This is a genomic window from Marinobacter lipolyticus SM19, assembly GCF_000397065.2.
In the GTDB taxonomy this organism is placed as follows: Bacteria; Pseudomonadota; Gammaproteobacteria; order Pseudomonadales; family Oleiphilaceae; genus Marinobacter; species Marinobacter lipolyticus.
In genome coordinates this window covers 76,813-133,318 of sequence record NZ_KE007306.1, presented here as the reverse complement: position 1 = coordinate 133,318, position 56,506 = coordinate 76,813, and the positions used below count along the sequence as shown (strand labels likewise).

The 56,506-nt window shown below is 56.8% G+C and carries 51 protein-coding genes and 2 tRNA genes (2 of these 53 running past the window's edge); 32 read left to right on the top strand and 21 right to left on the bottom strand.

Annotated features, from left to right (window positions below):
• Positions 1-4: the 5' portion of a vWA domain-containing protein gene (locus MARLIPOL_RS00595; RefSeq protein WP_012136100.1), read on the bottom strand. It extends 1,007 nt beyond the left edge of the window; the window shows 4 of its 1,011 coding nt (coding positions 1-4); the start codon lies at positions 2-4; the stop codon falls past the left edge of the window.
• A protein-coding gene (locus MARLIPOL_RS00590) for a DUF4381 domain-containing protein (RefSeq protein ID WP_012136099.1) crosses the window boundary here: on the bottom strand, positions 1-468 show its 5' portion. Its footprint begins 3 nt before the window's first position; only the first 468 of its 471 coding nucleotides appear in the window; the start codon lies at positions 466-468; its stop codon lies beyond the left edge, outside the window. Before MARLIPOL_RS00590 ends, MARLIPOL_RS00595 begins: the two co-directional genes overlap by 7 nt.
• The gene (locus MARLIPOL_RS00585; protein ID WP_036190239.1) at positions 465-1,412 is read right to left on the bottom strand and encodes a DUF58 domain-containing protein; all 948 of its coding nucleotides are present in this window, start codon (positions 1,410-1,412) and stop codon (positions 465-467) included. Before MARLIPOL_RS00585 ends, MARLIPOL_RS00590 begins: the two co-directional genes overlap by 4 nt.
• Before the next feature lie 9 nt (positions 1,413-1,421).
• A complete protein-coding gene (locus MARLIPOL_RS00580; protein ID WP_012136097.1) occupies positions 1,422-2,384 on the bottom strand; it encodes an AAA family ATPase in 963 nt (320 codons plus the stop codon).
• Between the two features lie 143 nt (positions 2,385-2,527).
• Between MARLIPOL_RS00580 and MARLIPOL_RS00575 the strand changes: the two genes are divergently transcribed.
• The 3 genes from MARLIPOL_RS00575 (at position 2,528) to MARLIPOL_RS00570 (ending at position 8,911) form a co-directional block, all read left to right on the top strand.
• The gene (locus MARLIPOL_RS00575; protein WP_012136096.1) at positions 2,528-7,411 is read left to right on the top strand and encodes an NAD-glutamate dehydrogenase; all 4,884 of its coding nucleotides are present in this window, start codon (positions 2,528-2,530) and stop codon (positions 7,409-7,411) included.
• A gap of 170 nt (positions 7,412-7,581) precedes the next feature.
• Positions 7,582-7,755, top strand: a complete 174-nt coding sequence (locus MARLIPOL_RS18605) for a hypothetical protein (RefSeq protein WP_012136095.1) — start codon at positions 7,582-7,584, stop codon at positions 7,753-7,755.
• A gap of 109 nt (positions 7,756-7,864) precedes the next feature.
• A complete protein-coding gene (locus MARLIPOL_RS00570) occupies positions 7,865-8,911 on the top strand; it encodes a methyltransferase (protein WP_012136094.1) in 1,047 nt (348 codons plus the stop codon).
• A gap of 105 nt (positions 8,912-9,016) precedes the next feature.
• Here the strand turns inward: MARLIPOL_RS00570 and MARLIPOL_RS00565 are convergent, their stop codons facing one another.
• Positions 9,017-9,445, bottom strand: a complete 429-nt coding sequence (locus MARLIPOL_RS00565; RefSeq protein WP_012136093.1) for a hypothetical protein — start codon at positions 9,443-9,445, stop codon at positions 9,017-9,019.
• Positions 9,446-9,564: 119 nt separating this feature from the next.
• Between MARLIPOL_RS00565 and MARLIPOL_RS00560 the strand changes: the two genes are divergently transcribed.
• A complete protein-coding gene (locus MARLIPOL_RS00560) occupies positions 9,565-10,704 on the top strand; it encodes a class I SAM-dependent methyltransferase (protein ID WP_012136092.1) in 1,140 nt (379 codons plus the stop codon).
• Here MARLIPOL_RS00560 and MARLIPOL_RS00555 read toward each other — a convergent pair.
• Positions 10,698-11,318: a riboflavin synthase gene (locus MARLIPOL_RS00555; protein WP_012136091.1), complete on the bottom strand. Its 621-nt coding sequence runs from the start codon at positions 11,316-11,318 to the stop codon at positions 10,698-10,700. The two genes, MARLIPOL_RS00560 and MARLIPOL_RS00555, sit on opposite strands and share 7 nt — an antisense overlap.
• A 183-nt stretch (positions 11,319-11,501) precedes the next feature.
• Here MARLIPOL_RS00555 and MARLIPOL_RS00550 point away from each other — a divergent pair, with 183 nt between their 5' ends.
• The 5 genes from MARLIPOL_RS00550 to MARLIPOL_RS00530 are packed head-to-tail and all read left to right on the top strand — an operon-like array spanning position 11,502 to position 15,815.
• The gene (locus MARLIPOL_RS00550; RefSeq protein ID WP_012136090.1) at positions 11,502-12,434 is read left to right on the top strand and encodes a hypothetical protein; all 933 of its coding nucleotides are present in this window, start codon (positions 11,502-11,504) and stop codon (positions 12,432-12,434) included.
• Between the two features lie 60 nt (positions 12,435-12,494).
• Positions 12,495-13,169, top strand: coding sequence for a TetR/AcrR family transcriptional regulator (locus tag MARLIPOL_RS00545; RefSeq protein WP_012136089.1), 675 nt, complete (start codon positions 12,495-12,497; stop codon positions 13,167-13,169).
• 59 nt (positions 13,170-13,228) lie between these two features.
• Positions 13,229-13,735, top strand: coding sequence for a L,D-transpeptidase (locus tag MARLIPOL_RS00540; protein WP_012136088.1), 507 nt, complete (start codon positions 13,229-13,231; stop codon positions 13,733-13,735).
• A gap of 56 nt (positions 13,736-13,791) precedes the next feature.
• Complete coding sequence (locus MARLIPOL_RS00535; RefSeq protein WP_012136087.1) at positions 13,792-15,036, top strand: mechanosensitive ion channel family protein; 1,245 nt, start codon at positions 13,792-13,794, stop codon at positions 15,034-15,036.
• Positions 15,033-15,815: an S-methyl-5'-thioinosine phosphorylase gene (locus tag MARLIPOL_RS00530; protein WP_012136086.1), complete on the top strand. Its 783-nt coding sequence runs from the start codon at positions 15,033-15,035 to the stop codon at positions 15,813-15,815. The genes MARLIPOL_RS00535 and MARLIPOL_RS00530 overlap by 4 nt, the downstream gene beginning before the upstream one ends.
• On the opposite strand, the gene MARLIPOL_RS00525 is transcribed toward MARLIPOL_RS00530, so the two are convergent.
• The gene (locus MARLIPOL_RS00525; RefSeq protein ID WP_012136085.1) at positions 15,796-16,491 is read right to left on the bottom strand and encodes a 5'-methylthioadenosine phosphorylase; all 696 of its coding nucleotides are present in this window, start codon (positions 16,489-16,491) and stop codon (positions 15,796-15,798) included. The two genes, MARLIPOL_RS00530 and MARLIPOL_RS00525, sit on opposite strands and share 20 nt — an antisense overlap.
• A 53-nt stretch (positions 16,492-16,544) precedes the next feature.
• The gene (mfd, locus tag MARLIPOL_RS00520) at positions 16,545-20,054 is read right to left on the bottom strand and encodes a transcription-repair coupling factor (protein ID WP_012136084.1); all 3,510 of its coding nucleotides are present in this window, start codon (positions 20,052-20,054) and stop codon (positions 16,545-16,547) included.
• 168 nt (positions 20,055-20,222) lie between these two features.
• Here mfd and MARLIPOL_RS00515 point away from each other — a divergent pair, with 168 nt between their 5' ends.
• The 10 genes from MARLIPOL_RS00515 (at position 20,223) to sthA (ending at position 30,736) form a co-directional block, all read left to right on the top strand.
• On the top strand, positions 20,223-21,692 hold the full coding sequence (locus tag MARLIPOL_RS00515) for a glyceraldehyde-3-phosphate dehydrogenase (protein ID WP_012136083.1): 1,470 nt from the start codon (positions 20,223-20,225) through the stop codon (positions 21,690-21,692).
• Between the two features lie 383 nt (positions 21,693-22,075).
• Positions 22,076-23,422, top strand: a complete 1,347-nt coding sequence (locus MARLIPOL_RS00505) for a Na(+)-translocating NADH-quinone reductase subunit A (RefSeq protein ID WP_012136081.1) — start codon at positions 22,076-22,078, stop codon at positions 23,420-23,422.
• A gap of 4 nt (positions 23,423-23,426) precedes the next feature.
• Positions 23,427-24,632: an NADH:ubiquinone reductase (Na(+)-transporting) subunit B gene (locus tag MARLIPOL_RS00500; protein WP_012136080.1), complete on the top strand. Its 1,206-nt coding sequence runs from the start codon at positions 23,427-23,429 to the stop codon at positions 24,630-24,632.
• Positions 24,625-25,428, top strand: a complete 804-nt coding sequence (locus MARLIPOL_RS00495) for a Na(+)-translocating NADH-quinone reductase subunit C (RefSeq protein WP_012136079.1) — start codon at positions 24,625-24,627, stop codon at positions 25,426-25,428. The genes MARLIPOL_RS00500 and MARLIPOL_RS00495 overlap by 8 nt, the downstream gene beginning before the upstream one ends.
• A gap of 2 nt (positions 25,429-25,430) precedes the next feature.
• Positions 25,431-26,096 (top strand): NADH:ubiquinone reductase (Na(+)-transporting) subunit D, encoded by a 666-nt coding sequence (locus MARLIPOL_RS00490; protein ID WP_012136078.1) that lies wholly within the window; start codon positions 25,431-25,433, stop codon positions 26,094-26,096.
• On the top strand, positions 26,096-26,704 hold the full coding sequence (nqrE, locus tag MARLIPOL_RS00485) for an NADH:ubiquinone reductase (Na(+)-transporting) subunit E (RefSeq protein ID WP_012136077.1): 609 nt from the start codon (positions 26,096-26,098) through the stop codon (positions 26,702-26,704). The genes MARLIPOL_RS00490 and nqrE overlap by 1 nt, the downstream gene beginning before the upstream one ends.
• A gap of 37 nt (positions 26,705-26,741) precedes the next feature.
• Positions 26,742-27,968: an NADH:ubiquinone reductase (Na(+)-transporting) subunit F gene (gene nqrF, locus MARLIPOL_RS00480; protein ID WP_012136076.1), complete on the top strand. Its 1,227-nt coding sequence runs from the start codon at positions 26,742-26,744 to the stop codon at positions 27,966-27,968.
• Positions 27,969-27,977: 9 nt separating this feature from the next.
• Entirely contained in the window at positions 27,978-29,027 is a 1,050-nt protein-coding gene (locus MARLIPOL_RS00475) for an FAD:protein FMN transferase (protein WP_036190236.1), read from the top strand.
• A gap of 10 nt (positions 29,028-29,037) precedes the next feature.
• On the top strand, positions 29,038-29,286 hold the full coding sequence (nqrM, locus tag MARLIPOL_RS00470) for a (Na+)-NQR maturation NqrM (RefSeq protein WP_012136074.1): 249 nt from the start codon (positions 29,038-29,040) through the stop codon (positions 29,284-29,286).
• 58 nt (positions 29,287-29,344) lie between these two features.
• Entirely contained in the window at positions 29,345-30,736 is a 1,392-nt protein-coding gene (gene sthA / locus MARLIPOL_RS00465) for a Si-specific NAD(P)(+) transhydrogenase (protein WP_012136073.1), read from the top strand.
• On the opposite strand, the gene MARLIPOL_RS00460 is transcribed toward sthA, so the two are convergent.
• The 6 genes from MARLIPOL_RS00460 to MARLIPOL_RS00435 all read right to left on the bottom strand — a co-directional run bounded on the left by MARLIPOL_RS00460 (position 30,733) and on the right by MARLIPOL_RS00435 (position 36,247).
• Positions 30,733-31,530, bottom strand: a complete 798-nt coding sequence (locus tag MARLIPOL_RS00460; RefSeq protein WP_012136072.1) for a glycerophosphodiester phosphodiesterase — start codon at positions 31,528-31,530, stop codon at positions 30,733-30,735. The two genes, sthA and MARLIPOL_RS00460, sit on opposite strands and share 4 nt — an antisense overlap.
• The gene (locus tag MARLIPOL_RS00455; RefSeq protein ID WP_012136071.1) at positions 31,527-32,654 is read right to left on the bottom strand and encodes a phospho-2-dehydro-3-deoxyheptonate aldolase; all 1,128 of its coding nucleotides are present in this window, start codon (positions 32,652-32,654) and stop codon (positions 31,527-31,529) included. The genes MARLIPOL_RS00460 and MARLIPOL_RS00455 overlap by 4 nt, the downstream gene beginning before the upstream one ends.
• 17 nt (positions 32,655-32,671) lie before the next feature.
• A complete protein-coding gene (locus MARLIPOL_RS00450) occupies positions 32,672-33,118 on the bottom strand; it encodes a tellurite resistance TerB family protein (protein WP_012136070.1) in 447 nt (148 codons plus the stop codon).
• Between the two features lie 33 nt (positions 33,119-33,151).
• Positions 33,152-34,117: a transaldolase gene (tal, locus tag MARLIPOL_RS00445; protein WP_012136069.1), complete on the bottom strand. Its 966-nt coding sequence runs from the start codon at positions 34,115-34,117 to the stop codon at positions 33,152-33,154.
• Between the two features lie 88 nt (positions 34,118-34,205).
• Positions 34,206-35,264 (bottom strand): tRNA dihydrouridine(20/20a) synthase DusA, encoded by a 1,059-nt coding sequence (dusA, locus tag MARLIPOL_RS00440; RefSeq protein ID WP_012136068.1) that lies wholly within the window; start codon positions 35,262-35,264, stop codon positions 34,206-34,208.
• Positions 35,265-35,395: 131 nt separating this feature from the next.
• Entirely contained in the window at positions 35,396-36,247 is an 852-nt protein-coding gene (locus MARLIPOL_RS00435; RefSeq protein WP_012136067.1) for a DUF3883 domain-containing protein, read from the bottom strand.
• Positions 36,248-36,435: 188 nt separating this feature from the next.
• Between MARLIPOL_RS00435 and MARLIPOL_RS00430 the strand changes: the two genes are divergently transcribed.
• Positions 36,436-37,053, top strand: coding sequence for a class I SAM-dependent methyltransferase (locus tag MARLIPOL_RS00430; RefSeq protein WP_012136066.1), 618 nt, complete (start codon positions 36,436-36,438; stop codon positions 37,051-37,053).
• Positions 37,054-37,065: 12 nt separating this feature from the next.
• On the opposite strand, the gene MARLIPOL_RS00425 is transcribed toward MARLIPOL_RS00430, so the two are convergent.
• Positions 37,066-38,148 carry an AraC family transcriptional regulator gene (locus MARLIPOL_RS00425; protein ID WP_012136065.1) on the bottom strand — a complete coding sequence of 361 codons (1,083 nt, stop codon included), beginning with the start codon at positions 38,146-38,148 and terminating at the stop codon, positions 37,066-37,068.
• A gap of 112 nt (positions 38,149-38,260) precedes the next feature.
• Here MARLIPOL_RS00425 and MARLIPOL_RS00420 point away from each other — a divergent pair, with 112 nt between their 5' ends.
• The 5 genes from MARLIPOL_RS00420 to MARLIPOL_RS00400 all read left to right on the top strand — a co-directional run bounded on the left by MARLIPOL_RS00420 (position 38,261) and on the right by MARLIPOL_RS00400 (position 42,141).
• On the top strand, positions 38,261-39,133 hold the full coding sequence (locus MARLIPOL_RS00420) for a metal-dependent hydrolase (RefSeq protein ID WP_012136064.1): 873 nt from the start codon (positions 38,261-38,263) through the stop codon (positions 39,131-39,133).
• 81 nt (positions 39,134-39,214) lie between these two features.
• Positions 39,215-39,622 carry an MAPEG family protein gene (locus MARLIPOL_RS00415; protein ID WP_012136063.1) on the top strand — a complete coding sequence of 136 codons (408 nt, stop codon included), beginning with the start codon at positions 39,215-39,217 and terminating at the stop codon, positions 39,620-39,622.
• Positions 39,623-39,717: 95 nt separating this feature from the next.
• On the top strand, positions 39,718-40,302 hold the full coding sequence (locus tag MARLIPOL_RS00410; protein WP_012136062.1) for a bacteriohemerythrin: 585 nt from the start codon (positions 39,718-39,720) through the stop codon (positions 40,300-40,302).
• Between the two features lie 71 nt (positions 40,303-40,373).
• Positions 40,374-41,144: an SDR family oxidoreductase gene (locus tag MARLIPOL_RS00405; RefSeq protein WP_012136061.1), complete on the top strand. Its 771-nt coding sequence runs from the start codon at positions 40,374-40,376 to the stop codon at positions 41,142-41,144.
• 82 nt (positions 41,145-41,226) lie between these two features.
• Positions 41,227-42,141 (top strand): AEC family transporter, encoded by a 915-nt coding sequence (locus MARLIPOL_RS00400; RefSeq protein ID WP_012136060.1) that lies wholly within the window; start codon positions 41,227-41,229, stop codon positions 42,139-42,141.
• Here MARLIPOL_RS00400 and MARLIPOL_RS00395 read toward each other — a convergent pair.
• Entirely contained in the window at positions 42,121-43,044 is a 924-nt protein-coding gene (locus MARLIPOL_RS00395) for a zinc ABC transporter substrate-binding protein (RefSeq protein ID WP_036190232.1), read from the bottom strand. The genes MARLIPOL_RS00400 and MARLIPOL_RS00395 overlap by 21 nt on opposite strands.
• A 155-nt stretch (positions 43,045-43,199) precedes the next feature.
• On the opposite strand from MARLIPOL_RS00395, the gene gltX reads away from it, so the two are divergent.
• The 3 genes from gltX to MARLIPOL_RS00380 all read left to right on the top strand — a co-directional run bounded on the left by gltX (position 43,200) and on the right by MARLIPOL_RS00380 (position 44,955).
• A complete protein-coding gene (gltX, locus tag MARLIPOL_RS00390; protein ID WP_012136058.1) occupies positions 43,200-44,684 on the top strand; it encodes a glutamate--tRNA ligase in 1,485 nt (494 codons plus the stop codon).
• A gap of 112 nt (positions 44,685-44,796) precedes the next feature.
• Positions 44,797-44,872, top strand: a tRNA-Ala gene (locus MARLIPOL_RS00385).
• A 7-nt stretch (positions 44,873-44,879) separates the two neighbouring features.
• A tRNA-Glu gene (locus MARLIPOL_RS00380) sits at positions 44,880-44,955 on the top strand.
• A 232-nt stretch (positions 44,956-45,187) separates the two neighbouring features.
• On the opposite strand, the gene MARLIPOL_RS00375 is transcribed toward MARLIPOL_RS00380, so the two are convergent.
• Entirely contained in the window at positions 45,188-46,039 is an 852-nt protein-coding gene (locus MARLIPOL_RS00375) for a 6-carboxytetrahydropterin synthase (protein ID WP_012136057.1), read from the bottom strand.
• A 118-nt stretch (positions 46,040-46,157) separates the two neighbouring features.
• Between MARLIPOL_RS00375 and MARLIPOL_RS00370 the strand changes: the two genes are divergently transcribed.
• On the top strand, positions 46,158-46,793 hold the full coding sequence (locus MARLIPOL_RS00370) for a nucleotidyltransferase family protein (protein WP_407638032.1): 636 nt from the start codon (positions 46,158-46,160) through the stop codon (positions 46,791-46,793).
• On the opposite strand, the gene MARLIPOL_RS00365 is transcribed toward MARLIPOL_RS00370, so the two are convergent.
• From MARLIPOL_RS00365 to MARLIPOL_RS00355, 3 genes are all read right to left on the bottom strand, one after another.
• Positions 46,753-47,754 carry a response regulator gene (locus MARLIPOL_RS00365; protein ID WP_012136055.1) on the bottom strand — a complete coding sequence of 334 codons (1,002 nt, stop codon included), beginning with the start codon at positions 47,752-47,754 and terminating at the stop codon, positions 46,753-46,755. The genes MARLIPOL_RS00370 and MARLIPOL_RS00365 overlap by 41 nt on opposite strands.
• A 50-nt stretch (positions 47,755-47,804) precedes the next feature.
• Positions 47,805-48,965: a PEGA domain-containing protein gene (locus MARLIPOL_RS00360; protein WP_012136054.1), complete on the bottom strand. Its 1,161-nt coding sequence runs from the start codon at positions 48,963-48,965 to the stop codon at positions 47,805-47,807.
• Positions 48,966-49,067: 102 nt separating this feature from the next.
• Complete coding sequence (locus MARLIPOL_RS00355; protein WP_012136053.1) at positions 49,068-49,592, bottom strand: hypothetical protein; 525 nt, start codon at positions 49,590-49,592, stop codon at positions 49,068-49,070.
• A 121-nt stretch (positions 49,593-49,713) separates the two neighbouring features.
• On the opposite strand from MARLIPOL_RS00355, the gene MARLIPOL_RS00350 reads away from it, so the two are divergent.
• Positions 49,714-52,638 carry an insulinase family protein gene (locus MARLIPOL_RS00350; protein WP_012136052.1) on the top strand — a complete coding sequence of 975 codons (2,925 nt, stop codon included), beginning with the start codon at positions 49,714-49,716 and terminating at the stop codon, positions 52,636-52,638.
• Positions 52,639-52,697: 59 nt separating this feature from the next.
• Here MARLIPOL_RS00350 and ppsR read toward each other — a convergent pair whose 3' ends face one another.
• Positions 52,698-53,513 carry a posphoenolpyruvate synthetase regulatory kinase/phosphorylase PpsR gene (gene ppsR, locus MARLIPOL_RS00345; protein WP_012136051.1) on the bottom strand — a complete coding sequence of 272 codons (816 nt, stop codon included), beginning with the start codon at positions 53,511-53,513 and terminating at the stop codon, positions 52,698-52,700.
• A 124-nt stretch (positions 53,514-53,637) separates the two neighbouring features.
• On the opposite strand from ppsR, the gene ppsA reads away from it, so the two are divergent.
• Together ppsA and rraA are read left to right on the top strand one after the other, a co-directional pair.
• Entirely contained in the window at positions 53,638-56,010 is a 2,373-nt protein-coding gene (gene ppsA, locus MARLIPOL_RS00340; RefSeq protein ID WP_012136050.1) for a phosphoenolpyruvate synthase, read from the top strand.
• A gap of 30 nt (positions 56,011-56,040) precedes the next feature.
• Positions 56,041-56,506, top strand: a 466-nt coding sequence (gene rraA, locus MARLIPOL_RS00335) for a ribonuclease E activity regulator RraA (protein WP_012136049.1), incomplete at its 3' end; no start/stop codon positions are given.

Genomic DNA, 56,506 nt, shown 5'->3' with positions numbered 1-56,506 from the left:
GCATTTTTGCCCCTCCAGCCAGGAACGGGCAAACGTCAGCGCCTGTTCCGGAGTGGTTTCTGCTTCCGGCCGCCAGCAGCTGTTAATCATGGCTTCAACAAGGGAGCGCGACGCCACCCGTTGATCGGGGCTGGTTTTCACCAGGAAGCCCGCCCAACTCGAACCACTCATCGCCTCTGGATGTTCTCCCGGGTAGCGTTCCCGGGCGCACTGTTTCAGCAAAGTGTTGAGCTGTGCGAACCATCGTGGTTCCTGAGAGGCCTGTTGGGCCAGCCGGTTCAATTCCCGACGGGCGAGCTTGAGCCAGCGGTTTTTCTTTTGTTTGTGACGGATAACAAGAAGGCCAGCGATGAGCAGCATGACAAGCAGCACAAGGAGGATCCACCATCCCGGAGCTGGTGGCCAGAAGCCCCCGGTTTCAGGCAAGTGAATGTCCCTGAGTTGGCTTAACGGATCCTGTTCCATCATCCGATTCGCCCCCGCGGGCCCAATTGGGACTGGAGGATAACCGCTGGCTCGTCACTGGTCATCACCGTGGCAGGGACAATGCCGGAGGTACGAAAACACTCAGCCAGTTCGTTTTCATGACGCTCCACTTTTTCGTGCCAGGCTTTCTGGAATTGCGGGTTACCGGCGTCGAACCACACCGGGCCCTCCTCACTGGCGACAGCGAAGCGCCCACTTTCCGGCAAATGAAGTTCCAGAGGGTCGGCGATACGCAGCGCACTGACGGAATTGTGCCTGGCAAGGGCGCCAAGCAGCCGCGAGGTTTCCGTGCTGATCGACAGGAAATCACTGAGCACGAAGATTCGGCTGCCGGTATGGGCTACTCGTCGGGCTTCCCGTAGTGCTGTATCGAGATTGGCTGTCAACGAAGATTCCTGAAGATCCGCTGTTTTGATCGCTTCTGGCTTCTTCTGTAATTTTGCCAGAGTGTCGAGCAACTGAAGCACTGATTTCTTACGTCGTGCAGGGCGTTGAACGGTCAGTTCCCGGCCGTTGAATACAATCCCCCCTACCTGGTCACCAGACCAAAGTGCCAGCCAGGAAAGGATGCCGGCAAGCTGGGCGCTACGCACCTGTTTGTAGGCGCCGATACTGGCAAAGAACAGGCTTGGGCTCAGGTCGCACAACAGCAACACCGGACGTTCGCGCTCTTCCTCGTAGAGCTTGGTGTGCGGGGACTGGCGTCGTGCAGTAACCCGCCAGTCGATACTGCGGATATCGTCTCCGGGCTGGTATTGCCGAACCTCGGCAAACGCCATGCCCCGGCCCCGTCTGGGGGATCGTTGCACTCCGGCCTGCTTACTCCGTACAGGGCGGGCAGCCGGTAGTTTCAGAGCCCGGGCATCGGCCTGGAGACGGATCAGACCGGGAAGGTCGATATGGGTGGCGTCTTGCGCTCGTATCATTGGAAGGAATCAGGCAACAACAGGGACATGATCAATCAGTCTTTGAATCACGGCATCGGCGGTCATGCCTTCGGCTTCCGCCTCGAAGGTCAGCAGAATCCGGTGGCGGAGTACATCGAATGCGATGTTGCGGACATCATCCGGGCTGACATAGTCACGGCCCTCAAGCCATGCCAGGGCGCGGGCGCACCGGTCCAGGGCGATGGTGCCCCGGGGGCTGGCGCCGAAGGCGGTCCAGCGCGCCAACTCAGGGTCAAGCTGTTGTGGGTCGCGGGTGGCCAGGACCAGGGCCAGCAAATATTGTTCTACGGGTTCCGCCATATAGATATCCGCTATATCCCGACGCGCCTCAAACACCTGGTCTGCGCTCAGGCGGATGGTGGCAGCCGGCTGGCCCTGGCGATAGTCGTTGCGGGCCAGGTGGAGGATAGCTTTTTCGGCATCGGCGGATGGGTAGTCAATCACCACGTGCATCAGGAAACGGTCGAGCTGGGCTTCCGGGAGCGGGTAGGTGCCTTCCTGCTCAATGGGGTTCTGGGTGGCCATCACCATGAACAGCGGATCGAGGGGGAAGGTCCGCATGCCGACGCTGACTTGCCGTTCGCCCATGGCTTCCAGCAAGGCGGACTGTACCTTGGCCGGCGCCCGATTGATTTCATCGGCAAGCACCAGGTTGTGGAAAATCGGGCCCTTCTGAAATTCAAACTGGCCGGTTTCGGCACGATAGATCTCACTGCCGGTCACATCAGATGGTAACAGGTCCGGGGTGAACTGGATGCGATGAAAGTCCCCTTCAAGGTGGTCCGCCAGGGCCTTGATGGCAGTCGTCTTGGCAAGGCCCGGAGCACCCTCCACCAACAAGTGGCCGTCGGCAAGCAAGGCAATCAGTAACCGATCCACCAGTTTTTCCTGGCCTATGATCCTTTTCGCTAACTGAGTCCGGAGCTCTCCGAAAGTATGCTGTAGTGACATGAGCAGTGATGATTCCTGTATGACGGCTCTTAACCTAGGTATTTGCCGCAGTTTTCGCATCTGAGCGGCAAAAATCAAGGGCTTGACTATGCTTATGTGACGATACCCTGATTACGTTTATTTCACACTATCTGAGGTCGACTATGAATGCGCTGACGGTTGCCAGCAAGGAACAGTTTTTTGAACAGCTGGCTGAGGCTTTCATACAAAAAATTGCGAAGACGGAAGCAAAGAAAATAAGTGAATTCGCCAGGCAGCATTACGCTCATATCCCTTTGGAAGAACTGGTGAGTCGACGATTCTCCGACACCTACGGCGCGATATTGGCAGCCTGGCAATTCCTGCAAAAGCGCTCGGCCGAGGAAACGCCGGTCGCGGTGTTCAATCCGGACCTGGAGAGTGACGGCTGGCAGTCTACCCATACCGTCATATTCATTTTGCACCCGAATATGCCATTTCTGATTGATTCGCTGCGCATTGCGATTAATCAGCGGGAAATTGGAACCCATTCCATTCAGCATTCCATTCTGCGTGTGGATCGTGACGAAAACGGCAAACTGAGGAAACTGCATTCCACCAAGAAGTCGAGCGCCGGTTCGGATTATGAGGCATTCATCGTTCTGGAAATTGATCGTCACAGCGACCCGGCCGATTTGCGGGAGCTGGAAAATGTCCTTCAGACCATTCTCCATGAAGTGAGGATAGCGGTGGAAGATTTTCCGGTGGTGATCGGCAAGGTGAACGAAATTATATCCGAGCTGGATGCTACAACTGCGGGTATCAGTGACGAGGACAAGGAGGAAGCCCGGGCCTTTCTCAACTGGCTGGTGTCCGACCGATTCACCTTCCTGGGATATGATGAATACGACTTTGCGAAAGACAAAAGCGGAATGGTGGTTCGCCGTGTGGAGAACTCGGAACTGGGGATACTACGGGTCAATAACGAACGCCCCGACAAGGTCCGGCTGAACGAGTTGCCCCAGCGGACGCGTCACGAGATGACCCGCACCGATGACATTTTCATTTTTGCCAAATCGGCGCAGCGATCCCGTGTCCATCGCCCGGCTTACCCTGACTACATTGCCGTCAAGAAATTCAACAGTAAGGGCGAGGTCGTCGGCGAGCGTCGTTTTCTGGGGTTGTACACGTCCCGGGCCTACAACGAGCGCCCGGATGAAATCCCGCTGCTGCGGCGCAAGTTCCATACTGTGATGAAAAAGTCCGGTTTCCTTGCGGACGATTACGCGGGTAAGGAGTTGGAGCAGATTCTTACCCTCTATCCACGGGATGAGCTGTTCCAGATTGAGCCTCAGGAGTTGGTAGGTGTTGCCAAAAACATCCTCTACATCCAGGAGCGGCGTCGCATCGAGTTGTTTATGCGGGAAGATGTGTACGGTCAGTTCGTGACCTGCCTGTCCTTCTTCCCGAGGGATATCTACAACACGGAGCTGCGCCTGAAAGTGGAGCAGGTGTTGTTGGACAGGCTGGAAGCCGAAGACATAGAGTTCGTGACGCATTTCTCCGAGTCGGTATTGGCGCGGGTACAGTTCACCATTCGAGTTCCCCAGGTTGAGAATCGCCAGCTTCCAATTAACGAAATTCGCGAAAAGGTAATTGAACTGGCTCAGTCCTGGCGTGATGGGCTCGCGGAAGCGGTCAACGAAGTGTATGGCGAAGAGCAGGGCAATGAGCTGTACCGGTTGTATTCCGGCGGATTCCCGCCCAGCTACACGGATATGTTTTCGCCGCGGCGTGCGGCGATTGACCTGGAACATATCACTGATGCCACCGGCGGCCAGTTGAGCATGAGTTTCTACCGGGCCCTGGAAGAGGAAGAAAATACGCTCCACTTCAAGCTGTTCCATGCGGGTGAGCCGTTGCCCCTGTCCGATGTGATGCCTATTTTTGACAACCTGGGCTTTCGGGTGATCGGGGAGCATCCCTTCGAAGTCAATGACCGGCATGGCAAGGTGGTGTGGATTCACGATTTCACCTTGCAAGCGTACAGCGGCAAGGTGGTGGATATTCATCGGATCCGTCCGATCTTCGAGGACCTGTTCCGCAGGGTCTGGTATGGCGACGCGGAGAACGATGCCTTTAACCGGTTGCTGTTGGCGTCGTACATGAGCTGGCGGCAGATTGCGTTGTTGCGGACCTATGCGCGTTATATGCGGCAGATCCGGTTCTCCAATAGTCAGACCTTCATCTCGAATACGCTGGTCAATCATGTGGACCTGGCCCAGGCGTTGCTGGAGTTTTTCGAGGTTCGTTTCAATCCTGATCGCTATCAGAGCGTGGGCAAGAGCAAGGCGGCCCAGCAAAAGCTCGAGATCGAGTTCAATGCCGGTCTGGACTCCGTTGAAAACCTCAGTGAAGACCGCGTGCTGCGGCTGTACCTGGAGCTGATGCAAGCAACCCTGCGGACCAACTATTTCCAGCATGATGGCGAAGGTAAGAACAAGCCCTACATCAGCGTCAAGTTTGATCCCACCTGGATCCCGGACATGCCGCTGCCGCTGCCGATGTTTGAGATTTTCGTTTACTCCCCGCGGGTGGAAGGTGTGCATTTGCGGGGCGGCAAGGTGGCTCGCGGTGGGCTGCGCTGGTCGGACCGGTTCGAGGATTATCGCACGGAGATCCTGGGCCTGGTGAAAGCCCAGCAGGTCAAGAATGCGGTAATCGTTCCTGTGGGGGCGAAGGGGGGCTTCGTCGCCAAGCGTTTGCCGGATCCGTCTGATCGGGAAGCCTTCCAGGCAGAAGGCATTGAAGCCTACAAGACCTTTGTCCGGGGGCTGCTGGACATCACTGATAATTTGCTGGAAGGGGAAATTCATTCACCTGACCGGGTTATCCGCCACGATGATGACGACCACTATCTGGTCGTTGCAGCCGACAAAGGCACTGCTACGTTCTCGGACATCGCCAATGAGTTGTCCGATGAATATGGTTTCTGGATGGGGGATGCCTTCGCCTCTGGCGGCAGCAACGGATACGACCACAAGAAAATGGGAATTACCGCCCGTGGTGCCTGGGTCTCCGTTGAACGCCATTTCCGAGAAATGGGCATTAACCCGGCGCTGGACGAATTTACCGCCATTGGTATCGGTGATATGGGTGGAGACGTGTTCGGTAACGGGCTGCTGTGCTCCGAGAAAACCCGGCTGGTGGCGGCTTTCAACCACGTTCATATCTTTATCGATCCGACGCCCGATACTGAAAAGAGCTATCTCGAACGCAAACGGCTGTTCGCACTACCCCGTTCTTCCTGGATGGACTACGACAGCAAGCTGATCTCAGAGGGCGGCGGTGTGTTCAGTCGCAGCGCCAAGTCGATTCCGGTGAGCCCGGAAATGAAGAAGCTGTTGGGTATCAAATCGGACCGGGTGCCTCCCAACATGCTGATTACGCATATCCTCAAGGCACAAGTGGATCTGTTGTGGATCGGTGGTATTGGCACCTATGTGAAAGGCAAAAGCGAATCCCACGGCGATGTGGGCGACAAGGCCAACGATGGATTGCGGATCAACGGCACCGAGCTTCGCTGCAAGGTCGTCGGTGAAGGCGGCAACCTGGGGATGACCCAGCTTGGGCGCATTGAATTTGCTCTTAATGGCGGACGCCTTAATACGGATTTCATCGACAACTCCGGTGGTGTCGATTGCTCTGACCACGAAGTCAACATGAAAATCCTGCTCAACCAGGCCGTGGCCATGGGCGATCTCACGTCCAAGCAACGCAACATCATGCTGGAGGACATGACTGACGATGTGTCTGCCCTGGTGTTGAAGAACAACTACCGTCAGACCCAGGCCATCAGTATTGCCAGCGAGGAAGCCAGTACCCGGATGGAAGAGTACCGTCGGTTGATGAATACCTTTGAAAGTGAGGGCAAACTCAATCGATCTCTTGAATTCCTTCCGGACGATGAAACGCTGTCTGAGCGAAAACTCGACAAGAAGGGGCTGACCCGTCCCGAGTTATCGGTGCTGATATCCTACGTCAAGGGGGACCTGAAACAGGCGTTGATTGATAGCTCCCTGCCGGATGAACCATTGCTGGCGGGCGAGATGTACAAGGTATTCCCCCAGGCGATGACCCGGAAATTCTCAAAGGAGTTGGGTGAGCATCAGCTGCGGCGGGAAATCATTGCGACCCAGATTGCCAACGACATGGTCAACCACATGGGGATCACGTTTGTGGAGCGCCTGTCGCAGTCAACCGGTGCCGACCCCGCGTCCATTGCCCTGGCATGGATCATTGCACGTGACGTGTTCCGGCTGGACACCTGGTGGGACAAGATTGAATCCCTGGACTTCCATATTCCCGCATCGTTGCAGATGGAGCTGATGAATGACCTGATGCGTTTGATTCGCCGCTCGGTACGTTGGTTGCTGCGAAACCGCCGTGCCGAGCTCAGTATCCAGAGTCATATGGAGCGTTTTGCCGACGGTGTCTGGAAGATTACCTCCGACCTGCCGGATTACCTGGGAGAGCAAGCGCGGGCCAATTGGGACAAGCGCTTCAACCAGTTGAAGGAGGCGGGATTACCGAAGGAGTTGGCATCGGTACTGTCCGGCACCAGTTACCTGTATTCCGCTTTAGGCATAATCGAGGGTCGGGAAGCCACAGGCATGTCCCTGAAAACCGTTGCCAAACTTTACTATGATCTGGGCGAAAAACTGGATCTGGGCTGGTTTGCCAATGCGATTGCGGCGCTGGTTCCGGTATCTCACTGGCAGGCCCTGGCGCGGGAGAGTTTCCGGGAGGACCTGGACTGGCAGCAACGTGCGTTGACGACCGGGGTGCTCAAGCTGGCTGGCAAGCCGGATGATGTGCCGGTTTGTGTTGACAACTGGATGGCTCGCCACGATGCCATGATCAGTCGCTGGAAGACCATGCTGACGGAACTGAAAGGGGTCCGTGAACCGGAGTACGCTATGTTCTCTGTGGCCTTGCGGGAGTTGCTCGACCTGGCGCAGGCGACCATGCACAGTTCCCAGGGGGATGGCGACGCTGTGACCAGCTGAGTTTTGCATCAAGGCTCTCGGTTTTTACTGGCCGCTCGAAAAATGGCCTGAAAACCGTCAAATTGTGTCAAAAAATCGTGACGGGGGTCACTTGTTGACCCTCGGTGTCATCACAGATAGCCTGCGGACGTTTCGGTACACTCGTACCGTAGTCAGTCAGGAGGTGAACAATGCGAGAATTGATGCAAAAAGCTCTGGAAGCATTGAGCCAGCTAAAAAGCGCTGAGGTTGCTGTCGATTTTAATCGAAGAGGCGAACAACCCCGCAAGCCCGCACAGCGTGAAGACTGGGGGATGTCTCCAGAAGATGCCCTGCGAGTTGGCACTGTTGCCCGGTACAAGTAGGACCCCACTTCTCGTATATCTCCGGACCCGGAGTCTGTGAACCGAGACTCCGGACCTGATTCCGGTTAGAGTATCCCGCCTGTATACCTGCTCGGGATGTTCCAAACCAATGTCTGCATTACCTAACGCCCATGAGGCCCTGCTTAGAAATCGCGACCTGATCAAGGGGCGCCTGACCCTGATTGGTCTCTCCGATGCCGCCTTGTTATCTCAATTGCCCAGTGGTGGCGTTGCGATGACGGACCATGCCGGCGTGTTTTCCCGGATGCCCGCGATCAAAGGCTGGCAACTGGCTTATGGGTACGACGACGATAACCTGGAAGCTGGCGGAGCAGATACCCTGGTGGTTTTCCTGCCCAAAGCTCGCGCCGAGCTGACATTCCGGCTGGAACTGGCGCGCTGGCTGGCTGCCGAAGACGCAAGGCTGGTGCTGATTGGGGAGAAACGCGAAGGTATCGCCGGCGCGGTCAAGCAATTGAAGCTTGTGGCTCCGGATGCCGCCAAGGTGGATAGTGCCCGTCATTGTCAGGTATGGCTGGCGGAGTCATTCGTGCCGGTGACGAGCTTTGATCTGGACACCTGGATGCAGTGGCACCCGGTCGAGTGTGCGGGTGTGAGGGTCGATGTCGCTGGCTTGCCGGGCATTTTCAGTGATGGGCAGCTGGATGACGGCACGTCGATGTTGCTGCAAAGCCTTGTTGAGCAACCACTTACCCGCGGCTATGCACTGGATTTTGCCTGCGGTGCCGGTGTGATTGGCAGTTGGATTCAGTGTTGGCAACGGTCGCAAGGCCTTGAGCCGTCCCCGATTGATGCAGTGGACGTCCAATCCCAGGCGGTGATTTGTACCAGGGCGACTTACGCCCAGGCCGGGGCTTTGGGGGATGTTATGGCATCCGACGGTTTGGCTGGTGTCACCCGGAAGTATCGTGCCATTGTGACCAATCCCCCATTTCACGCCGGTGTGCGAACAGATACCTCTATGACGGAGCGCTTTTTACAGCAGGCGGCTGTTCATTTGCAGCCGGGAGGTGAGTTACGACTGGTGGCCAACAGCTTTCTGCCATACGAGTCGCTGATTGCAAAATATATCGGGCCCGTGACCCGATTGGCGTCAGACAAACGTTTCACCGTTTATTCCGCGAAACGCCGCTAACCGACACCACTTTTCTCCAGACGAAAAAAAGCCCCTGGGGTGAGGGGCAAAAAGGCTGTGTCCAAGTGAACGGGAGACAACCTGAAATCAATCTTGCTCGGAGGCTTATTCCTGCTCACCGCCAGTGCGGCTCGGAGCCAGGTCACGTACCTGCTCAATCAGGCGGCGGGCCTCAGATTCGGCGCGGTTACGGGCTTCGGTCAGCTTGGGTCTGACCTCGGCCTGGTAGGTTTTGCCCGCCTTGTCGGTAAAATAGGCAGTCATCATGTTGGCGTCCCACCACAGTTTTTTACGCAGGTCGTAGGTCGCAACGTCGAGGCGCAATGTGAGTTCGCGGAACGTTGGGTTTTTGCTGCGAATCTGGCTGACCACTTCAGACAGGCTGCGCGGCTCAGATACGTCAGCGCCCATGTTAGCCAGAACCTTTTTCAGTTCGGCGGACGCTTTGTCGAGCTGGGGGCGAAGCTGATCTTCAAGGCGCTTGCCTGCGGCCTGAACGGACTCAAAGCGGCTCTTGATGGAATCGCGGATCATATTGGGTCTCTCATCTGGATCGGTTTCAATTCAACTTGGAAACCACTTTAGGGTTAATTTCTAGAGTAATCAGCCTAGAATGGGCCCGGATTATCAACATGTCTGATTTGGTGCCTTAAATGACAAGTGACACCCTGCGAACGCCCGAAGACGAGCTGACCCTTAAACGTCCGGGCAACACCGATCGCACCTTGAGAGCCTGGGATGCTGCCGATGAGTTGTTGCTGGAGCAGGCGTTTGTCCACATGCCAGAGAACACAGGCATGAGGGTGTTGGTGGTGGATGATCAGTTTGGAGCTTTGACATTGGCGCTCCGTCGATTCCACCCGGTATCCCTGGCTGACAGCGCCAGCCTGGCCGGAGCCCTGGCTCTGAACGGGCGCGCTAATGGCGAGAGTCCTGCGGCTGACCCGCAGAGCTGGCTGGCACCGCCGCAGGGGCCATTTGATGTCATTGTCATGCGGATTCCCCGACAACTGGATTACCTGAGCTGGCTGCTGCGCTGGTCAAACGATGTACTTGCTTCGGACGGTATCCTGATTGCTGGCGGTATGATCAAACATTTGCCGGACCGCAGTGTTGAAGTGTTCAATGACCTTGTCCGCACGGAACAGGTCTGTCCCGCCCGTAAAAAAGCTCGTGTGGTGGTGTGTCGATCGGGTGACCAGGGGCTGGATGGCTGGCAGGAACAATGGAAGGGGTACTCGCTGGATGATGGTGACTGCCTTGTCAGTGGCCTCCCGGCCGTATTTGCACGAGAGCGCCTGGATATCGGAACCCGATTGTTATTGCCCGACGTTCGCCAGGCGGCGGCCGCGTTGGCACCTGGAGCACGGGTGCTGGATCTCGCCTGCGGTAACGGGGTGCTGGGTCTGACAGCATTGCGCGCGCAACCGACACTCAATGTGGTATTCACTGATGTGTCCAGTCAGGCGGTCATTAGTGCGAAACACAATGCAGACAGGGCTGTGTCGGCCGCTGATGCGCGTTTCTGTCATGGGGACGGGGTGCCGGAGGGCGCAGGAAAATTTGATCTTATCCTGCTTAACCCACCATTCCACGAGGGTGGCGTGGTGGGTGACCACATCGCGTTACGTTTGTTCCAGCAGGCTGCCCGGCATCTGGAAAACAATGGGCAGCTGCTGATGGTGGGTAACCGGCACCTTGGTTATCACCGCAGTCTGAAACGGTACTTTCCGGTGGTTACCCAGTTGCAGGCGGACCCCAGATTCGTGGTGTTTTCAGCTCGCCATCAATGATTGGGGGCAGGGCGGTCGTAACCCAGCCTATCCAGGGTGTCCACAATGGTTTGCGTCTGGCTATCGATCTCGATATTGACCACATCGCTTTCCTGAATATCGCCGAACGTGGTGGCTCTCAGGGTCTCCGGGATCAGGTGGACGTTAAAGCGGTTGCCGGTTACCTCTCCAATGGTCAGGCTGGCGCCGTTAATGGCGATATAGCCCTTGGGAAAGATGTACCTGGCCCAAGCCTCTGGTACCTCAAACTCAATGGTGACGTTGTTCTCGGGCCGCTTAATGGACGTTACGGTTGCAGTGGTGTGGACGTGGCCTGAAAGCAGGTGGCCGCCGATTTCGTCGCCAATGCGTGCTGCCCGCTCAAAGTTCACTCGGTCACCCTGGTTCAGCTTTCCCAGTGTGGTCAGTCTCAGGGTTTCCTGCATGGCATCAAAATACAGGCAATCACCTTCCTGGCGGGTGACGGTGAGGCAGGCTCCGTTTATGGAGACGGAAGCGCCAATAGTCACGCCTTCAAGCCGCTCCGCCGGGAGTCGGATAGCGTAGGTGTTCAGGCCGGGGGCCGTGGACACTTCCTGAATGGTGGCAACGCCTTGAACAATGCCTGTGAACATGGACTACCCTCATAGTGGGGCCGGCCAGGACCTGGCCGGCGAAATACCGGCAAAGCATAGCGAGCTGTTCTCATGATGCCAAGGGGTTAAAGTTCCTGGAAAGCAGTCGATACACAAGTTATGGGTGATCCAGCAACGCCTGCCAGGCGGGCAGTAGACTCACGAGTCTTTGGTAGAGGGCACATGGCGGAAAACAGACAAACAGCGCAGGCACAAGGGAATCTGGCTCCGGGTGAGCCGGTTCTGCGGCAAGGGCGTGCGGCGGACCCTGTGCCGGCGGCCGGAGCCTTGAATGTCCCTGCCCGGTCACCGGCCTTGACTCGCACGTCTGGAGATCGAGCGCCCGGGCCAGGCAGCGCGGCTGGTTCCGTTCCCAAGACGGACGGCGGGGCCGGCAGTGCCGATGCGTCTCTCACAGATGAGACCCCCGACAATAGTGCCCCGGACGCTGAGAATCCGGCGGCTATTGAGCAAGCCCTCGCGGAGTCCCAGCAGCGTAAGTTGAGGTTGATGCTGAAGCAATGCGACCGTGTTCTGTTGATGGACTTTGATATTCTTGCAATGTCTGAATGGCCGGATAATTATTCCCTGGCTACGGCCAGGCGGAGTCGGGACTTGTGGTTATTCAGTGCTCTGCTAGCTGCGGTGATCTTTCTCAGCGGTCTCACGGGATTTATTCCCGCCTGGATTGCCGGTGGTGGTTTCGGCGCGTTCGTGATCATTCTGTTGATGGGGATGCCAGCCATTCGCCGTATCTATACTTCTCGCCCGTCCTACCTTGACCTTATTGTCATGCGGAAGCGGATGCTGAGGGATGCGCGAAAGCATATCGAGCACCTGGAAGGTAAAGAAGGGCTAATCTGGCAGTGTGCCCGTATGGTGGAGTTCAATCCTGCGCTCAGGGCTGCACGCTTCAGTGAGTTACTGGCTCTATCGGAACATCGGACGCTCGCCCGGAGCATGACCCGCCGTGAATACATTCGCTTGTATCTGATCTATCTGTTGGAAGCGGAAAAAGCCTATGATCGGGCTCAGAAAGCGTTTTTTGATGGCAATCAGGAGGCTCTTGATCGGGGATGGGCGTCCGTGGCGGCTTCTCCCGAGCAGAGAGCTTGACATGGTAGTGTCTCAAACGTATGTTTCAAACAGACGTTTGCTAGAGGCACTGATAACAATATGGCTCAGTCTGATACCGTTGACCGCATCCTGGATGCCGCTGAAGAATTGTTTGCGGATCGGGGATTCTCCGAAACATCCCTGCGGATGATTACCAGTAAGGCTAAAGTAAATCTGGCCGCTGTCAATTACCACTTTGGTTCAAAGAACGCTTTGATCCACGCCGTGTTTGCCCGGTTTCTGACACCGTTTTCCGCCACCCTGGAAACCGCGTTTGACGAGCTGGAGGAGCGTTGCGATGGAGAGCCGCCCACTCTGAACCAGACTTTGTGGGCATTGACGGAAAGCGCCGTGCGAATGCCGCAGCGCACAGATAAGGGTATTTCCATCTTCATGCGATTGCTCGGGCTAGCGTATACCCAGTCTCAGGGGCATTTGCGCAAATTTCTTGAGCAGGAATACAGCGAGCCTTTCAGTCGCTTTATGAGGCTGTTGAAAGAGGCTACACCGCAGTTGTCTGCGGTGGATCGTTACTGGCGGATACAGTTCATGCTCGGGGCCACGGCATTCACCATGTCCAGTAGCGACGCGTTACGGGATATCCTGCAAAACAAACTGGGCGTGGAAACCACGGTCCAGGAAATTGCCGCTCGCCTGGTACCGTTCCTGGCTGCTGGCATGCAAGCTGAGGACACCATGCTGGTGCCAGCATTTAGTCAGGCTCCGGTTGCCTGAGTTGTCCTCTCTCGGTTAGGCTTCCGCACTGACGTTGTCAGTCGGGAGCTTAACTGCAGATGAACTCGCCAAAAGGGTCTTTTCCCCATCTCCACATCAGTATCGCCTCCCAGTCACTGACGCTGATTGGCGCTGGCGGCGAATCGCTGTGCCAGTTTCCAGTGTCCACGGCCCTGAATGGTCCGGGGGAGCAAAACAGCAGCGGCTGTACGCCGAGAGGCAGGCATTATGTCCGTGCCATGGTGGGCGGTGGTCAGCCGCAGGGCACTGTGTTTGTTGGTCGGCGGCCAACGGGTGAAATCTACACCCCGGAGTTGGCAGCGCGCTATCCCGAGCGGGACTGGATTCTCTCCAGAATACTCTGGTTGTGCGGTTGTGAATCGGGTATAAATCGTGGCCCCGGCGTCGACAGTTTCCGGCGCTTTATATACATTCACGGCACACCGGATACCGAACCCATGGGGAAGCCTAGATCCCATGGATGCATCCGCATGCGCAATACCGATGTAATTAGGCTTTTTGACCTGGTGAGCCCAGGCATTGCCGTTACCATCGAAGAATCCTGAGCGTCGCGTATGGTTGCGACGCTGCTGGCATTGATTATTTACGATTGAGGACGTCCATGATCAGGGAACTGCAAGCAACCATAGATGGTTGGATCGCGAATTGGGAGTTGCTTTCCGAAAGCTGGCGAGTGGGTATTGTTGTTTTTGCCCTGGTGTTCGGCACTGCTGCGGTGGCCTATATTGCCAGCCATGTTGTGGTCGCACTTGAACGGCGTTTCAGTAAAACCCGGAATCTGTGGGACGACGCTTTTCTCCACGCGGCACGTAAACCGGTGGTGGCGTTCGTCTGGATCCAGGGCGTTTACTGGGCAGCAGAAGTCGCCTATCAATACTCCGACGCAGAGATTTTTTCGCTCAACGAACATCTGCTCAAGATCGGGTTCGTTTGGGTACTGGTCTGGGCCATCCTTCGTTTCGTGAAGGAAGGTGAGAGCATTCTTACCTCTCCGATGAAAATGAAGAAACCGATGGACTACACCACGGTGAATGCGATCAGCAAGCTGGCCCGCGCAGTGGTGATCATTACAGCGGTACTGATCGTGATGCAGTCCCTGGGTTACAGTCTTTCCGGTGTGCTGGCGTTTGGTGGTGTGGGTGGTATTGCCGTTGGCTTTGCCGCCAAGGATCTGCTCGCCAATTTTTTTGGCGGAGTCATTATTCATCTGGACCGGCCGTTCAAGGTGGGTGACTGGGTGCGTTCGCCGGATCGCAACATTGAGGGTACGGTCGTCCATATCGGCTGGAGGCTGACGACCATCCGGACGTTCGATAAGCGCCCGCTCTACGTGCCAAATGCAGCCTTTACCACCATTGCGGTAGAGAATCCCTCCCGCATGAGTCATCGTCGAATCTCGGAAACCATCGGGATCCGTTACGCGGATGTCCGTGAGATGGCCACTATCGTTTCTGAAATTCGCACCATGCTGGAAAATCACGATGAGATAGCGAGTGAAGAGACTCTGATCGTGAATTTCCTGGCATTCAACGCATCTTCGCTCGACATCATGGTGTACACCTTCACCAAGACCACCCAGTGGGTGAAATTCCACGAGGTGAAGCAGGATGTGTTGTTGAAGATCAGTCAAATCATTGAAAGCCACGGTGCCGAGGTTGCCTTCCCGACGCGAACCTTGCATGTGCCAGACAGCTTGAGGCTGGAAAGTGCGAAAGCAGCTCCGAGTGATGATGGCCGTGGTCCCATTGAGAATGAGGATCTGGGGTCCGACAAGTCACGCCCGGCCCAGCGCACGTATTCCGGCTCTGCTGCAGAAGCGACCGGCGGAGGAGAGAGTTCATCATGAGTCAGTCGAATGCACCAGCACCCGTAGGTATCATCGGTGGCACTGGGCTCACGACTCTGTCGGGTATTGAAATTACCGGGCAGCGCGAAGTGAGCACACCCTGGGGGGAGCCGTCAGCTGCCCTGGTTGAGGGGCGCCTGGGCAATCAGCCGGTGATCTTCCTGTCCCGTCACGGTAATCCCCATCGTATCCCTCCCCATCAGGTGAACTATCGGGCGAATCTTTGGGCGTTGCATCAGGCTGGTGTCAGGACCGTGGTTGGTGTCAATGCAGTAGGGGGTATCCATGAGGCCATGGGGCCCGCGCATATCGTTATCCCCGATCAGATCATTGATTACACCTGGGGGCGGGGGAGCACGTTTTTCGAGGGCGATCTCGAGGAAGTGACCCACATAGACTTCACATACCCATACGCGGAAGAAGCCAGATCTGTAATGATCGACGCAGCGAATTCACTGGGCCTGCCTTTCTCGGATTTCGGCGTCTATGGAGCAACACAGGGCCCCCGTCTGGAAACGGCGGCGGAGATTGTCCGCCTGGAACGGGATGGCTGTGATCTGGTGGGAATGACGGGGATGCCCGAAGCCGCCCTGGCAGCGGAACTCAAGATGAATTATGTGTGCCTGGGACTGGTGGTAAACTGGGCGGCCGGGAAATCCGATCACATCATTACGATGGATGAGATCGAGGCCGCCATTGCGCAGGGGATGTCCGGAGTAAAGCGGATTCTTGAGGAATCCATGGACGGGCTTGGAGCGCTCAGCCCTCCACCGGTCTGAAGAATACCAGTACTCCGATGGTGGGGGAGTCGAGAAAATGGATTTCCTCACTACGCATCCGCCGGGTTTCCCGAATCCAGGTAAGAAGCTCAGCTCTGGCCGTCGTGCTGGCGGGTTGCAGTTCGTTGCCGCCAGTGTCGCCCTGGACCGGGTAAGCGGATGAGCTGCCGGCTGTCCAGTGGTTGAGGTGCACGCCTACATGGAGGTAGCGCTGGCGGTCGATTGTGATGTGGCCCTCGACCTCTCGGTGACCGGCGTCTGCCAGCCAATCCCCCACAGCAATCTGCATTGGCTCACCGTCGTAGTTCGGCGGGAATGACTGATACCAGCCGGCAGTCATCAGCACGCGGTAGCGCCCACTGTTTTCAAGCCGTTGCGCGGCGGAGCGTAACCTCAGGTCAGTCTCCGGCGCCAGTCTGAGTGACGTCCCAACACTGCCATCCGCACGAATAACCTTCATCTGTTTGGCCATATTGCCGACAGGCTCGGGCATCCGGCTGGCCATGCGTTCCTCAACGTTCTGGGGATCTACAAGGCGTTCAATAATGACAATTTCCGCGCGATAGAGGTTGTCCCGACTCTCCTGGGCGCTGGCAAACAAAGGAGCCATTGCCAGCAGGGCTGCGGTGAAGGTGATCAGTGCCTTTCCGGGCAGGGTATAACCGGGCGTTCGCAAGGGCTGTACTCCACAATATCAGTTGCTGTCGTTTGGTGGGCAGTACCTGGGTTTCAGGGAGTCAACTGCCCGAGCATGTCGGAAATGCTGTCGAGTTTACCACTGGTTGAGGCATCCTTCAGCCGGAACCGGAAACTGTTGGCCCCTTCGAGCCGGTACTGGTCCGGAGCGGATTGCACTTTCTTAACCAGCACGAGAGGATCAACCGGTGTCGAGGCGCCGAATTCCAGTCTGGCCCATTCCTTGCCGGCGTCGATTTTCACAATGCCGAGGGCTTCTGCCCTGAGCCTCAGTTCAGTCTGACGCATCAGGTTTTTGGCCGGATCCGGTAATAATCCGAAGCGATCAATCATCTCAACCTGAAGTTCTTTTAATTCGTCTTTTTTACTGACACTCGCAATCCGCTTGTACAGCATCAGTCGGTTGTGCACATCCGGCAGGTAGTCATCCGGGATCAGCGCCGGGATGCGCAGGTTCATCTCCGTGCCGTGGCTCAGGGGAAGTTCAGCATTCGGGGTGCGTCCTTCGCGAATCGCGGTCACTGCCTCGTCCAGCAACTGCATGTACAGGCTGAAGCCAATGGTTTCGATCTGACCACTCTGTTCCTCACCCAACAGCTCGCCGGCACCCCGGATTTCCAGGTCGTGGGTGGCCAGCATGAACCCGGCACCCAGATCCTGGGCCTCGGAGATGGCTTCCAGGCGCTTTTTTGCGTCGCTGGTGATGGAGCGGGGCGGCGGTGTCAGCAGGTAGGCGTAGGCCTGGTGATGCGATCGCCCAACCCGGCCGCGCAGCTGGTGCAACTGGGCGAGGCCGAACTTGTCAGCACGTTCGATGATGATGGTGTTGGCGCTGGGAATGTCGATGCCGGTTTCCACAATGGTTGTGCACACCAGCACATTGAAACGTTTGTGATAGAAGTCCGACATGATCTGTTCAAGTTCCCGCTCCCGCATTTGACCATGGGCCACACCCACCCGCGCTTCCGGAATCAATGCGCGCAGGTCTTCGGCGGTTTTCTGGATGGTAGCCACATCGTTGTGGAGGAAGTACACCTGACCACCCCGCAGGATTTCCCGCAGAATGGCTTCCTTGACCATGGCATCGTCCCGCTGGCGTACGAAAGTTTTCACCGACAGGCGCCGCGCCGGGGGCGTTGCAATGATAGACAGGTCTCGCAAGTGGCCCATGGCCATATTCAATGTACGGGGAATGGGTGTGGCGGTGAGCGTCAACATGTCCACCTCTGCCCGCAGCGCCTTGAACTTTTCCTTCTGCTGAACCCCGAAGCGATGTTCTTCATCGATGATCACCAGACCCAGGTTTTTGAACTTCATGTCCCCCTGGAGCAGTTTATGGGTGCCGATCACAATGTCCGCCTTGCCGCTTTCAATGGCTTCCATGGCCTTGCTGGTCTGGGCGCCGCTGCGGAAACGGCTGAGCAGTTCCACGTTGACTGCGGTGTCCGAGAAGCGGTCGCGGAAAGACTCGTAATGTTGCTGTGCCAGCAGGGTGGTTGGTACCAGCACGGCTACCTGCTTGCCGGAGAAAGTCGCCATGAACGCAGCTCGCATGGCCACTTCGGTTTTACCGAAGCCGACGTCGCCGCAGACCAGCCGGTCCATCGGCCGTTCTCCGGTCATGTCCTCGAAGACGGACTCAATCGCCACCTGCTGATCCGGAGTTTCCTCGAATGGGAAGCCGGCGGCGAAAGCACGGTAGGCTTCTTTGGGGTCTTCGAAAGAGAAGCCCTTGCGGGCCTCGCGACGGGCGTAGACATCCAGCAACTCGGCGGCGGTGTCGCGGATTTTCTCCAGGGCTTTCTGCTTGGCGTTACTCCAGCGCTCGGTGCCCAGCTTGTGCAGAGGCGCGTGTTCAGTATCTGAGCCGGTGTAGCGGGAAATCAGGTGGAGACTGGAAACCGGAACGTACAGTTTTGAACCGCCGGCGTATTCAAGCATCAGGAATTCGCTGGCGTCACCTTCAACCGTGATGGTTTCAAGGCCCTGGTAGCGGCCAACGCCATGGTCAATGTGAACCACGGGCGCACCGATGCGAAGCTCCGACAGGTCGCGGTATCCGGAATCGTCGACTTCCGTGGGTTTTTCACGGCGTCGGCGTTGTAACACCCGTTCGCCGAACAGCGCGGTTTCGGTGATCAGTGCCAGCTGCTTGTCTGGCAGCACCAGGCCTTGCTCCATGGGGGCAATGGTAATGCCCAGAGTGCAATCCCTGTCCTCCAGGAATGCCTGCCAGCTCTCCAGGGTGGTTGGTTTCACGTTGTGATCGGCGAGATGGTCGATCAGCGCCTCCCGGCGACCGGAGGACTCAGCGCACAGCAGCACGCGACCGCCAAATTCCTGGATAAACCGCTTCAGGCGGGCGGCGGGCTCCGCTGCGCGACCGTCCATAGCGACATCGGGTAATTCGTCAGTGCTGCAGTTTTCAGCGCCGGCGTTAATTGCGGTGTTTGTTGTGACGGTGACTCGGGGGAACCGCTTGAGTTGCCCGAACAGCTCTTCCTGCTGCAGGAACAGTTCGGTGGGCGGCAGGATCGGACGCAGCCGGTCGTGGCGTCGGTCTTCATGTCGCGCCCGTGTTTCCGTGTCAAAGTGGGCAATGGCATCGTTCAGGCCGTCGGCGGTGAAGACATGGGTGCTGTCGGGCAGATAGTCAAACAGGGTCGCAGTTTCATCAAAGAATAACGGCAGGTAGTACTCGATGCCCGGAGGTGTAATGCCGTGGGTGACATCCTGGTATATCGGTGCGTCCTTGTCGGCGTTGGGGAAGTGCTCAAACCAGCGGTTGCGAAAGCCGGATCGTGCTTCCTTATTCCATGGGAATTCGTTGGCCGGCAGCAGTTCGATCCTGTCGATGCGATCGATGGAGCGCTGGGTTTCCGGATCAAAGGTCCGTAAGGTTTCGATTTCGTCATCAAAAAGGTCGATACGGTAAGGTTGCGTCGCGCCCATCGGAAAGATATCCAGAATCGCGCCGCGAACCGCATACTCGCCGTGTTCGTAGACGTTTTCGGTGTGGCGATAACCAGCGGATTCCAGTTGCAGCCGCCAGTCGTCAATGTCCAGTGTTTGCCCTACCTCAAGCAGCAAGGTGTTGCCCTGCAGGTAATGAGCCGGAGGCAGGCGATGCATCAGGGTGCGTGCCGGGACGACCAGCACACCGTGCCGGGTCGATGGCAGGCGGTGCAGGGTGCGGATCCGACGGGAGGTAATATCCTGGTGCGGCGAAAACAGGTCGTACGGGAGGGTTTCCCAGTCCGGCAGCGATAGCAGCTCAAGCCCGCTACGGGTGACGGTACTGCCGTCTTCTTCCGCGGGCAGGCCGAGGTAAAAGCGCATGGACTGTTCCAGCCGGATGGCTTCGTCGGTGCTGCGGGTAATGACCAGGGTCAGGCCCTGATGCCGATTCGCGCTCTCACAAATGGCCAGTGCATCGCTACTGCCGTGTAATTGGCCCCATGTGCGATGATCGGCTGATTTTTCCGGGAAATCCGGTGCCACCAGGGCAGGGCGGGAGCGTAGTGAGGATGCACCGTCAGTCATGGGCGTTTGTCTTCTCCTGCAATTGAAGTCCGGGGCGGCAAGGCGCCGTATTCTACCGGTCGTAAGGGTCACTGTCATGGTAGGGATGTCGGCAGTATTTGCGGTCTGGCATTTTAAATTGGATAATATGCGCCCATATTTCCAAGTGCCAACTGCAGAGGTTCAAGCGTGAGTCACGAACAGATTAACCAGCACCTGTCTAACTGGACCGAGAGAGAATCCACTGCGGAAGCCATGATTCCGCTGATCGGCCGCCTTTACCGCAAGAATAATGTGGTTACTTCCGTATACGGTCGCGCCATCATCAACCAGTCGGTTATCGGTATTATTCGTGCTCACCGTTTTGTCCGCCAGGTAGAGGACAGCGAGCTGTCAGTGCACGATACACTGCCTATCCTGCAGGCCATGGACAAGATGGACCTGGGGCGTGCCCACGTGGATATCGGCAAGCTGGCAGTTAAATTCAAGGCCGAGGGTGGCTCACTGGAAGAATTCCTGAACCGCGAGATTGGTCCGGTTGTGGGGCAGTACGCGGCCCAGTCCGAGGAAGATGCCGGAAATGGCACCAAGGACGTGGTCCTGTACGGTTTCGGTCGCATCGGCCGTCTGCTGGCCCGTATCCTGATCGAGAAAGCCGGTGGTGGTAACAACCTGCGCCTGCGCGCCATTGTGGTTCGCCAGGGCGGTGCCGAGAACGATCTGGAGAAGCGTGCCAGTCTGCTGCGCCGTGACTCCGTGCATGGTCCCTTTGATGGCACCATCACCGTGGATGAGGAAAATTCGGCGCTGATCGCTAACGGCAACTACATCAAGGTGATTTACTCGAAGGGTCCGGACCAGGTGGACTACACCCAGTATGGAATCGAAAACGCCATTGTTGTCGATAATACCGGTATCTGGCGTGACGAGGACGGCCTCGGTCTTCACCTGAAGTCCAAGGGTGTCAGTCGTGTCATCCTGACCGCTCCGGGCAAGGGTGATATCAAGAACATCGTTTATGGCATCAACAGCGATTGGATCACCGACGAAGACAAGATTCTGTCGGCAGCTTCCTGTACCACTAACGCCATTACGCCGGTTCTGAAGGCAATCAATGACGAGTTTGGTATCGAGGATGGCCATGTCGAGACAGTCCACTCCTACACCAACGACCAGAACCTGATTGATAACTACCACAAGGGCAGTCGTCGTGGTCGCAGTGCGGCGCTGAACATGGTTATCACCGAGACTGGCGCTGCCAAGGCAGTGGCCAAGGCATTGCCGGAACTGAAAGGTAAGCTGAGCGGGAACGCTATCCGTGTTCCGACGCCGAATGTGTCCATGGCAATCCTGAATCTCAACCTGAAGAAGGAAGTGGACGTAGATATTGTTAACGACTACCTGCGTGAGATGGCGCTGCACTCCGAGCTGCAGAAGCAGATCGATTTCGTGAACTCTCCGGAGGTTGTATCCACTGACTTCGTGGGATCGCGTCACGCTGGTATTGTTGATGCCCAGGCGACGATCGCCGGTGGTAAGCGTGTGATCCTGTACGTTTGGTACGACAACGAATTCGGCTATAGCGCCCAGGTGGTTCGTTGCGTCAACCAGATGGCCGGCGTGACTTACCCGATCTTCCCGAAGCGCGCCCGCGACTGATACCTTGGTCGTAGCGCGGCCATCGTTACCGAGCGTGTGACGTTGCTGTAACAATGGCAAATTGATCAGAACCCCCGCCAGCCTATGCTGCCGGGGTTTCTTTTTGGCCCGAAATTCACCATGGTTGTGTTACGTTAGGGCACAAACTCCGCCGGGTTTCTGGTGGAAATAGGATGACTTAATCTTTATAATTGGCGCGATTTTGGGTACGTCTGGCACCCGTTTCTCATCTTTCCCTTTTGTCGAAAGCAAGGTGAACCTCAACCTCATAGCTTTCGCTGCGTCGGTGCAGCCATCCTGGTGCATCCCGGTAAAGGGGATCTGGGCCATAGGGACCGACGTTGCAAATCCATCGAATAGTTTCTGATGATTGGACGAGGCTAATGATTAAGATCAAAAAAGGCCTGGATCTTCCCATCAGCGGCGCTCCTGAACAGACCATTACTGACGGCAAACCCGTTCGCCACGTGGCATTGATCGGTTTTGACTACAACGGCATGAAGCCGACGATGGCTGTAAAAGAGGGAGACCGTGTCAAGCGCGGTACGCTGCTGTTCACGGACAAGAAGACCGAAGGCGTGCGTTATACCTCCCCGGCTGCCGGTGTGGTAAAAGAAATCAATCGTGGTGAGCGTCGTGTTTTCCAGTCGATTGTCATCGAAATCGATGGCGACGATGCCGAGACCTTTGCCCGCTACAACGAGGCAGACTTGGCCGGCCTGGAGCGTCAGCAGGTCGTTGATAACCTGGTAGAGTCCGGTTTGTGGACCACGCTGAGGACACGTCCCTACAGCAAAGTGCCTGCCATCGATACAGCGCCTCATTCCATCTTTGTGTCGGTAATGGACACCAACCCGCTGGCTGCGGACCCCACCGTTATCATCCGTGAAAACGGCGCCGCGTTCGAAAAAGGCCTGAAAATCCTGAGCAAGCTGACCACTGGCAAAGTCTTTGTCAGCGGCAAGCCTGGCTCTGACGTGCCTGTTCCCAAGTCCGACAGCGTGGAAGTGCACCAGTTTGATGGTGTTCATCCAGCCGGTAACGTGGGTACACACATCCATTACCTTGATCCGATCGCCGGCCACAAGGTGGTCTGGTCAATCGGCTATCAGGATGTCATCGACATTGCCAAGCTGTTCGAGACAGGTGAACTGCCTGTTGAGCGAGTGGTTGCAGTTGGTGGTCCCAAGGCCCTTAAGCCACGCCTCATCCGCACCCGCGTAGGCGCCAACCTGAACGAGCTGTTGAAAGACGAAGTGGCCACTGACTGCGATGTACGCATGATCTCCGGCTCGGTGTTTGGCGGTCGTCGTGGTGACGGTCCCTGCGCATACCTTGGTCGCTTTGCCAACCAGATATCCGTTCTGGAAGAGGGCTATAAGCGCGAGTTCATGGGCTGGTTGTCTCCGGGCCCGAACAAGTTCTCGGTGCTGAACATCTACCTGTCCAAGCTGGTCAGTGGCAAGCTGTTCAACTTCACCACCACCACCAACGGCAGTGAACGCGCCATGGTGCCGGTGGGTACGTATGAAGAGGTCATGCCCCTGGATATCCTGCCGACTCAGCTGCTGCGCTCGCTGATCGTTGGTGATACGGAAGCGGCACAGAAGTTGGGTGCACTGGAGCTGGATGAAGAAGATCTGGCACTGTGTACCTTCGTGTGCCCGGGTAAATACGAATACGGTCCGATTCTCCGCGAGAATCTGACCCGAATCGAGATCGAGGGCTAATACGATGGCAATCCGACAGTTTCTCGATGGCATCGAGCATCACTTTGAAAAAGGTGGCAAGTACGAGCGCTGGTACGCGCTGTACGAAGCCGTCGATACCATTTTCTACTCGCCGGGCAGTGTGACCTCCACCACAGCTCACGTTCGTGACGGGGTTGACCTGAAGCGCATCATGATCACGGTGTGGTTGTGCACCTTCCCGGCCATGTTCTTCGGTATGTGGAACATCGGCTTCCAGGCCAACAGCTTCCTGGCTGAAAATCCGGATGCCCTGATGGGTGACGGCGGTCTGCGCACGGCGTTTATCAGCGCGTTGGCGGGTAACAATGCCGCCAGTATCTGGGATAATTTCGTCTACGGCATGGCCTACTTCCTGCCCATTTACCTCGTGACGTTTGTCGTCGGTGGTTTCTGGGAGGTGCTGTTTGCCACCGTTCGTCGCCACGAAGTCAACGAAGGTTTCTTCGTGACCTCGGTGCTGTTTGCCCTGATCTGCCCACCGGATCTTCCGCTGTGGCAGGTGGCTTTGGGGATCACCTTCGGTGTGGTTATTGGTAAGGAAGTATTTGGCGGTACCGGCAAGAACTTCCTCAACCCGGCACTCACCGGTCGTGCCTTCCTGTACTTTGCCTACCCCGCACAGATCTCCGGCGATGCCGTGTGGACGGCGGTCGATGGCTTTAGCGGTGCAACCGCACTGAGCTGGGCCGCCAGCGGTGGCCTGGAAGCGCTTGAAGCGCAGATCGGCTGGATGTCCGCATTTATGGGCACGATTCAGGGCTCCGTGGGTGAAACGTCCACGCTGGCAATTCTGATCGGTGGTCTCATCCTTCTGGTGATGAAGATCGCGTCCTACCGTATCGTCGGCGGCGTCATGATTGGCATGATCGCTATGACCCTGCTGTTGAACATTATTGGTTCCGACACCAACCCGATGTTCAATGTACCGGCACACTGGCACCTGGTCATGGGCGGTTTTGCCTTTGGCATGATGTTCATGGCGACCGATCCTGTGTCCGCTGCCATGACCAACACCGGTCGCTGGTGTTTCGGTATCCTGGTGGGCGTGATGACGGTGCTGATTCGTGTTGTAAACCCGGCGTTCCCGGAAGGCATCATGCTGGCCATCCTGTTCGCCAACCTGTTCGCACCGCTGATGGATCACTACGTGGTTCAGGCCAACATCAAACGGAGGCTCGCTCGTGGCTAAAGCTAAAGAAACCGTCTCCAGAACGCTGATTGTTGCCCTGGTACTGAGTATCGTCTTCTCGGTTGTGGTTTCCACTGCCGCGGTGTCTCTCAGACCAGCACAGATCAAGAACCAGAATCTGGATATCAAAACCAACATCCTGGCGGCTGCCGGCATGTTGAAGCAAGGTGCGAGCGCCGCAGAAATCGAGGAGGAATTCTCCCGTTTTGACGTGCGTTTGCTGGACCTGGACAGTGGTGAGTACGTGGAGCCATCCGAGGTCGGCGTAGAGGACCCGATGAAGTACGATATGTACAAAGCGGCCTCTGATCCTGCCATGTCCACCAACATTCCGTCGTCGGAAGACAAGGCAGGTATCAAGCGCCGTCCGAACGTGGCCAAGATTTTCACGCTCTCTGAAAACGGCGAACTGGTGCGGGTGGTACTGCCAGTGCACGGGTACGGCCTGTGGTCCACTCTGTACGGCTTCGTATCCCTGGAAGGCGATGCCAACACCGTCGAAGGGCTCGGCTTCTATGCTCACGCGGAGACCCCCGGTCTTGGTGGTGAGGTGGACAACCCGCGCTGGAAAAGTCAGTGGGTCGGTAAGGAAGTCTATGGTGAAGATCTGGAAGAGCCTCAGATCCGCCTTGTTAAAGGTGGTGTGAGCGCTGATGCCGCTGACAGGGAGCATAAGGTCGACGCGCTCTCCGGTGCGACCCTGACGAGCCGCGGTGTGCAACAGCTTGTTAACTACTGGATGAGTGACCGTGGCTACGCACCGTTCCTGAAAAAACTTCGTGAAGGGGAGGTCTGATCATGGCAGACGCTTCAGCCAAACAGGTTCTCTTCGAACCGATTTTCAGTAACAACCCGATCGCGTTGCAGATTCTTGGTATCTGTTCCGCCCTGGCTGTCACGACCAGCATGAACGTTACGCTGGTTATGTGCATGGCGGTTATTTCTGTAACTGCGTTTTCCAACCTGGCAGTGTCTCTGGTACGTGCCCAGATTCCGGGTAGTATCCGGATCATCGTACAGATGACCATCATTGCGTCACTGGTTATCGTGGTCGATCAGATACTCAAGGCCTACGCCTACGAGATCTCCAAGCAGCTTTCGGTATTTGTTGGTCTGATCATCACCAACTGTATCGTGATGGGCCGCGCGGAAGGTTTTGCCATGAAGAACGGCCCCTGGCTGAGCTTCCTGGACGGCATCGGTAACGGTCTGGGTTACTCTGTCCTGCTGATTTTCGTTGCGTTCTTCCGTGAACTTCTGGGTGCCGGGTCACTGTTTGGTGTGTCCCTGATGCCGGTAGTGAACGAAGGCGGCTGGTACGTGCCGAACGGTCTCTTGCTGCTGCCGCCAAGCGCATTCTTCATCATCGGTCTGGCGATCTGGGGCCTGCGTACCTGGAAGCCGGAGCAGGTTGAAGAGCCCGACTACAAGATGTCTCGCCACACCGCCAAGGAGGCCTTCTGATGGAACATTATATCAGCTTGATTCTGAAGGCCGTTTTTGTTGAGAACATGGCGCTGGCCTTCTTCCTGGGGATGTGTACCTTCCTGGCGATCTCCAAGAAGATTGAGGCGGCTGTTGGTCTCGGTATTGCCGTGGTAGTCGTGCTCACCGTAACCGTGCCGGTGAACAACCTGCTGTATAACAGCATTCTCCGTGAAGGCGCGCTTGAGTGGGCCGGTCTCTCCAATGTTGACCTGAGCTTTCTCGGCCTGTTGACCTACATCGGTGTTATCGCCGCGATTGTCCAGATCATGGAAATGGTGCTGGACAAGTACATCCCCGCGCTATACGCCGCGCTGGGTGTGTTCCTGCCGCTGATTACGGTGAACTGCGCCATCCTTGGTGCGTCGCTGTTCATGGTTGAGCGGGACTACACCTTTGGTGAGAGTGTGGTGTACGGCTTCGGTGCCGGTTTGGGCTGGGCGCTGGCCATTGTTGCCCTGGCCGGCATCCGTGAGAAACTGAAATACAGCGACGTGCCGCACGGTTTGCGTGGCCTGGGTATCACCTTCATTACTGTTGGTCTGATGTCCCTGGGCTTCATGTCATTCTCTGGCATTTCACTGTAATCAACCCGGTGATTCGGTTTAACGAAAAGGCGAGACCATGAGTACAGAAATTATTCTCGGCGTGGTCATGTTCACCGTTATCGTACTGGCGTTGGTCGCGATTATCCTCGCGGCCCGTTCCAAGCTGGTAAGCACCGGTGATGTGACTATCGAAATCAATGACGACCCGGAACACACCCTGACGACGGAAGCGGGGGGCAAACTGCTGGGTACGTTGGCAAACAGCGGCATTTTCCTGTCATCAGCCTGTGGCGGTGGCGGTACCTGTGCCCAGTGTAAGTGTAAGGTTCTGGAAGGCGGCGGCGCGATGTTGCCGACCGAAAAGACCCACTTCACCAATCGTGAAGAAAAGGAAGGCTGGCGCCTGTCCTGTCAGGTCCCTGTCAAGCAGGACATGAAGGTCGAAGTGCCGGAGGAATTTTTCGGCGTGAAGAAGTGGGAATGCGAGGTTATCTCGAACCACAACGTAGCGACCTTCATCAAGGAACTGGTGTTGAAGCTGCCCGAAGGCGAGGAAGTTGATTTCCGTGCCGGTGGTTACGTCCAGCTCGAGTGTCCTCCCTACGAGATCGATTTCAAGGATTTCGCGATTGAAGAGGAGTTCCACGAGGACTGGGACAAGCACAACATCTGGCGTTACAAGGCGATCAACAAGGAAGAGACCATCCGCGCCTACTCCATGGCGAACTATCCGGAAGAGCGCGGTGTGCTCAAGTTCAACATCCGTATTGCCACGCCACCTCCTGGAACGGATTATCCGCCGGGCATCATGTCGAGCTACGTATTCGACCTGAAGCCGGGTGACAAGGTGACCGTGATGGGGCCGTTTGGTGAGTTCTTCGCCAAGAAGACCGACGCTGAAATGGTGTTCATTGGTGGTGGTGCAGGTATGGCACCGATGCGCTCCCATATCTTTGATCAGCTCAAGCGACTGAACTCCAAGCGCAAGATCAGCTTCTGGTACGGTGCGCGAAGTGTCCGCGAGATGTTCTACGTGGAAGACTTTGACGGCCTGGCCGAGGAAAACGACAACTTCGAGTGGCACGTGGCACTGTCCGATGCGCTACCCGAGGATAACTGGGAAGGACCCACAGGGTTCATCCACAACGTGCTGTATGAAAACTATCTGAAGGACCATCCCGCGCCTGAGGACTGTGAATACTACATGTGTGGGCCCCCAATCATGAACGCGTCCGTGATCAAGATGCTGAAGGATCTTGGTGTTGAGGACGAGAACATCATGCTGGATGACTTCGGAGGGTAATCTACCAAGATGACATCCCGCATGTTCTGGCCCGCCAGGGGGGTAATGCTCAGCGTCTTTATGGCGCTGGGGGTTGCCGCGCTGGCGGGCTGTTCGTTTGAGTCAGAGAAAAAAATCTGGGAAATTGCCGGCCCGGTGTTTGGCACCCAGTACCATATCAATGTCGTATTGACTGATAACGAGGCCCGCCTTGAGACTCTGGGGAGTGGTATAGAGCAGGTTCTTGAAGATGTGGATGCGTCCATGTCAACGTGGCGTGAGGATTCGGAGCTTTCACGGCTCAACCGTCGGGAGGATCAATCGCAATGGATTGAGCTCTCGGAGGCTCTCTACGAAGTACTCGCCGTGGCGACCCAGGTGTCTAGTCTTACCGAGGGTGCCTTTGATGTCACTATCGGTCCGGTGGTTAACCTTTGGGGGTTCGGACCCGAGGCCAGGCCGGACAAGGTCCCCGAAGAAGGGGAACTTAAATCAAGGCTTGATGCCACAGGCTATGAGAACATCGAGCTTAGGCCAGAGCCGTCTGCATTCAGAAGTGATCGCCCCCAGTACATTGATCTGTCGGCGATAGCCAAGGGTTACGGCGTAGATGCTGTTGCACGCTACCTGGAAGAGGCGGGCGTAGAAGCGTATCTCGTGGAAATTGGTGGGGAAGTTCGTGTTAACGGCCGAAAGCCCAATGGTGATGCCTGGCGTCTGGCCATTGAGCAGCCGGTATCCGAGCGTCGTCAGATTAACCGTGTCGTGGCGCTGGATCACCAGGCCATGGCGACGTCCGGGGATTATCGTAACTATTACGAATCGGAAGGCCGTCGTTATTCACATACAATTAACCCTGAGACAGGTAAGCCGATTCGGCACAACCTTGCTTCCGTGACCGTGATCGCTGACAACACTATGCTGGCCGATGCACTGGCGACCGGATTCAACGTTATGGGGTATGAGCGGGCACAGGCACTGGCTACCCGTGAAAACATAGCGGCTTATTTCATCGTACGCAGTGATAACGGGTTTGAGACTCATTACACACCTGCGTTCACGGCGTACCTTACAGATTAGGGGAGGGCTTATGGGTACCTTTCTGTTGGTTTTACTGATTGTTTCCTTGCTGGTGGCTGCCATGTCGATCGGTGTCATTTTCGGTCGCAAGCCAATCAGCGGCACCTGCGGCGGTATCGGCGCTCTGGGTATCAGCAAGTCCTGTGATATTTGTGGCGGTAACACGCAAAAGTGTGAAGAAGAAAACGAGCGCCTTGCCAACGAAGGCAAGTCTGCTGAAGCGTTGAGTTACGATGCCACCAAGGTTGAGGATCGCTAACTTCGTTTCCATAACTACAAGCACATTTAAACGGCGTACATAAGGAGTCACTGCACGCATGGCAGAGCATCATTACGACGTCGTCGTTATCGGCGCTGGTCCTTCTGGAGAAGGCGCAGCGATGAATGCGACGAAACACGGTAAGCGTGTCGCGATCATCGAAGACAAACCCACCGTTGGCGGAAACTGCACCCACTGGGGGACCATTCCTTCCAAGGCGCTGCGTCACTCTGTAAAGCAGATCATCACCTTCAACACCAACCAGATGTTCCGGGACATTGGCGAACCCCGCTGGTTTTCTTTTCCGCGTGTGCTTCAGAACGCACAAAAGGTGATTGATAAGCAGGTCAAGCTGAGAACCCAGTTTTATGCCCGTAACCGGGTGGACCTGATTAACGGACGCGCGTCCTTTCTGGACGAGCACCGCATAGAAGTTCGCGGTAGCAAGTCTGTCGAGACGCTGCACTTCAAACAGGCGATTATTGCCACCGGTTCCAGGCCTTACCTTCCGCCGGATGTGAATTTTCGTCACCACAGGATTTATAATTCCGATACTATCCTGAACCTGTCTCACACCCCTCGTACACTGATTATCTACGGTGCCGGTGTGATCGGTTCGGAATATGCGTCTATCTTTGCCGGTCTGGGCGTGAAGGTTGACCTGATTAACCCGGGCAGCCGCCTGCTAACGTTCCTGGATGATGAGATTTCAGACGCGCTGAGCTATCACCTGCGTAATAACGGCGTTCTGGTTCGTCACAATGAGGAATACGAGTCGGTTGATGGCGATGATCATGGCGTGGTGCTGTCGTTGAAGTCTGGCAAGAAAATCCGTGCCGATGCGTTTCTCTGGTGCAACGGTCGCAGCGGTAATACGGAAAAGCTGGGTCTCGATAACGTTGGCCTGGTACCCAACGGCCGTGGCCAACTGGCCGTGAACGAACACTACCGCACCGAAGTGGATACCATCTACGCTGCTGGCGACGTGATTGGCTGGCCAAGCCTGGCCAGTGCCGCCTACGATCAGGGTCGCTCAGCGTCTTCTGACATCCTGCATGATGAATACTTCCGCTATGTATCGGATGTGCCGACCGGTATCTATACCATTCCCGAGATCAGTTCGGTGGGTAAGACCGAGCGTGAGCTGACCGAAGCCAAGGTGCCTTACGAGGTCGGCCAGGCCTTCTTCAAGGATCTGGCCCGTGCTCAGATCACTCGTGAAGCCGTGGGTATGTTGAAAATCCTGTTCCACCGCGAGACTCGTGAAATCCTGGGCATCCATTGTTTCGGTGACCAGGCGGCCGAGATCGTCCATATCGGGCAGGCCATCATGAACCAGGAAGGGGAAGCCAATTCCCTGAACTATTTTATCAACACCACCTTCAACTACCCGACCATGGCTGAAGCCTATCGGGTAGCGGCGTTGAATGGGTTGAATCGGATCTTCTAATCCGTGGAAACTGCCGTGCCTTCGGTCGCGCTCTCAAGTGTCCCGTTGTGGGGAAGGCTGAGGACCGAATTCGCACGGTTGTCGAAATACATGCGGGTACTGGTGGGGTAGTCGGAGATGATACTGTCGACGCCGAACTTCTCCAGTTCCAGCATGTCGTGAATTCGGTTTACGGTCCACGCCGATACGTGCATGCCTCGGCGATGCGCATCATCCACCATGGCTTTTGAGCAGATTTTCCAGTTCACGCAAAGATACTGGCAATGCAGTCGCGAGGCCACATTGATCGGCCGGGGAAACTTGCGCTCGGCGACCAGGCCAATAGAGATGTTCTTGTCCCGTCGCCGAATCTGTTGCAGGAACCACACATCCGACGAGGTCACCGTGACCCGGAAATGCAGACTCCGGCGCTGAATGATTTCCGTCAGGCGGTTACAGAGGATGTTCAACCGTTGCCGATTGTCCTTCTTGACCTCAAGCTGCAGGTGTTCGAGGTCGGCAAACTCATCCAGCAGGACTTCCAGGCTGGGTATGCCGATTTTGGTCGACCATGGCGTCGCGCTTCCTCTCGCATCCATTGCTGCCAGTTCGTCGGCAGTGTAGTTGGCGACGGCGCCTTCCTGACCGGTGGTGCGATCCACCGTCAGGTCATGGACGATCACTGGCTTACCGTCTTTCGACAACACCAGATCCAGTTCGAAGTGGCGGATGCCGTGCCGGTAGGCATGGGTAAATCCGGCTAGTGTATTTTCCGGGGCTTCTCCCTTGGCCCCACGGTGTCCGTAGACAATCATTCTGTTGCTGATTCCTTTAAGCGTTGATAAATGGCCTGGCGTTTTTTCCAGGTGTCGTGACACAAACGAATGTCTTCCAGGTAGGCCGGTAGTTCGTTCATCAGCAGCGCTTGTGGGCCATCCACCAGGGCTTTCTCCGGTTTCGGGTGGAAGTCCACGAGTACCATGTTAGCGCCGGCTATCACGCCCTGAGCGGTGGCGTGCATGACATCGAGAATGCCGTCGGGAGATTTCTCACGGCTCCCTACAGAGTGGGACGGATCCACACACACCGGCATACGGGTCAGACGCTTCACCGCGGGTACATGGGCAAAATCCACCATGTTGCGATGGGGCTGGCCGGCCTCGGTTTTCATGCCCCGCAGGCAGAAAATGACATTGGCATTGCCCTCACTGGCCAGGTATTCCGCAGCATTCAGAGATTCGTTCAGAGTGATGCCGAAGCCCCGTTTCAGCAGTACCGGGTAGGTACTCTGGCGACCAATGGCTTTCAGCAACTCAAAGTTCTGAGTGTTGCGGGTACCCACCTGAAGCATCACGCCGGTGGGGCGACCCAGTTTCTCCAGGCAGGTGTCGATTTCCTCAATGTGGCTTTCATGGGTGATTTCCATGGCAATCACCTTGATGCCATGTTTGCCCGCCTTTTCGAACACCCAGGGCAGGCAGCCCTTGCCATGGCCCTGGAAGGAATAGGGGTTGGTGCGCGGCTTGTAGGCGCCCATGCGGGTGCAGACCTCACCGTGCTCCTCCAGGGCCTGCATCATCATTTCCACGTGCTCGGGCACGTCGACGGCGCACAGCCCGGCGAATATGTTCAGGTTGGATTGGCTGAACTCCACCCCGTTGTAGTTAAAACCGCTTTGGCGCTTGTCGTCCCGGTGGCGACCCAGAATACGGTAGTCATCGGAGATGCGGATAGCCCGCTCCACCGCCGGCAGGGCTTCAATTTCCTCTTTGTCGAGCGATTTGGTATCACCCAGCAGGTAGATTTCTGTCAGCCGCTGGCTGGCGCCCTGAACCTCATGAACCCGAACCGAGACGCCGGGCAGGTTTTCCAGGAAGTGCATGGTTTGCCGGTAGGCGTCGCTATCCAGTGGTGTATCGGGGTGGAGAATGGCAAGCATGTTGACTCCTTTAACAGTCAGTCCGCGCCTTCCGCACGATGGCGAGCCTGCATGTATTCGCGATGATTAAGATGCAGCAAATCGGCCATACGGCGAATCAGGTGTTCCTCGTATTTGTCGATGCGGCCATCGGCAAACGCTACCCGCCAGATGCTCTCCAGCAGGGTTTGCTTTGCGGTCTGGTCCAGATGCTCATTGATCTGGCCAGTAAATTCGTACAGTGATGTGGCGTCATCCGCGTGGTTGAGGGCATCCTGAAGGATCTCCTCGGCTTCTTCCCGGGTGACCTCGTGGGCGTTGACGGCGCAATCCACAATGGTTTGCAGTTCCCGCTCATCCTCGTTGTTATCAATGCGCGAGAGCTGGACCATCAACGCGGTGGCGGCCACCGCCAGCGAATGCCGATCCGGCTCTTCCCGGGTTTCCTCAGTAGGGGCAAATAACTGCTTCAGACGTTCGATCATGACCTGAAGAATACTCCTCTTAATGCACGGCGGTTACGCGGCTTTGGCCAATTGCCTGACACGACCTTCCAGCTCGATCTGGTCGGCGGCAAAGCGACGAATGCCTTCGGCCAGCTTCTCGGTGGCCATCGCATCTTCATTGGATTCCCAGCGGAACAGGCGTTCGTCCATCGCGCCGAATCCATCGGAACTGCTGGCGGTGTTTGCTGACAACTGGCGCTTCAGCGGTGCGGTATCATCCTTCAGTTCCTGCAACAGGGCAGGGCTGATGGTCAGGCGGTCACAGCCGGCCAGCATCTCGATCTCACCGAGGTTGCGGAAACTGGCGCCCATCACCACGGTCTTGAACCCATTGGCCTTGTAGTAATTATAGATGCGGGAGACAGACTGGACGCCGGGATCTTCCGCCGCCGGGAAGCTGTCCCGATCACTGTGGGCCAGGTGCCAGTCGAGGATACGGCCCACGAACGGCGAGATCAGGAAAGCGCCGGCATCGGCACAGGCTGCAGCCTGCACAAACGAGAACAGCAGTGTCAGGTTGCAATGAATGTCTTCTTTTTCCAGCTGCTCTGCCGCGCGAATGCCCTCCCAGGTAGAGGCAACCTTGATCAACACCCGGCTGGTATCCACGCCTTGCTGCCGGTACAGATCGATCAGCCTGCGGGCGCGGGCCAGAGTGGCGTCGGTATCGAAAGACAGGCGCGCGTCCACCTCAGTGGAGACAACGCCGGGAATCAGTTCCAGAATCTCGCGCCCGGCCAGTACGGCCAGCGCATCCGTAGCGTAGGCCAGCTGCTCGGCATCAGACCCGCCTTGCTGGCTGGCCATGGCAACGGCCTTGTCCAGCATGGGGCGATAGGCGTCTGACGCAGCGGCTTTCAGCAGCAGGGAAGGGTTGGTGGTGGCATCCTCGGGGCGCCACTGGGCGATGGCATCCAGATCACCGGTATCAGCTACTACCGTGGTCATGGATTTCAGTTGTTCAAGCTTGCTGGTCATTCGTTGTCCTGTCGTCGTGTCTCAGTTGTTTTCCCTACAATAACGGGCTGCTCTGACAGGAACAAGACAACAAAACGTATAGATCTGATTAAGCCGGCGCGATTGCTGCTTCCGCGGGTTCCCGAACCCTGGCCAGGGCCTCTTCGATAACCTCCAGTCCCGCCCCGGATTTATGGGCATTCTCGCTGATGTAGCGGCGGAACTGACGGCCACCGGGTTGTCCATGGAACAGTCCCAAGAGGTGACGTGACATGTGTGTAAGGAACACGCCCCGTTCCAGTTCGCGCTGAATAAACGGTAGCGTCGCCCGCAACGCCTCATGGCGGCTCTGTACCGGTGCGGGCTGCCCGAAGAACACCGGATCGACCCCCGCAAGCAGCCAGGGATTGTGGTAGGCCTCCCGGCCGAGCATCACGCCGTCCGTGTGTTCCAGGTGCTGGTGGCACTCCTCAAAGGTCTTGATGCCGCCGTTGATGATGATCTCCAGCTCCGGATATTTCGCTTTCAGACGATACACCCAGTCGTATTTCAGCGGCGGAATGTCCCGGTTCTCCTTGGGGCTCAGGCCCTCAAGAATGGCAATGCGGGCATGGACAATAAACGTACGGCAACCGGCGGCCGCGACCTTCTCCACAAACTCGCACAGATCCTCCCAGGACTCCCGGCCGTCAATGCCGATACGGTGCTTGACCGTCACCGGCAGGCCGGTGGCGTCGATCATCGCCCGCACTCCCTCGGCCACCTTGTCCGGGTGCCCCATCAGGCAGGCGCCGATCATGTTGTTCTGCACCCGGTCGCTGGGGCAGCCCACATTCAGGTTTACCTCATCAAACCCATACTGCTCCGCCAACTTCGCGCAATGCGCCAGCTCACCGGCATCACTGCCGCCCAGCTGCAGCGCCAGCGGATATTCCGCCTCGTCATGGCGCAGAAAGCGGGCGGTATCGCCATGAATCAGCGCACCGGTGGTCACCATTTCCGTGTAGAGCAGGGTGTGGCGGCTGAGTTGGCGCGCCAGGTAGCGATAGTGGGTGGTGGTCCAGTCCATCATGGGGGCGACGCAGAACTTCCGAGAAAGTTCAGTCACGGAATGATTGGCGGCGCCAGCCGAATCGGCACGATGTTCGGCTTTACTCTCTGAAATCATTGGGTGTCCACTTCGGAAAACATTTTCGTGGTGAGCATTCTATCAGGAATTGAGGGAGTGATTCCGTAGGGATTTGGCGAAAAATCAGACAGATTGGGGGGGGGGGGAACCCTTTGAGGATGCGCCACAACTCATCGGAGTTTACAGATAAAGCTGACAGGGTCCATTGAACAATGGTTGCCTATGGCTCCTGGCAATGAAAACAGCTTCGGTGATTTTCGAAACTCAAAAAGACGGTAGAGATGGAATTGTTCTTGGAATTCTTCTGAGAACGAGACTTCATTTCTTGAGGCGTAAAAGGGTGTTTCTTTAGCGAAGGCCGTGGTTTTTACTTCGAGAAAACGTTCTTTCCCTGAGATTTCATAAGAGAGAATGTCATAACCCAGGCCATCTCCCTGTGATTGGGACACGTGTTCGATGCGGTCCGCGAGAGCTTTTTTTCCTGCGGATCTGAGCCTGAATTCCTCATACTCCATTACTAGTAACTCGCCAGCGGCACCAAGTGCAGAGTTGCGGGCTTCCTGGGCAACGTAGTCGCGTTTTGAGGGCGATCTCTTTACGGCGTATGTCGGGTGAGTTTCTTTAACTTCGTTCGAGGGCGTAGGTGCATCGACCAGAAGTTTCGAAAGCTCGATGCCGCTGGGCATAAAGGCGGGCTGCTCCACTGCAAACTGTGAAGCGCGATCGAACTCCGGGTGTGTATTGATCCAAGCCTCGAGGTAATGTGCCAAGGCCTCTTGATAATTGCCCCTCGGCTTGTAGCCGGGAATCCAGAAACAGTTCAAATCGCGGAGAACGGCACTTATATTCTGATGTTTAAGCTCAACCGCGCCTTTGCTGCGTCCGTCCAGCTGCTCCAGGAGAGCTCTCCGATGCGCAGTTTTGTTGTAGCTCTGTCCCGCTAGCTCCAGCGTTAGCATCTTCATGTAATCCGCGACCGTTAAGGCAATTTCTCGGTCGGTCCAATGCTGTCCAGTGGCCATGGGAGCTGATCTCTCACTTATCTGAAATGGGCGAGCTGAGGGCACATTGCCCCAGTATACAATGCATGGCAATTGTTCACTTTTCTGAACAATAGTGAGACTGTTGACGGGCTGTACCAATTTGATTTGGCTATGCGCAAATAAAGCAAAACTTCACCCCAAAGCGTTTCAGTGAAGGGAAAACGGGAATGCCATTGAATCCCTACAACCTCCGGGCCAAAGACTTTTTTGCTCAGTATCAGTCCCTGTCCTTCGAACAGGTCCATAACGATTGGATCCCCCAACTGGACAACAAAACCGGACTGGCTCTCGATGTCGGTGCCGGCAGTGGGCGGGATGCACTGGCTCTCTCGGAACGGGGTTGGGATGTGGTTGCAGTTGAGCCAGCGGCCGAGCTTCTGAGGCTGGGTGCGTCAGCTACTGCTCACCGGAGTATCCAGTGGGTCAGCGACTCGCTGCCCGACCTTGGTCAGATCCGCAAGCTGAGTTACCGGTTCGATCTGATTTTGGTATCCGCGGTCTGGATGCACCTGCCCCCAACCGTACGGGAAAGGGCGTTCCGAATACTGACGGAATTGCTTGGGCCAGCGGGTTTGCTGGTCATAACTCTGCGGCATGGGCCGGGGGATGGTGAGCGCGAGTTCCATGAGGTTTCAAGAGCCGAGCTGGACAGGTTTGCCCGTCAGCGGGCGGTAATGCCGGTTCCGTTACCGAAGATGCCGCGAACCGATCAGCTCAATCGCCCGGATGTATGGTGGGAAACGGTAGCTTATCTGCGGTTAGATGACGACGCATTGCGGGCCTGATCAAGCCAACCTTCAACTGGCCGAATGGCTGGGCGTCTGACCATTATCCCGCCGCCACACCCGTGGCGCCTTCCCCGTCCAACTCTTGAACGCCCGCGTAAAGTTCGCCGGGTCCGCGTAGCCTAGCAGTTCACTGATGCTCTGGATCTCCAGGTCGGAGGTGGCGAGCAGGTGGCAGCTATCACGCCGGCGCACGTCATTCAGGATTTGTTGGTAGCTCAAGCCTTGTTCGTGCAGACGCCGGCGTAGGGTTCTGGGTGTCAGGCACAGGTTGGCGGCCAGCTGCTCCGGGGTGGGGTAGCCGTTCTGGTCCAGCACCAGGTGTGCGCGGATCTGGCGGGCAATGTCGTTGTCGGTTTCGGTCAGTGCGCTTTCCCGCTCACACTGGGCCAGCGCCTGGGCCAGGCCTTCGGGGTTGGCGGTGGGCAGGGGCTCGTCCAGCCACGATGGATCGCCGCCCAGGAGCACACCGGCGCTGGGCATGTTGAACCTTACCCCGGGCACCTGCTGCTGGCGACGCTGGTATCCCGGTGGTTCTGGCCCCCGCAGCCAGATTTCCCGTTCGCTGGGCTGAATCGGCTGCACGAACTCCATGCCCCGAACGATGCTGGTCAGGATGGAGCTGAACATCATTTCCCGTAGCGGCTCGGGTAGGGGCACTTCCGGTTCGATTTCGAAGAACAGGTGGTTTTCGGTCTGCCGTACGGTCATCAACACGCCGCGCCCCCGCAGGTTCCAGAACCGCTCCAGAATCGCGATGGCTTTCCGTGAGGTGGGGGCACACATTAAGGCGTAGCCCAGGCTGCCGTGGGCGGTCAGGGGTAGGCGTAAGCCGTTGTCGAACCCCAGTGCGGTGTCGCCAATGGCGGCATGCACTGCGGCGAACACCTGCAGGGTCTGCAAGTACGAAATACGGCCGGCGGGGTCATCCAGGGCGCCGGGTGGCAGGCCGGCCTGCTGCAGTATGTCAGCGGGGTCCGCACCCATTTCCCGGGACACCTCCACAAACATGCGGGGGTAGGTCACGGGCTGGTTCGGCTGCCGCGTCCAGGTTGGCAGGTCAGTCGGAACGGTTGCAGGCTGGGTGTTGCTCAAGGTTGGCCACCTATGACAAGTGCTTTGTCCGCCAAACATCTCACGGGGGCGGTGACTTGACCAGTACTCTGTGGGCCATATTACAAGAAATCCCGAATACCGGAGACTGTCCATGACTTCAGCCGTTAACGTCAAAGCTATCCGTTCACAGAAGCGTAAGTTCGCCAAACCGCCCCTGAATGTGATTCCCCAGGTGCGTCGCCCGAGTATCGATCTGGCGGAGGATGTGCCGAAATATTGGTGGGACAACGATCCGGTCAAAACCCTGCTGCTGGCGGCGCTGTCTTCGTCGTTTCCACCGGGCGAGACCTTCTTCATTGATACCGTGCGTCACTATCAGGATCGTATTACCGATCCGGAACTGAAGAAAGCGGTGCGTGGGTTTATCGGGCAGGAGGCGCACCACTCGCGGGAACACAAACTGCTGAATGGCTTCCTGGAGGAGCGGGGTATTGGTCTTGGTCGCCTGGAAACCGAAATTCAGGCGTTCATGGACTGGATGCGCAAGAACTTCAGCCCCGAGCGGCAACTGGCCCACACCGTCGCCGTTGAGCATTTCACCGCACTGATGGCGGAAGAGTTCTTGCTGAAGTATGACGCGCTGGACGAGATGGACCCCCGCATGGCCAAGATTTGGGCATGGCATGCTATTGAGGAGTCTGAGCACAAGGCGGTGGCGTTTGACGTCTACAAGGCCGTGGGTGGCCGTGAAAGCGTGCGGCTGCAGGAAATGTTGGTGGTGAGTGTGATCTTCCCGGTATTTACCAGCATTCACCTGGTGCAGTTGATGAAAGAAGACGGCCAGCTGGGCAATTTGAAGTCCTGGGCGGGTGCCGTGAGCTATATGTGGGGCAAGCCCGGTGTATTTCGCAAACTCCTGCCATCCTATTTCAAGTTTTATAGCCCGAATTTTCATCCCTGGAATCACGATGCTCGTACTCTTGTTGAAAAAGCAAAGGCGAAATGGCTTGGAGAGCTCAGCTGATCCGCTGGTCATTCGTGCCGTGATGAGTCCGAACCACGACTGGGCAATGCCCGATTAAAACCGATAAAAAAGGAAGGATAGATGACCGCTTATACTGCAGTGTTGCTTTATGCCGGATGGATGTTGATCCTGGCGCTGATATACGCCAGTCCCCGGGTACCCCAGGCGTTGACCGGTGCAAAACCGATCGACAGCTGGGAGCGCAACAAGCAACCGATCGATGCACCGGTTCTCCAGCGTGCCAAGTCTGCGCATCTCAACTGCATCGAAAATTTCGCGGTGTTTGCATCCGTTGTCGTCGTTGCCGGCCTGATGGATCGTCTGGACGTGGTGAACACTCTGGCAGCGTTTGTTCTGTATGCACGAATTGCTCAAAGCCTGGTGCACATCAGCGGTACGTCTTTTGTGCAGATATTGCTGCGGGCGACGTTCTTCCTGATCCAGATCGTGCTGGTTCTGATGATGGTTTACGGCCTGTTGTTCAGCTGAGAGTGGCTCCCCATCTTGACCTTGGACAAGGTCCGCATCTGACCTGACTGGTATACTGGTAGCATAGATGCGCCCGGGTGGGGAGGGCTTTACCATTGCCGGATAATAAGCAAGGTACCGCTGAGTTCGAACCGTTTCCCTGGGATCGGAATTTTGAGACCGGGATTGAGAGTATTGATCGCCAGCACAAGGTGCTGGTGGACATACTGAATCGTCTGGCCCGGCATTTCGTATCCGGCGACGCCCGGGTTGACTGCAATGACATTCTTGAGGAGCTGCTTTCTTACGCGGCGTTTCATTTCAAGTCAGAAGAATCTATCTGGCGTGAAGGGTTGGGTGTGGAAGAGGCGGTTCGTAATCACCATGACAGCCACCAGCTCTTTTTCGCCCAGATTCAGATTTTCAGGGGCAGTCAGACCCCTCGAGAGCGCGTGCTTGCGGACATTTACGATTACCTTGCCCGCTGGCTGGCGTTCCACATTCTCGAGTCTGATCGTCGTATGGCACTGACCGTGCAGGAGTTGAAGCGCGGCAGCACCCTGGCTGAGGCAAGAACTGCAGTGGACGATCAGTTGAGTGGCCAGGTGTCGGCCACCGTGTCAGCATTGTTGGAGAAATACGCCGTCTTGTCCGCCCGGGTTGTACGGTCAATCGGGGACGCTCACCGCGATTGGCCCTGATCGACAAAGGATAAATGAGTCGGTTCCTGAGATCATGCCCATCCAACGCACAATAAATCCAAGGACTACCCGTGAAAGAATGCATCTTTATCACCGGCGCAGCTGCCGGTATTGGTCGTGAAACCGCGCGTCTGTTTGCTTCCAGAGGCTGGTTTGTCGGTGCTGCTGACCGGGATGAGGAGGCGCTGGCCGCGCTTCAGGACGAACTGGGTGAAGGTCGCTGCAGTACTCATGTGATGGATGTGGTGGATGAGGTGTCAGTGAAGAAAGGGCTGGCGGATTTCGCCGAGCGCACCGGTGGCCAGCTGCGTTTGTTGCACAACAACGCGGGTATCCTGAAAGTGGGGCCGTTCGAGGAGATCAGTCTGTCGGCCCATCGGGCAGTGGTTGAAGTCAACGTGATCGGGCTGATGACGGTGTTGCATGCGGCTTTTCCGTACCTGAAAGCGACGCCCAATGCCCAGGTGGTGAACATGAGTTCGGCGTCTGCCGCCTACGGGATTCCGGATTTTGCTTCCTACTCCGCCAGTAAGCATGCGGTACGGGCGATGACAGAGGCGCTGGATATTGAGTGGGAGCCCCACGGTATCCGTGTGGGCGATCTGATGCCGCCGTTTGTGAACACCGGGATGGTGCAACAGAATGAGCAGGGCTCGCGGCTGTTCGAGCGTCTGGGCGTGAATCTGACTCCGGATGTGGTGGCCGCCCAAGTGTGGGCGCAGGTAGAGCAGCCGCGTCTGCACAGGCCGATCTCCATGCAGTTCAAAGCCTTGTGGCCCATCGCCAAGTCGGCGCCTGCTGCCGTCACCCGCGGTGTGTTGAGAAAGCTCTGGCGCCAATAGGGCACGTCGGATCAAGACGCTAGCCTGCTAACTTTGTTATCCTTTCCGGCCTTGTGAGAGTGGGGTTCGGGAGTAAGTCGATATGCCGGTGATGGTTCAGGCGCTGGTGCCTGTGTTTGCGCTGATTGTGATGGGACACCTGTTCCGTCGCTGGAACTTTCCCGGTGAAGGCTTCTGGGTGCAGGCAGAGCGCTTCACCTATTACGTACTGTTTCCCGCCATGCTGGTCTACAAGCTGGGCCAGGCCCGCTTGCCCGCCTCCGCTTATGGTGAAATTCTGCTGTTGATTGTGGCCATGCTACTGGTGATGACGCTGGTACTGGCGCTGCTGCAGTGGATCTGGCGCTGGCCCGGGCCGGTGTTCTCCTCCGTTTACCAGGGCGGTATCCGTTTCAACTCCTACGTGGGCCTGGCGGCGGCCGGTATGCTGTTGGGTGATGACGGGTTATCGCTGATTGCTATTGCCGTAGCCGTCAAGGTGCCGCTGCTCAATTTGCTTTGCATCCTGATGTTTTCGCTGGCGGCGGGGCAAGGGCCACTTCGATTCCGGCCTGTTCTGAAAGCGATTGTCACCAACCCGCTGATTGTGGGGTCGGTGATCGGGGTGATCTGGAGTTATTTCCAGATCGGCTTCCATCCCCTGATTGCCGGTATCCTGATGCCGTTAAGTGACCTGGCATTGCCCATGGGGTTGATGACGGTCGGGGCTGGCTTGCAGCTGAAGGCGTTGCGGGGCGCCTCGACGCCGTTCCTGGTGTCGTCAGTGGCCAAGCTGGTGGCATTTCCGCTGATTACCGCCGGGCTGGCGCTGTTGCTGGGGCTGGACGGCATGCTGGTGCAAGTGGCGGTGTTGCTGGCAGCCCTGCCCACCGCAACCTCATCCTACATACTGGCGCGCCAGCTCGGTGGTGACGCGCCTCTGATGGCCGGCATTATCAGTGGCCAGACATTGCTGGCCATGATCACGATTCCACTGTTACTGGGCTTTCTCTGGTAAGCAGGCCAGTGCGTTATCGGCGATACCCTGAAGGAAGTTCACGTAGCCGTCCTGGTCGGATTCAATGTCTGTCGCCAGCGGGTCCCAGGTGCTGAAGGTGATGTCCAGCCCCTCGGTGATGGAGCGCCACCACTGACGGTTGAACTGGGGCTCGGTCAGCAGGCAGGGCTGATTGGCCTTGCGCAGTTTGTCCTGTACCTCGGCAATATGCCGGGCACCCGGGGACAGTTCCGGGTTCAGGGTAAGGATGCCGTCCAGTGTCAGGTTGAAGTGGCCAGCATAGCGTGTGAAGGCGTCGTGATAGGCGAACAGGCTGATGTTGGCCAGTGGCTCAAGGCGGTGTTGAATATCTTCTTCAGCCTCTAACAGTGTCTTCTTGAATCGCGCCAGGTTGGCGTCCAGGGCCTGAGTGTCGACATTTTTCAGTTGCGACAGCGCCTGGTGGATGTCTGTTGCCATCTCCAGTGCAAGTACCGGATCCAGCCAGATGTGAGGGTCTTCACCTGCGCCATGGTCATGGCCGTGATCATTCTCATGTCCATGCTCATCGATGTCATTGGTTTTGGGCACCTCATCACCGTGCATCAGTGATACGGTGCGCTCCCTGAATTCATCTCCGCCCAGCAGGCGGGACAGGAACGTTTCCATTTCCGGGCCTACCCAGAAGATAACGTCGGACTTTTCCAGTGCCTGGCGCTGTGACGGGCGCATAGTGTAGTTGTGAGGGCTGGAGCCTGCAGGCACCAGGCTGGTGACTTCGATATCGTCGGTTGCAACGGCTTTCACCAGAAGTTCCACTGGCTTGATGGAGGTAACAACGTTGGTGCCGGCCAGTGCGGAAAGCGGGCTTAATAACGCGGCCAGGCCCAGCATGGCAATGCTGGCTCGTGAGGTGTCGGGCATGATGGTGTCGTGCTCTGAAACAGGATTGAAACGTTATAATATAACAATCTTATTGCTGATTAAAGGTCGGGGCGCTCCACAATCATGCGAAATTCGTTCTGGGCCGTTATAATGCGTGGCTTTCCAGTCGGCCACTTATCTATCAGGATCGTTACATGACCGTACGTACCCGAATTGCTCCGTCACCCACCGGTGATCCACACGTTGGTACCGCCTTCGTGGCCCTGTTCAACCTGTGCTTTGCCCGTCAGCACGGCGGCCAGTTCATTTTACGTATTGAAGACACCGACCAGGCCCGTAGCACCGATGAGTCCGAGCAGGACATTCTGCGTGCCTTGCGCTGGCTGGGGCTGGAGTGGGATGAAGGCCCGGACGTTGGTGGGCCGCACGGGCCGTATCGCCAGTCCGAGCGCAAGGACTCCTATCGCCAGTATGCGCTGGACCTGGTTACCGCTGGCCACGCCTTTTATTGTTTCCGCACCCCGGAAGAACTGGAAGCCATTCGCGAAGAGCGCAAGGCCCAGGGGCTGAACCCCGGCATCAAGGGCGATCTGGAACTGTCTGACGAGGAAGTGAAGCGCCGCCTGGACGCTGGCGAGCCTTATGTCATTCGTATGAAAGTGCCGGATGAGGGCGTGTGCGAGATCCGCGACATGCTGCGTGGCACTATCGAGATCGATTGGTCGCAGGTAGATTGCCAGATCCTGCTGAAATCCGACGGCATGCCTACCTACCACCTGGCCAACGTGGTGGACGACCACCTCATGGGTATTACCCACGTATTGCGCGGTGAAGAGTGGATCAACTCCGCGCCCAAGCACAAGCTGCTTTACCAGTACTTCGGCTGGGACATGCCGGAGCTGTGTCACCTGCCGCTGCTGCGTAACCCGGACAAGAGCAAGCTGTCCAAGCGCAAGAACCCCACCAGCATCAATTTCTACGAGCGCATGGGCTTCCTGCCGGAGGCCGTAACCAACTATCTGGGTCGTATGGGCTGGTCCATGCCCGATGAGCGGGAGAAGTTCACTCTGAGCGAGATGATCGAGAACTTCGACATCCAGCGGGTATCGCTGGGTGGCCCGGTGTTCGATGTGGAAAAACTGCGCTGGCTGAACGGAATGTGGCTGCGTGAGGATCTGAATGACGATCAGTTTGTGGAGAAAATGCGCAACTGGTGGTTTAACGAAGATGCCCTGCGTGCCTTGATCCCGCACATCAAGGGCAGGGCGGAAGTGTTCTCCGATGTGGCACCGATGGCGGCGTTCATGTTCTCCGGCATGCTCAATCTCAAGCCGGAAGATTTTGCCCACAACAAACTGGAAGAAGCCGAGATCAAACGGGTACTCCAGTTCACCCTGTGGAAGCTGGAAGCCCAGCGCCATTGGAGCAAGGACAACATCTTTGCCGATATCAAGACCCTGGCTAAGGCTATGGAGCTGAAAATGGGCGATTTCATGTTTTCCGTTTTCGTGGCCATCGCCGGTACGCCCAATTCCTGGTCGGTGATGGACTCCATGGCACTGCTCGGGCCGGACATGACCCGTTCGCGGTTGCGTCATGCCCTGGAGGTTCTGGGTGGTTTCTCCAAGAAAGAAACCAAGCGAGTGGAAAAAGAATACGCCGCATTGCTCGCGGAATAACCGCTTTGGTGAATAAGTGAACGGAATGGACAGGGATGTTCAGAAAACTGAAAAAATTGAAGAAAAGAGGTTGACGCCCATAGGGCGGATCCTTAATATACGCAGCCGTTGAGGGGCCATAGCTCAGCTGGGAGAGCGCAACACTGGCAGTGTTGAGGTCAGCGGTTCGATCCCGCTTGGCTCCACCAATTTCTAGTCCCCTTCGTCTAGTGGCCTAGGACTCCGCCCTTTCACGGCGGCAACAGGGGTTCGAACCCCCTAGGGGACGCCAATACGGCTTGACGGTTTAGTCCACCGGAAAGCCATCAAAAAAACCGCCTTCGGGCGGTTTTTTTGTGTCTGCAGAAAGTTGAAAAGCAGTCTCCGAAGCTGGAGCGGGCGGCGGGAAGAAACCTCCCAAAACTGTGTGTTGCCAGGGATGGCAACACCAAGCCCCCATGGATGGGTTCACGGCGTGTTTTGGGAGGTTTCTTCCCGCCGTGTGCAGACTGGGGCTAAAGAGCTTAGCGAGATGCAATGGCCCCCTTGCCAACCCCCTCATAAGCCTTAACCCGAATAGCGTCCGCCGGAAACTCCGTCTTGAGCTGATCGGCCATATGCGCCGCAATCAATTCCACGGTGGTGTCTGTCTCCATCATGTAAACCCGGTTCTCCGGCAGCGTCAGCGCAAACTCACCCTGGTTTGCTTCATATTCAAACGTTACATAGGCAACGCCATCCTCGGCCACCCAGCGCTGGGTCACATCCTCTTCCGAGCCCACGTAGATATCCTGCCACAGCTTGGCCCAGCGCTTTTCCAGCTCGTAGTCGCGGTGATCATTGCGATCAATGCGGATAGGGGAGCGATGCCCATGGGCAATGCGCTGACAATTGCCCAAATGCTTTTTCAGTCCGTGGACATAATGGTAGTAGGCGCCTTCAATCACTTCTTCGCGCAGGTTAACCTCAACATCAGTCACATTGCCGGGCAGCACCGCCATTAATTCCCGCTCCAGCAGAGCGGCCACGGCTGACGGTACCACCCGCTCGGCGGAAAGCCAGACCACGGCTTCGTCCGGGGATCGATGTACAATCCGGGAGCCGTCCGTCAGCGTCCAGGTAAAGCTGTCGGGCTCCTCTTCGGTCCAGGCCGCGCCCGAATACCCACGGGGAACCACCAGGCGATGATCCACGCGCTCGTCGATGACCCGTTTGATGGTGCGCTTTACGTTACTGAAGTCGAACACCATGCCCTGTTCGTCCAGCTCGCCGCCAAGGACCACATCGGCAATCCAGCTTTCCCCCACCAGACCGCGATTCGGGTCCAGGTAAGCGAAATCAATAACGGTGAGGTTGTCCACAAACAGGTGATTCATCGGGAAGTCCGAACAGGATGAGGTTGATTGATGTGCGAATTCTAGCAAAAATCCCCGGTAGCTAGCAGTCTGTTAATTTGGCAGACGGCAATTCGTATTGGCGTGAGGGGAAAACACCATAAAGAATTCAAATGACGGCTTCCATGAGCAATTCCCCGCACTGGTGCTGGCGGCGGGGGCATCCAGCCGGATGGGGCGCCCGAAAGCGTTATTGGAAACCGGGCAGGGCACTTTGTTGGACCGGGCGATTCTGCAGGCCAGACAGCTCAGTGCTTCAGTGACGGTTGCAACCGGTGCCTGGTATCCGCTGGTCCGGTTTCGTGGCCGCGTGCAGCCCTCCCGCTGGCTGCCGGTCGATGATTGGATGGAAGGTATGTCGGCCTCCCTGCGGGCTGGGCTCCTGAGTCTGGGGCCGGAAGCGAAAGGGGTCTTCGTGTTGCTGGCGGACCAGCCGCTGCTGGATCCCAACGCTCTGGTGGCGATGGGAGCGGCAGCGCGGTGTGTGCCGGATCAGGCAGTTGCAGCGGACTATGGCAATCGTCCGGGCGTACCGGCCTATTTGCCGCGCCGGCTCTGGCCGCAGGTGATGGCGCTTGAAGGGGACCGGGGAGCGGCCGCGGTTCTTCAGTGGGCCGGGGCAACCCGGGTAGACATTACCGGAGTATTCGATGACGTCGATACCGCGGGGGACTGGCGAGCGGTCCGGGAGCGCCTCAGCCAAACAGGCCCGACAGCCAGGCAATTCCGGCAGTAAAAATACTGAGGCTGATGGTCAGGCCGACGGCGTAGAATTTCGAGGTGGATGAACGCTGTCGGGCCAGATACAGTTCTACTGTGCGATGGGCAATGTCTTCTGCCGTTTGCCTGGAAATCTCGTGGGCCTGCTGGATTGCTTCGGACTGCAGGGTTTGCCAGAACTCTGTATCAATGGTCTGGACGCTGGTGATGTGGTCTTTCAGGTCGGCCATATGTTCACTGGTGAAGCCGTTGCTCTGTGTCAGGGTCTGACGTAATTCAGCCAATTCCCTGCCCAGATGGAGATTGACCTCCGCAGCCACTTCGTCCCGCAAGTTGTGAGTCTGTTTGCGGACCCGCTCTTCCAGCCCCTTTAGCTTTTCCTCAACCAACGCTTCCTGCTTTCGCCCGGATTCGTCCAGCGCCCGCTTCAGGTGATCGAATTGTTCATCGAACAGATCGCTCAGTAGCTCGTGCAGACGGTTGTTGATGTGGGTTTTAACTGCTGAGCGGGCGATCTGTTCGACCTCTCCTTCTCCCTCCTCCGCTGATGCCTGGGGCGTGCCGTTCAGCACCTCTGGTGGTTCGGGCAGGGTTCCTTTGGAAACATCGCTTGTGAGTTGATTCAGGACGACGCTGAGACCCTCTGTATGAGGTGGTTTGGTGAGGATGTTGTAGACGCCAAAATTCTGAGCCTCTTCCATGAACGAGGGCGACTTCCTGGAGGTGCACATAATGATGGGAATGTTGGCGGTCTCAGGATTGGCTTTGATGGCTTTGGTGGCTTCCACGCCATTCATGCCGGGCATCAGGTGATCCATAAAGATCACATCCGGTCTGCGGTGGCTGCTGAGGAAATCCAGTGCCTCTTCTGCGGAGCCGGCCATATTGACTTCCATGTTGTGGCTTTCCAGTAACTTGCTCAGAGCAAATCTCGCCACCTTTGAGTCGTCTACCAGGAGTGCGTTCTTGATCGCCATGTCACAACCTCAACCTGTTACAGCTATGTGTTCATTATCGGGCTGATGAATTACCAGCCTTCCAGTTGCGGGCACTGAGTAGCCCGGTAGCTCTTGTCCCGATAACAAACACCGGGTTCCGTGGTACGGGCGGTGAAAACTTCGCCGGCCGCGGTTGTCAGGCGAACCTGTCCATAGGGTTCGCCATGTTTGAAGGTGGCTTCAATGGAGCTGCCATTGGGGTTGCGAAGCAGCCCCTTGCCGTGAAACTTGCCGTCGATGTATCCACCTTCATATTTCTTCCCGTCGGCAAACACTTCGGCACCGGAGCCGTGGAAGTCGCCATTGGAGAATTCGCCTTCATAGTGGCGGCCGTCTGCGTAGGTCAGGCTGCCCTGACCGTGGAATTCGCCATCGCGGAAGCCGCCAACGTAGAGTGTCCCGTTTGCCGTGGTAAGGGAGCCATGGCCATTCAGTCTGCCTTCTGACCATTCGCCCGTCAGGATGTCGCCATTGGCGCGCGTCAGCGTCCCCTGGCCGTGAAATTCACCATCGATGAAGTGACCCTCGTAATGTAGCCCGTCGCGGTTCTGATAGGTGCCGTCGCCGGTTTTCACACCGCCAATCCAGGTACCTTCGCGGAAGTTCACTGTGGTATAGGCTTTCAGTCTGCCGGTCAGGGTTTTTTCCTGCCCCGCTTTCATGGCGACGCTTTGGCTCCAGGGTTTGAAGCCGGTCTTGCTGATGGTGACGTCGTATTTGCCCGGCTCCAGCTCCAGGTCGAGGCGGGTAGAACCATAGTCACGACCGTTAATGGTGACGTTATCGCCCACAACGTTAGAGCGCAGGACCAAAGTGGCGGTTGTGGGTGTCGGTTGCGGGTCAGGCTGTGGTTCCGGGGCGGCTGTTGGTTCGGCCAGTGCCACGGTGTCAGAGGGTTCTGGCGTGGAGTCGATGGTGAACGGCTCCACGTCTGGAAGATTGCGCACCTCGACCTCGACCTCGACGGGCGGCGGCGTCATATTCGCCGTCTCAATGTGCGGGGTATCAGGTGGCGGAGGGGTATTTTCAGGCTCTGCGTCGGTGTCAGCAAGGATGGTTTTCGGGGCTTCCGGTTCGGCTACAAGCGCTTCAACCGATGGTGCATCCTGACGAATTGAGGCAAACCCCGCCGTGACCATCAGCATCAGGGCCAGTGCATTGACGAACAGCAGTGGTCTGGCATCGACCATGGGAAACCTCGCATTCCAGCATTCCGGACCGCTCCATCTTAACCAGCGAATGCGAGGTTATGTAACAGAAAGTATCTGAACTTGACGAGAATGTCGGACAAATCACACTTTGTTCGGAAGTCGGTCATGGTTGAGCTGTTCCCATGAGCGCATATAGACATCCGCTTCGTACTCATAGGGTGAGCGGAAGGGAGTCAGCACGAAATCGAACACCAGGAAGAAGAATCCCACGGACGCCCAGGCAATGGCGAGGGTGCTTATTGTGGTGGCCTGAACTTCCGGATTGGAGTCCACAAAGCTCTGCAGCATGGGAATCAGGTCGCTCGCCATGACGACCGGGTTGAAGCTCGACAGGACAAACGGCACCCAGAAAGCCAGGAAAATAGGGAAAAAACCGAATGACCAGAGGATTCTGCGCAGCAGGTATACGCCGGCCTCTCGCCAGTAACGCTGTCTGACCTCTGGCACCTTGCGGATCCGCTCAATATAGCGGCGACGCTCCGCCCAGTACGCGGCGACTTCTGGCGCCTGTAAGGATTCCTTGCCTGAACTCGCACTCGGGCTGGCGGTGATGTCGTTGTGATTGGGGGCCGCCTGGCCGGCGTCGTTCGTGGTTTCTGTGGTCATGGGTTCAGGTATTCCCTTCATTGGCTATAGGGCTGCCTTGTTGGCTACAGGACTGGTGCATGATAATCGATAGTACGTGTTACCCTACAAGTCTCAAATCGTTAAAGACAGGATAGATTGAATGGCTGCAGTGATCGACAACGCAACCCATCCGGCTTTTGAGAAGCTTCGCAGTCACCGGATCGATACTCTCAACCTGACGGTTGAAGAGTATCGTCATCGCAAGACCGGCGCGCGGCACCTTCACATGGCCGCCGACAACGACGAGAATGTTTTTTTCGTGGCTTTGCGCACATTCCCGATGGATTCCACCGGTGTGGCCCACATTCTCGAACATACCGCGTTGTGTGGCAGCGAACGCTACCCCGTGCGGGATCCGTTCTTCATGATGATCCGCCGATCCCTCAACACCTTCATGAATGCGTTCACCAGCAGTGACTGGACGGCCTATCCGTTCGCCAGCATGAATCGCAAGGATTTTGACAACCTGCTGTCGGTGTACCTGGATTCCGTGTTCTTCTCCAAGCTGGATCCGCTGGACTTCGCCCAGGAAGGGCATCGACTGGAATTCGAAAAACCAGAGGACCCCAGTACGGATCTGGTCTATCGCGGCGTGGTCTACAACGAAATGAAAGGGGCCATGAGTGCGCCGACCTCCCAGTTGTGGCAGAACCTGTCCAGTCATCTGTTCCAGACCACGACCTATCATTACAACAGTGGTGGCGAGCCGGATCACATCGTCGATCTGAGTTACGACGATCTGGTGAAGTTCTACCGTCATCACTATCACCCCAGCAACGCGATTTTCGCCACCTACGGTAATATTCCGGTCCATGAGCATCATGAGCGGTTCGAGAGCCTGGCGTTGAATCGATTTGATCGTCAGGACATCGAACTGCCGGTCAGGGATGAAAAGCGGATGTATGCCCCCGTCCGGGTCGAGCAGGGGTACGCCATCAACGAAGGGGAAGAAACCGACAACAAGACCCACATCGTCATGGGCTGGTTGTTGGGCCACAGCTTTGACTTGCAGGAGAACCTGGAAGGTCAGCTGCTGTCGGCGGTGTTGCTGGAGAACAGTGCCTCGCCACTGATGCGGGCGCTGGAAACCACGGACATCGGTCATGCGCCATCCCCCATGTGCGGATTGGAGGACTCCAATCGCGAAATGACGTTTGTCTGCGGTATCGAGGGCAGCGAGCCGGAACAGCAGAAAGCGCTGGAAGAATTGGTGGAGGGCACCCTGCACAAAGTGGTAGAGGAGGGCGTCAGTGAAGAGCGCCTTGAAGCCATTCTCCACCAACTGGAATTGCATCAGCGTGAGATTGCCGGTGATCAGTTCCCCTACGGCTTGCAGCTGATCATGCAGGCCATTGCCCCCATGGTTCATGGCGGTGACCCGGTCGAGCTGCTGGACCTGGAGCCGGTGCTGGCGGATATGCGGGAGAAAATACGCGATCCCCAGTACGTACCGGACCTGATCCGCAGGAAACTGCTGGAAAATCCGCATCGGGTGACGTTGACGCTGCGCCCGGATGACAGGTTGGAGAACCGCCGCCAGCAGGCGATTCGTGAGGCTTTGGCTAGCCGCAAGGCTGCGCTGACGGATGAGGAAGTCAAACAGATTGTGGATCGTGCCCAGGCGCTGGAAGAGCGCCAGCAGCGCAAGGATGACGATTCCATTCTGCCGAAAGTGGATCTGACCGACGTACCCCTTCAGATGCCGGAACCGGAAAGCCGATATGAGGGCGAAATCGGGGCAACGGTCTTTGCGCGTGGCACCAATGGCCTGGTCTACGAGCAGATTGTCCTGCCGGTGCCAGAATTGACCGAAGATGAGCTGTTGCTGCTGCCTTACTACACCACGCTGATCCCGGAGGTGGGCTGTGGTGAGCTGGATTACCTGCAAATGCAGGATCGTATTTCGGCGGAATCCGGCGGAATCAGCGCCTCGTTCTCCGCGAAGGGCCGCATCGACGATGTACAGGATCTGTCCGGGTACCTGATATTCAGTGGTAAGGCCCTGGCCCGCAATCGCACCGAGCTGACCCGTTTGCTGAGCGATGTGTTCCATGGTGCCCGCTTTGACGAGACCGAGCGAGTGCGCGAGCTGATTGCTCAGATCCGTGCCCGTCGAGAACAGGCGGTGACCGGCAGTGGCCATGCCCTTGCTATGGGAGCAGCCTCCCAGGGAATGAGTCCGGGAGCCTGGCTGTCGTTCCGTATCGGTGGTCTGGAAGCGATACGTGGCACCAAGGCGCTGGACAAGGCGCTTAACGATTCCGCAGAACTGGATGCCTTCTGCAACAGGTTGGCGGACTTGCACCGCAAGATCCGGCAGCAATCCCGACAGTTCCTGGTTATTGGCGAGGACGACCAGCTCAGTCCAATGCTGGATGACCTGAAGGCGTGCTGGCCGGCGGCTGAGGCGACAGAATCCAGTGACTGGAAGATGGCTCCGGTGAATTACACCACTCGCCAGGCCTGGCTCACCTCTACCCAGGTAAACTTCTGCGCCAAGGCATACAGCACTGTGGCAGTTGATCATGAAGATGCTGCGGCGTTGACCGTGCTGGGCGGTTTCCTGCGTAACGGTTATCTGCACCGGGTGATCCGCGAGAAAGGTGGAGCCTACGGTGGTGGGGCAGGCCAGGACAGCGTCAACGGTACCTTCCGGTTTTTCTCCTACCGCGACCCGAGGCTGACAGAAACCCTGGAGGATTTTGACAGCGCTCTGACCTGGTTGCAGGAAGCGGACCATGATCCGCAGGAGTTGGAAGAATCCATCCTCGGCGTCATTGGTCAGTTGGACCGCCCCCGCTCTCCGGCTGGGGCGGCAAGACACGCCTATCATAACCAGATGTTTGGCCGCACACCTGAGCAGCGCGCCAGATTCCGGGAGCGTGTGCTGGCGGTGACCCTGGATGACCTGAAACGGGTTGCACGTCAGTGGCTGATAGCGGAAAACGCCAGTACCGCTGTGGTGACCAGTCCGGAAAACCGCAAGGTGGTGGAACAGCTAGGGCTGGAAATTCAGGAGTTGTAAGTTGTGGGAACCGGGACAGCGCTCGTCAGGGGGCTGTCCCGGTGTTCACCCGGACGGGTCTACCGGTTTCGTTTCAGTCCGGTGGCCACCATGATTCGGGTGGAAATTTCCTCGACAGAGTAAGCCGTGGTGTTCAGGTAAGGAATTCGCTCCCTCCGATACATCAACTCGATCTCTTCGATTTCGTGCATGCATTGTTTTATTGACGAGTACCGCGAATTCGGCCGCCGTTCGTTACGTATCGTGGCCAGTCTCTCAGGCTCAATGGTGAGCCCGAAAATCTTCTCCTTGTGTGGCTTCAGCGCCGACGGCATCTGCTGATCGTTCAGATCTTCCTCAGTGATCGGGTAGTTTGCGGCTTTGACGCCGTATTGCAGGGCCAGGTAGAGACAGGTAGGCGTCTTGCCGCTGCGGGAGGCTCCGACCAGGATCAGGTCGGCCTCGTCGTAGTAGCGTGTGCGGGCACCGTCATCGTTGTCGAGGGCGAAATTGACCGCCTCGATGCGGCGCTCGTAATTGCCCGCGTTGTTAATCGAGTGGGACTTGCCCACCGAATAGGACGAGGACGCCTGCAATTCCTGCTCCAGGGGGTTGAGGAAGGTGCCAAAGATATCCACCATGAAACAGTCTGCGTTGGAAATGATGCCGCGGATATCACTGTTGACAATGGTGTCGAACACCAGAGGTCGGCTCTGGTCGGTTTCTGAAGCCTTATTAATGCGTTTGACCATGTCCCGGGCCTTGTCCGCATCGTCAATGTAGGGCACGGTTACTTTTTCGAAATCAATCTTTTCAAATTGGGCCAGAAGGCTGTTGCCGAGGGCTTCGGCGGTGAGGCCGGTACCGTCGGAAATAAAGAAAGCGGTTCGTTTCATGGTGTATAGTCCAACTCCGGATTCGACGGGTTCCCTAGGTAATTGCCGCAGGTTACAGTATCATACACGCCCAGTTCGAGACTGCGCAGCGCAGAATGCTCTAATGAATCAAGGGAGACGTGCTTTGGAAGATTACATTATCTGGTTTGATCACCTGGGAATGTCCGATGTTGACCGGGTAGGGGGAAAGAATGCCTCTCTCGGAGAAATGATCAGTAATCTTGCCAATGCAGGTGTTACCGTTCCGGGTGGCTTTGCGACCACAGCCCACGCTTACCGTGAGTTTTTGGCGACCGACGGATTGAAGGACAAGATTGACCAGGCTCTTGATGAGCTGGATGTCAACGATGTGAATGAGCTGGCGAGGGTGGGTTCCCGCATACGCCAGTGGGTGATCGATACACCATTCCCGGACGTGCTCGATAATGCCCTGAAAGAGGCCTATGCCCAACTGCGCGACGGCAATGACAAGATGGCCGTTGCCGTGCGTTCTTCCGCCACCGCAGAAGATCTGCCGGACGCTTCGTTTGCCGGCCAGCAGGAGACTTTCCTGAATGTCGTGGGCCTGGAACAGGTACGAACTTCGGTCAAGGAAGTATTTGCCTCGCTGTTTAATGATCGCGCTATTTCCTACCGGGTTCATCACGGGTTCGATCACAAGCTGGTGGCATTGTCCGCCGGTATCCAGAAGATGGTGCGCAGTGAAACTGCCGCCAGTGGCGTGATGTTTACCCTGGACACGGAATCTGGCTTCCGCGATGTGGTTTTTGTCACCGCTTCCTATGGCCTGGGTGAAACCGTGGTTCAGGGGGCTGTTAACCCGGACGAATTCTACGTTCACAAGCCGACACTACAGGCAGGCCGCCCGGCGGTCCTGCGTCGCAATCTGGGAAGCAAGGCCATCAAAATGGTCTACCATTCCAGCCCTGGCGAAGGCGAGTTTGTCGAGACCGTTAAGGTTGAGCAGGAAGATCGAAACCGTTTCTGTATCAACGATGCGGAAGTGGAAGAATTGGCCAAACAGGCCATGATCATCGAAAAGCATTACCAGCGCCCGATGGATATTGAATGGGCCAAGGACGGTGACGACGGCCGGATCTACATCGTTCAGGCTCGTCCTGAAACCGTCAAGAGCCGTGCGGCCGCCAACGTCATGGAACGTTACCTGTTGAATGAGACCGGTAAGGTGCTGGTGGAAGGCCGGAGCATTGGTCACAAAATTGGCAGCGGTCCTGTCAAAATTGTTGAAAGTATTAACGAGATGGATCGGGTTCAGCCGGGCGATGTCCTGGTCACGGACATGACCGATCCGGATTGGGAGCCGGTGATGAAGCGCGCTTCAGCCATCGTCACCGATCGTGGCGGCCGGACCTGTCACGCAGCCATCATTGCCCGTGAACTGGGTATCCCGGCTGTGGTTGGTTGTGGTGACGCCACCGAACTGCTGAAAGATGGCCAGCAAGTGACAGTTTCCTGTGCCGAGGGCGATACCGGCATGATCTATGAGGGTGCCCTGGACTTTGAGCTGCGGGAGAACACAGTCGACTCCATGCCCAATATTCCGTTCAAGATCATGATGAACGTAGGCAACCCGGACCGTGCGTTTGATTTCCAGGCTTTGCCAAACGAGGGTGTCGGCCTGGCCCGCCTGGAATTCATTATCAACCGCATGATCGGTGTTCATCCCAAGGCATTGCTCAACTTTGACAGCTTGCCGCGGGATATCAAGCAAACAGTTGAAAAGCGCATTTCTGGCTATCCGTCCCCGGTCGACTTCTACATCGACAAGCTGGTTGAGGGCATCTCAACCCTGGCAGCGGCGTTTGCGCCCAAGAAGGTGATCGTGCGGCTTTCGGACTTCAAGTCCAACGAGTACGCGAACCTGATTGGTGGCACGCTGTATGAACCGGATGAAGAAAACCCGATGCTGGGCTTCCGCGGCGCCTCCCGCTACATTTCCGAAACCTTCCGGGACTGTTTCGAGCTGGAATGCCGTGCTTTGCAGAAAGTACGTAATGAGATGGGGCTGACCAACGTTGAGGTCATGGTGCCGTTCGTGCGTACCGTGGGTGAAGCCGAGCAGGTAGTGAACCTGTTAGCCGAGAACGGGCTGAAGCGTGGCGACAACGGCCTGCGAGTGATCATGATGTGTGAGCTCCCGGCGAACGCCATTCTGGCAGAGCAGTTCCTTGAGCATTTCGACGGATTTTCCATTGGTTCCAATGACCTGACTCAGCTCACCTTGGGGCTGGACCGGGATTCCGGCATCATTGCGCACCTGTTCGATGAACGGAATGATGCGGTCAAGGCGTTGCTGTCCAATGCGATTCAGGCCTGCAAAAAAGCCAACAAGTATATTGGTATTTGCGGTCAGGGCCCATCGGATCACCCGGATCTGGCCAAGTGGCTGATGGACGAGGGAATTGACACAGTGTCCCTGAACCCGGATTCCGTACTGGATACCTGGTTCTTCCTGGCCGACGAAAAGATCGACTGAATTCATTTCCAGGATAAGGAGAGCGACAACGTGGCAAACATTATTACCCCCGACCTGTGTGACGAGTTTCCGGAAGTGAAGGTCGCGGAGCCTGGCTTCAATAATTATGGAGGCATCAAGGCTTTTGGCGGTGAGATTGTGACCGTAAAGTGCTTTGAGGATAACTCCGTGGTCAAGGAGCAGGTTGGGCTGCCTGGTGAAGGCCGGGTGATGGTTGTCGATGGTGGCGGGTCAAAGCGCCATGCGTTGCTGGGCGACATGCTGGCGGAGAAAGCCGCAAGCAACGGCTGGGCTGGCCTGATTATCTACGGGTGCGTCCGTGACGTCGATGAGATCGGCAACACCGAACTGGGTGTTCAGGCTCTGGATACCTATCCGCGCAAGAGTGAGAAGCGTGGCCTGGGCGATTTGAATGTGCCGGTCACCTTTCACGGCGTGACTTTTCAGCCTGGGCATTATGTCTATGCCGATAATAACGGCATTATCGTATCGGAGA

What these genes read in the sequence shown, in the direction of transcription:
- MARLIPOL_RS00585 (WP_036190239.1), bottom strand. Translation starts at nt 1,412, where the DNA reads ATGATACGAGCGCAAGACGCCACCCATATCGACCTTCCCGGTCTGATC.
- MARLIPOL_RS00580 (WP_012136097.1), bottom strand. Translation starts at nt 2,384, where the DNA reads ATGTCACTACAGCATACTTTCGGAGAGCTCCGGACTCAGTTAGCGAAA.
- MARLIPOL_RS00575 (WP_012136096.1), top strand. Translation starts at nt 2,528, where the DNA reads ATGAATGCGCTGACGGTTGCCAGCAAGGAACAGTTTTTTGAACAGCTG.
- MARLIPOL_RS18605 (WP_012136095.1), top strand. Translation starts at nt 7,582, where the DNA reads ATGCGAGAATTGATGCAAAAAGCTCTGGAAGCATTGAGCCAGCTAAAA.
- MARLIPOL_RS00570 (WP_012136094.1), top strand. Translation starts at nt 7,865, where the DNA reads ATGTCTGCATTACCTAACGCCCATGAGGCCCTGCTTAGAAATCGCGAC.
- MARLIPOL_RS00565 (WP_012136093.1), bottom strand. Translation starts at nt 9,445, where the DNA reads ATGATCCGCGATTCCATCAAGAGCCGCTTTGAGTCCGTTCAGGCCGCA.
- MARLIPOL_RS00560 (WP_012136092.1), top strand. Translation starts at nt 9,565, where the DNA reads ATGACAAGTGACACCCTGCGAACGCCCGAAGACGAGCTGACCCTTAAA.
- MARLIPOL_RS00555 (WP_012136091.1), bottom strand. Translation starts at nt 11,318, where the DNA reads ATGTTCACAGGCATTGTTCAAGGCGTTGCCACCATTCAGGAAGTGTCC.
- MARLIPOL_RS00550 (WP_012136090.1), top strand. Translation starts at nt 11,502, where the DNA reads ATGGCGGAAAACAGACAAACAGCGCAGGCACAAGGGAATCTGGCTCCG.
- MARLIPOL_RS00545 (WP_012136089.1), top strand. Translation starts at nt 12,495, where the DNA reads ATGGCTCAGTCTGATACCGTTGACCGCATCCTGGATGCCGCTGAAGAA.
- MARLIPOL_RS00540 (WP_012136088.1), top strand. Translation starts at nt 13,229, where the DNA reads ATGAACTCGCCAAAAGGGTCTTTTCCCCATCTCCACATCAGTATCGCC.
- MARLIPOL_RS00535 (WP_012136087.1), top strand. Translation starts at nt 13,792, where the DNA reads ATGATCAGGGAACTGCAAGCAACCATAGATGGTTGGATCGCGAATTGG.
- MARLIPOL_RS00530 (WP_012136086.1), top strand. Translation starts at nt 15,033, where the DNA reads ATGAGTCAGTCGAATGCACCAGCACCCGTAGGTATCATCGGTGGCACT.
- mfd (WP_012136084.1), bottom strand. Translation starts at nt 20,054, where the DNA reads ATGACTGACGGTGCATCCTCACTACGCTCCCGCCCTGCCCTGGTGGCA.
- MARLIPOL_RS00505 (WP_012136081.1), top strand. Translation starts at nt 22,076, where the DNA reads ATGATTAAGATCAAAAAAGGCCTGGATCTTCCCATCAGCGGCGCTCCT.
- MARLIPOL_RS00500 (WP_012136080.1), top strand. Translation starts at nt 23,427, where the DNA reads ATGGCAATCCGACAGTTTCTCGATGGCATCGAGCATCACTTTGAAAAA.
- MARLIPOL_RS00490 (WP_012136078.1), top strand. Translation starts at nt 25,431, where the DNA reads ATGGCAGACGCTTCAGCCAAACAGGTTCTCTTCGAACCGATTTTCAGT.
- nqrE (WP_012136077.1), top strand. Translation starts at nt 26,096, where the DNA reads ATGGAACATTATATCAGCTTGATTCTGAAGGCCGTTTTTGTTGAGAAC.
- nqrF (WP_012136076.1), top strand. Translation starts at nt 26,742, where the DNA reads ATGAGTACAGAAATTATTCTCGGCGTGGTCATGTTCACCGTTATCGTA.
- MARLIPOL_RS00475 (WP_036190236.1), top strand. Translation starts at nt 27,978, where the DNA reads ATGACATCCCGCATGTTCTGGCCCGCCAGGGGGGTAATGCTCAGCGTC.
- nqrM (WP_012136074.1), top strand. Translation starts at nt 29,038, where the DNA reads ATGGGTACCTTTCTGTTGGTTTTACTGATTGTTTCCTTGCTGGTGGCT.
- sthA (WP_012136073.1), top strand. Translation starts at nt 29,345, where the DNA reads ATGGCAGAGCATCATTACGACGTCGTCGTTATCGGCGCTGGTCCTTCT.
- MARLIPOL_RS00460 (WP_012136072.1), bottom strand. Translation starts at nt 31,530, where the DNA reads ATGATTGTCTACGGACACCGTGGGGCCAAGGGAGAAGCCCCGGAAAAT.
- MARLIPOL_RS00455 (WP_012136071.1), bottom strand. Translation starts at nt 32,654, where the DNA reads ATGCTTGCCATTCTCCACCCCGATACACCACTGGATAGCGACGCCTAC.
- MARLIPOL_RS00450 (WP_012136070.1), bottom strand. Translation starts at nt 33,118, where the DNA reads ATGATCGAACGTCTGAAGCAGTTATTTGCCCCTACTGAGGAAACCCGG.
- tal (WP_012136069.1), bottom strand. Translation starts at nt 34,117, where the DNA reads ATGACCAGCAAGCTTGAACAACTGAAATCCATGACCACGGTAGTAGCT.
- dusA (WP_012136068.1), bottom strand. Translation starts at nt 35,264, where the DNA reads ATGATTTCAGAGAGTAAAGCCGAACATCGTGCCGATTCGGCTGGCGCC.
- MARLIPOL_RS00435 (WP_012136067.1), bottom strand. Translation starts at nt 36,247, where the DNA reads ATGGCCACTGGACAGCATTGGACCGACCGAGAAATTGCCTTAACGGTC.
- MARLIPOL_RS00430 (WP_012136066.1), top strand. Translation starts at nt 36,436, where the DNA reads ATGCCATTGAATCCCTACAACCTCCGGGCCAAAGACTTTTTTGCTCAG.
- MARLIPOL_RS00420 (WP_012136064.1), top strand. Translation starts at nt 38,261, where the DNA reads ATGACTTCAGCCGTTAACGTCAAAGCTATCCGTTCACAGAAGCGTAAG.
- MARLIPOL_RS00415 (WP_012136063.1), top strand. Translation starts at nt 39,215, where the DNA reads ATGACCGCTTATACTGCAGTGTTGCTTTATGCCGGATGGATGTTGATC.
- MARLIPOL_RS00400 (WP_012136060.1), top strand. Translation starts at nt 41,227, where the DNA reads ATGCCGGTGATGGTTCAGGCGCTGGTGCCTGTGTTTGCGCTGATTGTG.
- MARLIPOL_RS00395 (WP_036190232.1), bottom strand. Translation starts at nt 43,044, where the DNA reads ATGCCCGACACCTCACGAGCCAGCATTGCCATGCTGGGCCTGGCCGCG.
- gltX (WP_012136058.1), top strand. Translation starts at nt 43,200, where the DNA reads ATGACCGTACGTACCCGAATTGCTCCGTCACCCACCGGTGATCCACAC.
- MARLIPOL_RS00375 (WP_012136057.1), bottom strand. Translation starts at nt 46,039, where the DNA reads ATGAATCACCTGTTTGTGGACAACCTCACCGTTATTGATTTCGCTTAC.
- MARLIPOL_RS00365 (WP_012136055.1), bottom strand. Translation starts at nt 47,754, where the DNA reads ATGGCGATCAAGAACGCACTCCTGGTAGACGACTCAAAGGTGGCGAGA.
- MARLIPOL_RS00360 (WP_012136054.1), bottom strand. Translation starts at nt 48,965, where the DNA reads ATGGTCGATGCCAGACCACTGCTGTTCGTCAATGCACTGGCCCTGATG.
- MARLIPOL_RS00355 (WP_012136053.1), bottom strand. Translation starts at nt 49,592, where the DNA reads ATGACCACAGAAACCACGAACGACGCCGGCCAGGCGGCCCCCAATCAC.
- MARLIPOL_RS00350 (WP_012136052.1), top strand. Translation starts at nt 49,714, where the DNA reads ATGGCTGCAGTGATCGACAACGCAACCCATCCGGCTTTTGAGAAGCTT.
- ppsR (WP_012136051.1), bottom strand. Translation starts at nt 53,513, where the DNA reads ATGAAACGAACCGCTTTCTTTATTTCCGACGGTACCGGCCTCACCGCC.